The organism is Paracoccus sp. TRP, from assembly GCF_000185925.1.
Lineage (GTDB): Bacteria > Pseudomonadota > Alphaproteobacteria > Rhodobacterales > Rhodobacteraceae > Paracoccus > Paracoccus kondratievae.
This window is the reverse complement of the sequence record NZ_AEPN01000012.1, coordinates 1-57671: the sequence shown is the minus strand read 5'-3', so window position 1 is coordinate 57671 and position 57671 is coordinate 1. Positions and strand designations below refer to the sequence as shown.

44 protein-coding genes (1 of these 44 running past the window's edge) are annotated in these 57671 nt (G+C 63.0%); 32 read left to right on the top strand and 12 right to left on the bottom strand.

All coding sequences use genetic code 11. The features are described from left to right. The 5 genes from serA to hspQ form a co-directional block, all read left to right on the top strand. Window positions 1-1559, top strand: the 3' portion of a protein-coding gene (gene serA, locus PARACOCCUSGL_RS0109340) for a phosphoglycerate dehydrogenase (RefSeq protein ID WP_010395617.1). Its footprint begins 31 nt before the window's first position; 1559 of the gene's 1590 nt are visible here — the last part of the coding sequence; the start codon falls outside the window, past its left edge; its stop codon occupies window positions 1557-1559. A gap of 52 nt (window positions 1560-1611) precedes the next feature. Continuing rightward, window positions 1612-2358, top strand: a complete 747-nt coding sequence (locus PARACOCCUSGL_RS0109335; protein ID WP_010395615.1) for a metallophosphoesterase — start codon at window positions 1612-1614, stop codon at window positions 2356-2358. A 125-nt stretch (window positions 2359-2483) separates the two neighbouring features. Further along, a complete protein-coding gene (locus tag PARACOCCUSGL_RS0109330) occupies window positions 2484-4112 on the top strand; it encodes a Na/Pi cotransporter family protein (protein ID WP_029371924.1) in 1629 nt (542 codons plus the stop codon). Between the two features lie 113 nt (window positions 4113-4225). Then, window positions 4226-4687: a CreA family protein gene (locus PARACOCCUSGL_RS0109325; RefSeq protein ID WP_010395610.1), complete on the top strand. Its 462-nt coding sequence runs from the start codon at window positions 4226-4228 to the stop codon at window positions 4685-4687. A 145-nt stretch (window positions 4688-4832) separates the two neighbouring features. Continuing rightward, a complete protein-coding gene (hspQ, locus tag PARACOCCUSGL_RS0109320; RefSeq protein WP_010395606.1) occupies window positions 4833-5165 on the top strand; it encodes a heat shock protein HspQ in 333 nt (110 codons plus the stop codon). Window positions 5166-5171: 6 nt separating this feature from the next. On the opposite strand, the gene PARACOCCUSGL_RS0109315 is transcribed toward hspQ, so the two are convergent. After that, window positions 5172-5663 carry an ATP-binding protein gene (locus PARACOCCUSGL_RS0109315; RefSeq protein ID WP_227493373.1) on the bottom strand — a complete coding sequence of 164 codons (492 nt, stop codon included), beginning with the start codon at window positions 5661-5663 and terminating at the stop codon, window positions 5172-5174. A gap of 59 nt (window positions 5664-5722) precedes the next feature. Then, the gene (locus tag PARACOCCUSGL_RS0109310; protein ID WP_010395602.1) at window positions 5723-6076 is read right to left on the bottom strand and encodes an STAS domain-containing protein; all 354 of its coding nucleotides are present in this window, start codon (window positions 6074-6076) and stop codon (window positions 5723-5725) included. A 915-nt stretch (window positions 6077-6991) separates the two neighbouring features. On the opposite strand from PARACOCCUSGL_RS0109310, the gene PARACOCCUSGL_RS22020 reads away from it, so the two are divergent. From PARACOCCUSGL_RS22020 to PARACOCCUSGL_RS0109275, 6 genes are all read left to right on the top strand, one after another. Then, complete coding sequence (locus PARACOCCUSGL_RS22020) at window positions 6992-7165, top strand: hypothetical protein (RefSeq protein ID WP_158004472.1); 174 nt, start codon at window positions 6992-6994, stop codon at window positions 7163-7165. A 233-nt stretch (window positions 7166-7398) separates the two neighbouring features. Then, window positions 7399-8037: a M10 family metallopeptidase C-terminal domain-containing protein gene (locus PARACOCCUSGL_RS0109295; protein WP_369750414.1), complete on the top strand. Its 639-nt coding sequence runs from the start codon at window positions 7399-7401 to the stop codon at window positions 8035-8037. Between the two features lie 200 nt (window positions 8038-8237). After that, entirely contained in the window at window positions 8238-9650 is a 1413-nt protein-coding gene (locus PARACOCCUSGL_RS0109290) for a circularly permuted type 2 ATP-grasp protein (RefSeq protein ID WP_029371918.1), read from the top strand. A 14-nt stretch (window positions 9651-9664) separates the two neighbouring features. Then, window positions 9665-10624, top strand: coding sequence for an alpha-E domain-containing protein (locus PARACOCCUSGL_RS0109285; protein WP_010395596.1), 960 nt, complete (start codon window positions 9665-9667; stop codon window positions 10622-10624). Window positions 10625-10639: 15 nt separating this feature from the next. Further along, complete coding sequence (locus tag PARACOCCUSGL_RS0109280; RefSeq protein WP_010395594.1) at window positions 10640-11446, top strand: transglutaminase family protein; 807 nt, start codon at window positions 10640-10642, stop codon at window positions 11444-11446. A 66-nt stretch (window positions 11447-11512) separates the two neighbouring features. Next, the gene (locus tag PARACOCCUSGL_RS0109275; protein ID WP_010395591.1) at window positions 11513-12235 is read left to right on the top strand and encodes a peptidase; all 723 of its coding nucleotides are present in this window, start codon (window positions 11513-11515) and stop codon (window positions 12233-12235) included. A gap of 9 nt (window positions 12236-12244) precedes the next feature. Here the strand turns inward: PARACOCCUSGL_RS0109275 and mutS are convergent, their stop codons facing one another. Continuing rightward, window positions 12245-14893 (bottom strand): DNA mismatch repair protein MutS, encoded by a 2649-nt coding sequence (gene mutS / locus PARACOCCUSGL_RS0109270; RefSeq protein WP_010395587.1) that lies wholly within the window; start codon window positions 14891-14893, stop codon window positions 12245-12247. A 295-nt stretch (window positions 14894-15188) separates the two neighbouring features. Here mutS and PARACOCCUSGL_RS0109265 point away from each other — a divergent pair, with 295 nt between their 5' ends. From PARACOCCUSGL_RS0109265 to PARACOCCUSGL_RS0109235, 7 genes are all read left to right on the top strand, one after another. Continuing rightward, window positions 15189-16028: a 2-keto-4-pentenoate hydratase gene (locus PARACOCCUSGL_RS0109265; RefSeq protein ID WP_029371916.1), complete on the top strand. Its 840-nt coding sequence runs from the start codon at window positions 15189-15191 to the stop codon at window positions 16026-16028. A gap of 123 nt (window positions 16029-16151) precedes the next feature. After that, window positions 16152-17258 carry an ABC transporter substrate-binding protein gene (locus PARACOCCUSGL_RS0109260; RefSeq protein ID WP_010395584.1) on the top strand — a complete coding sequence of 369 codons (1107 nt, stop codon included), beginning with the start codon at window positions 16152-16154 and terminating at the stop codon, window positions 17256-17258. 52 nt (window positions 17259-17310) lie between these two features. Continuing rightward, on the top strand, window positions 17311-18159 hold the full coding sequence (locus tag PARACOCCUSGL_RS0109255) for an ABC transporter permease subunit (RefSeq protein WP_010395582.1): 849 nt from the start codon (window positions 17311-17313) through the stop codon (window positions 18157-18159). After that, on the top strand, window positions 18156-18938 hold the full coding sequence (locus PARACOCCUSGL_RS0109250) for an ABC transporter permease (RefSeq protein WP_010395581.1): 783 nt from the start codon (window positions 18156-18158) through the stop codon (window positions 18936-18938). Before PARACOCCUSGL_RS0109255 ends, PARACOCCUSGL_RS0109250 begins: the two co-directional genes overlap by 4 nt. Then, window positions 18935-19969 (top strand): ABC transporter ATP-binding protein, encoded by a 1035-nt coding sequence (locus PARACOCCUSGL_RS0109245; RefSeq protein ID WP_010395580.1) that lies wholly within the window; start codon window positions 18935-18937, stop codon window positions 19967-19969. Before PARACOCCUSGL_RS0109250 ends, PARACOCCUSGL_RS0109245 begins: the two co-directional genes overlap by 4 nt. A 152-nt stretch (window positions 19970-20121) precedes the next feature. Continuing rightward, on the top strand, window positions 20122-22035 hold the full coding sequence (locus tag PARACOCCUSGL_RS0109240) for a Hint domain-containing protein (protein WP_010395579.1): 1914 nt from the start codon (window positions 20122-20124) through the stop codon (window positions 22033-22035). 173 nt (window positions 22036-22208) lie between these two features. Next, window positions 22209-23918, top strand: a complete 1710-nt coding sequence (locus PARACOCCUSGL_RS0109235) for a calcium-binding protein (RefSeq protein ID WP_010395578.1) — start codon at window positions 22209-22211, stop codon at window positions 23916-23918. Between the two features lie 34 nt (window positions 23919-23952). Here PARACOCCUSGL_RS0109235 and PARACOCCUSGL_RS0109230 read toward each other — a convergent pair whose 3' ends face one another. Then, window positions 23953-24708 (bottom strand): WecB/TagA/CpsF family glycosyltransferase, encoded by a 756-nt coding sequence (locus PARACOCCUSGL_RS0109230; RefSeq protein WP_010395576.1) that lies wholly within the window; start codon window positions 24706-24708, stop codon window positions 23953-23955. Between the two features lie 119 nt (window positions 24709-24827). On the opposite strand from PARACOCCUSGL_RS0109230, the gene PARACOCCUSGL_RS0109225 reads away from it, so the two are divergent. The 5 genes from PARACOCCUSGL_RS0109225 to PARACOCCUSGL_RS0109205 all read left to right on the top strand — a co-directional run bounded on the left by PARACOCCUSGL_RS0109225 (window position 24828) and on the right by PARACOCCUSGL_RS0109205 (window position 38945). Then, the gene (locus PARACOCCUSGL_RS0109225) at window positions 24828-26252 is read left to right on the top strand and encodes a hypothetical protein (protein WP_010395574.1); all 1425 of its coding nucleotides are present in this window, start codon (window positions 24828-24830) and stop codon (window positions 26250-26252) included. A 100-nt stretch (window positions 26253-26352) separates the two neighbouring features. Then, window positions 26353-32652, top strand: coding sequence for a type I polyketide synthase (locus PARACOCCUSGL_RS0109220; protein ID WP_010395573.1), 6300 nt, complete (start codon window positions 26353-26355; stop codon window positions 32650-32652). A gap of 4 nt (window positions 32653-32656) precedes the next feature. Then, entirely contained in the window at window positions 32657-33649 is a 993-nt protein-coding gene (locus PARACOCCUSGL_RS0109215; RefSeq protein ID WP_010395572.1) for a glycosyltransferase family 2 protein, read from the top strand. After that, a complete protein-coding gene (locus PARACOCCUSGL_RS0109210; RefSeq protein WP_010395571.1) occupies window positions 33646-38325 on the top strand; it encodes a MupA/Atu3671 family FMN-dependent luciferase-like monooxygenase in 4680 nt (1559 codons plus the stop codon). The genes PARACOCCUSGL_RS0109215 and PARACOCCUSGL_RS0109210 overlap by 4 nt, the downstream gene beginning before the upstream one ends. Further along, window positions 38322-38945 (top strand): 4'-phosphopantetheinyl transferase, encoded by a 624-nt coding sequence (locus PARACOCCUSGL_RS0109205; protein ID WP_010395570.1) that lies wholly within the window; start codon window positions 38322-38324, stop codon window positions 38943-38945. The genes PARACOCCUSGL_RS0109210 and PARACOCCUSGL_RS0109205 overlap by 4 nt, the downstream gene beginning before the upstream one ends. Here the strand turns inward: PARACOCCUSGL_RS0109205 and PARACOCCUSGL_RS0109200 are convergent. Then, window positions 38926-40176 carry a glycosyltransferase gene (locus PARACOCCUSGL_RS0109200; RefSeq protein WP_010395567.1) on the bottom strand — a complete coding sequence of 417 codons (1251 nt, stop codon included), beginning with the start codon at window positions 40174-40176 and terminating at the stop codon, window positions 38926-38928. The genes PARACOCCUSGL_RS0109205 and PARACOCCUSGL_RS0109200 overlap by 20 nt on opposite strands. A gap of 183 nt (window positions 40177-40359) precedes the next feature. On the opposite strand from PARACOCCUSGL_RS0109200, the gene PARACOCCUSGL_RS21470 reads away from it, so the two are divergent. Beyond that, window positions 40360-40530 carry a hypothetical protein gene (locus PARACOCCUSGL_RS21470; protein WP_010395564.1) on the top strand — a complete coding sequence of 57 codons (171 nt, stop codon included), beginning with the start codon at window positions 40360-40362 and terminating at the stop codon, window positions 40528-40530. On the opposite strand, the gene PARACOCCUSGL_RS0109195 is transcribed toward PARACOCCUSGL_RS21470, so the two are convergent. Further along, the gene (locus PARACOCCUSGL_RS0109195; RefSeq protein WP_010395562.1) at window positions 40524-41222 is read right to left on the bottom strand and encodes a sugar transferase; all 699 of its coding nucleotides are present in this window, start codon (window positions 41220-41222) and stop codon (window positions 40524-40526) included. The genes PARACOCCUSGL_RS21470 and PARACOCCUSGL_RS0109195 overlap by 7 nt on opposite strands. A 377-nt stretch (window positions 41223-41599) precedes the next feature. On the opposite strand from PARACOCCUSGL_RS0109195, the gene PARACOCCUSGL_RS0109190 reads away from it, so the two are divergent. Beyond that, complete coding sequence (locus PARACOCCUSGL_RS0109190; protein ID WP_237701505.1) at window positions 41600-42286, top strand: hypothetical protein; 687 nt, start codon at window positions 41600-41602, stop codon at window positions 42284-42286. On the opposite strand, the gene PARACOCCUSGL_RS0109185 is transcribed toward PARACOCCUSGL_RS0109190, so the two are convergent. After that, a complete protein-coding gene (locus PARACOCCUSGL_RS0109185) occupies window positions 42283-43110 on the bottom strand; it encodes a glycosyltransferase (protein ID WP_010395557.1) in 828 nt (275 codons plus the stop codon). The two genes, PARACOCCUSGL_RS0109190 and PARACOCCUSGL_RS0109185, sit on opposite strands and share 4 nt — an antisense overlap. A gap of 297 nt (window positions 43111-43407) precedes the next feature. On the opposite strand from PARACOCCUSGL_RS0109185, the gene PARACOCCUSGL_RS0109180 reads away from it, so the two are divergent. From PARACOCCUSGL_RS0109180 to PARACOCCUSGL_RS0109165, 4 genes are all read left to right on the top strand, one after another. Further along, complete coding sequence (locus PARACOCCUSGL_RS0109180) at window positions 43408-44112, top strand: CpsD/CapB family tyrosine-protein kinase (protein ID WP_010395555.1); 705 nt, start codon at window positions 43408-43410, stop codon at window positions 44110-44112. Window positions 44113-44145: 33 nt separating this feature from the next. Continuing rightward, window positions 44146-45648, top strand: coding sequence for a Wzz/FepE/Etk N-terminal domain-containing protein (locus tag PARACOCCUSGL_RS0109175; protein WP_227493371.1), 1503 nt, complete (start codon window positions 44146-44148; stop codon window positions 45646-45648). Beyond that, on the top strand, window positions 45648-47030 hold the full coding sequence (locus PARACOCCUSGL_RS0109170; RefSeq protein WP_010395550.1) for an oligosaccharide flippase family protein: 1383 nt from the start codon (window positions 45648-45650) through the stop codon (window positions 47028-47030). The genes PARACOCCUSGL_RS0109175 and PARACOCCUSGL_RS0109170 overlap by 1 nt, the downstream gene beginning before the upstream one ends. Before the next feature lie 82 nt (window positions 47031-47112). Further along, a complete protein-coding gene (locus PARACOCCUSGL_RS0109165; RefSeq protein WP_010395549.1) occupies window positions 47113-49395 on the top strand; it encodes an NADP-dependent malic enzyme in 2283 nt (760 codons plus the stop codon). A gap of 72 nt (window positions 49396-49467) precedes the next feature. Here the strand turns inward: PARACOCCUSGL_RS0109165 and PARACOCCUSGL_RS0109160 are convergent, their stop codons facing one another. Beyond that, a complete protein-coding gene (locus PARACOCCUSGL_RS0109160; RefSeq protein WP_010395547.1) occupies window positions 49468-50364 on the bottom strand; it encodes a rhodanese-related sulfurtransferase in 897 nt (298 codons plus the stop codon). A gap of 99 nt (window positions 50365-50463) precedes the next feature. On the opposite strand from PARACOCCUSGL_RS0109160, the gene pncA reads away from it, so the two are divergent. Both pncA and pncB read left to right on the top strand, forming a co-directional pair. Further along, window positions 50464-51060 (top strand): bifunctional nicotinamidase/pyrazinamidase, encoded by a 597-nt coding sequence (gene pncA / locus PARACOCCUSGL_RS0109155; protein WP_010395545.1) that lies wholly within the window; start codon window positions 50464-50466, stop codon window positions 51058-51060. Then, window positions 51057-52367: a nicotinate phosphoribosyltransferase gene (pncB, locus tag PARACOCCUSGL_RS0109150; RefSeq protein WP_010395543.1), complete on the top strand. Its 1311-nt coding sequence runs from the start codon at window positions 51057-51059 to the stop codon at window positions 52365-52367. The genes pncA and pncB overlap by 4 nt, the downstream gene beginning before the upstream one ends. A 52-nt stretch (window positions 52368-52419) precedes the next feature. On the opposite strand, the gene PARACOCCUSGL_RS0109145 is transcribed toward pncB, so the two are convergent. Continuing rightward, on the bottom strand, window positions 52420-54090 hold the full coding sequence (locus tag PARACOCCUSGL_RS0109145; RefSeq protein ID WP_010395541.1) for an NAD+ synthase: 1671 nt from the start codon (window positions 54088-54090) through the stop codon (window positions 52420-52422). Window positions 54091-54221: 131 nt separating this feature from the next. Between PARACOCCUSGL_RS0109145 and PARACOCCUSGL_RS0109140 the strand changes: the two genes are divergently transcribed. Then, a complete protein-coding gene (locus PARACOCCUSGL_RS0109140; protein WP_010395539.1) occupies window positions 54222-55676 on the top strand; it encodes an MORN repeat-containing protein in 1455 nt (484 codons plus the stop codon). A gap of 9 nt (window positions 55677-55685) precedes the next feature. On the opposite strand, the gene PARACOCCUSGL_RS0109135 is transcribed toward PARACOCCUSGL_RS0109140, so the two are convergent. The 3 genes from PARACOCCUSGL_RS0109135 to PARACOCCUSGL_RS0109125 are packed head-to-tail and all read right to left on the bottom strand — an operon-like array spanning window position 55686 to window position 57531. Continuing rightward, entirely contained in the window at window positions 55686-56543 is an 858-nt protein-coding gene (locus PARACOCCUSGL_RS0109135) for a carbon-nitrogen hydrolase family protein (RefSeq protein ID WP_029371907.1), read from the bottom strand. An 8-nt stretch (window positions 56544-56551) separates the two neighbouring features. Continuing rightward, window positions 56552-57133, bottom strand: a complete 582-nt coding sequence (locus PARACOCCUSGL_RS0109130; RefSeq protein WP_010395536.1) for a GNAT family acetyltransferase — start codon at window positions 57131-57133, stop codon at window positions 56552-56554. Beyond that, on the bottom strand, window positions 57130-57531 hold the full coding sequence (locus PARACOCCUSGL_RS0109125) for a ketosteroid isomerase-related protein (protein ID WP_010395534.1): 402 nt from the start codon (window positions 57529-57531) through the stop codon (window positions 57130-57132). The genes PARACOCCUSGL_RS0109130 and PARACOCCUSGL_RS0109125 overlap by 4 nt, the downstream gene beginning before the upstream one ends. Window positions 57532-57671: the final 140 nt, after the last annotated feature.

Here is a 57671-nt window from a genome sequence, read left to right as displayed (position 1 = left end):
CGGAAACCGCCGTGCAGATTTTCCGTGATCGCGGCGTTGAAGTCGATTATCTGCCCGACGTCGGCAAGGATAAAGACAAGCTGGCTGAGATCATCGGTGAATATGACGGTCTGGCCATTCGCTCGGCCACCAAGGTGACGGCGAAGCTGCTGGAAAATGCCACTCGTCTGAAGGTGATCGGCCGTGCCGGTATCGGGGTGGACAATGTCGATATTCCGGCTGCCTCGAAAAAAGGTGTGATCGTGATGAACACGCCTTTTGGCAACTCGGTCACCACCGCCGAACATGCCATTGCGCTGATGTTCGCCGTTGCCCGTCAATTGCCCGAGGCCAGCGTTTCGACCCATGAGGGCAAGTGGGAGAAAAACCGCTTTATGGGTGTCGAGGTCTTTAACAAGACGCTGGGCGTCATCGGGGCGGGAAACATCGGCTCGATCGTCATTGACCGCGCGTTGGGGCTGAAGATGAAGGTCCTGGCCTATGACCCCTTCCTGTCGGAAGATCGCGCCAAGGAGCTGGGCGTCAAGAAGGTCGAGCTGGACGAACTGCTGGCCAAGGCTGATTTCATTACGCTGCATGTGCCCCTGACCGACAAGACCCGCAACATTCTGTCGCGCGAGAATCTGGAGAAGACCAGGAAGGGGGTGCGCATCGTCAACGCTGCCCGTGGTGGGCTGATTGATGAGAGGGCGCTGGCCGATCTGCTGAAATCGGGCCATGTGGCCGGGGCTGCGCTTGATGTATTTGCGACCGAGCCTGCGACCGAAAGCCCGCTGTTCGGGTTGCCGAACGTCGTGGTGACGCCGCATCTGGGCGCCTCGACCACCGAGGCGCAAGAGAATGTCGCCCTGCAAGTCGCTGAGCAGATGTCGGATTATCTGCTGACCGGCGCGGTGCAGAATGCGCTGAACATGCCCTCGGTCACTGCCGAAGAGGCGGCGGTGATGGGGCCGTGGCTGAAGCTTGCAGGCCATCTGGGAGCTTTTATCGGCCAGATGACCGACGAGCCGATCAAGGCGATCAATGTGCTTTATGACGGCGTGACCTCGGAGATGAACCTTAAGGCGCTGAACGCTTCGGTGATTGCCGGGGTGATGAAGGCGACCAACCCGGATGTGAACATGGTCTCGGCCCCGGTCATGGCGGCTGAGCGCGGGGTGCAGGTGGCGACCACCACCCAGGCCAAGTCGGGTGTCTTTGACGGTTACATCAAGGCAACCGTGGTTACCGACACGCGTGAACGCTCGATCGCGGGCACGGTGTTCAGCGACGGCAAACCGCGCTTTATCCAGATCCGTGGCATCAATGTCGACGCAGAAATCGGGCAATACATGCTTTACACCCGCAACAAGGACGTCCCGGGTGTGATCGGGGCGCTGGGGGCGACGCTGGGTGATCTGGGCGTCAACATCGCCAACTTTACCCTTGGTCGTACCAAGGCTGGCGATGATGCAATCGCGATCCTTTACCTTGACGAAGCTCTGAAGCCTGAAGCGTTGGAGGCCTTGCGCGCCACCGGAAAGTTCCTGCAGGTCCGGCCAATGTATTTCGAGGTTTGAACCTTTCCAGCCCCCGGACTAGGTTCCGGGGGTTTTCATTTGTGAGGGCGGAATGCGGACCTATGCCATTGGAGACATCCACGGCCATATCGAACTGTTGCGCGCGGCGCATGAGCTGATCGCGCGGGATGATGCCGCGCATGGCGGCGGCGGGACCGTGGTGCATGTCGGCGATCTGCTGGACCGGGGGCCGGATTCGCGGGCGGTGGTCGAACATCTGATGCGGGGGCAGGCCGAGGGGCGGCCATGGATCGTCTTGCGCGGCAATCACGACCGTTTCCTGCCGCGTTTTGCCGTCGAGCCTGGCTGGATTGATCCCGGCCTGAGCTCGGGGCGGCATTGGCTGGACCATGAATCGCTGGGTGCGGCCGAGACGCTGGCCGCCTATGGGGTCGAGATCCGCGATCATGTCCGTACCCACGCCGATGTGCTGCGCGCGGTGCCCAAGGTGCATCTGCGCTGGCTCTCTGCCCTGCCGCTGTGGTACCTGATACCGCAGGCGCTGTTTGTCCATGCCGGCATTCGTCCCGGTGTGGATCTGTCGCAGCAGACCGAGCATGATCTTGTCTGGATCCGCAAAGGCTTTCTGGATGACCCCAGTGACCATGGGGTGCTGGTCGTGCATGGTCACACTCCGGTCGGCAAAGTGACACATTTTGGCAACAGGCTGGCCATTGACACCGGGGCGGCCTATGGTGGCCCGCTCAGTGCCGTCGTTTTTGACGACACGGGCCTGCATCTTCTGACCGAAGGCGGGCGCGAGCCGATTCCGGTGCCTGCAAATGCGGCAGTAATGTGACAACGCTGCGACTGTAGTGTCGGGAAACATTTAACATTCTTGGTATCCGTTGACGCGTGGCGGCAACGGGCCAGATATTTGTAAAAAAGCACGCATCATAATGGTGCGGCAGGAGGTTATCAGTCGTGCAGTCCTTGTCCGTCATGTTTCAGCTGGCCGGTGCGGTGGCGCTGCTGCTCTTTGGGCTGGGGCTGGTGCGCGACGGGATGGTTCGTGCCTTTGGCGTCAAGCTGAAGATGGTGCTGGGCCGGGGCACAAAGAACGGGCCGCGCGCGTTTATTTCGGGTCTGGTTGCGACGCTGGGGCTGCAAAGCTCGACCGCGACGGCTTTGATGACGGCCTCTTTCGCGGATCGCGGCATGATCCAGCCCCGAATGGGCCAGATCGTGCTGCTTGGGGCGAATCTGGGTACGGCGCTGACCGCCTGGATCGTCGCCTCGGGGATTGAGGCGCTGGTGCCGGTGATGCTGCTTGTGGGTTATATCCTGCGCCGGCAGGATCGTCGCTCGCTCTCGGGGGCGGGGTTGGCGCTGATCGGCATTGCGCTGATGCTGCTGTCTCTCGCGCTGCTTAGCCAGGCGACCGAACCCTTGCGTGAATCGGTAGCAATGGCGGCTTTTCTGGCCATGCTGAGCAATGCGTGGCCGGTGGCCCTGGCCATGGCGGCTGGGCTTGCGGTGATCTGCTCATCCTCGCTGGCGGTGGTGATGCTGGTGCTGTCGCTGGGCATGGACCCGGCGCTGACGGTGGTTCTGGTGCTGGGCGCAAACCTTGGCGGTGCGATTCCGCCGGTGCTTGCGACCGTGGGACAGGGGATTGCAGCACGGCGCGTGGCGCTGGGCAACCTGATCGTGCGTGGGGTTGGCTGCATGGTCGCGCTACCTTTGGCTGGGCAGGCGGCGCTGGCGCTGACCGCTATGCCGCTGCCTGAAACAGGGCTGGCGGTTGAGGCGCATCTGGCCTTTAACCTCGTGCTGGCGGCGGTGATCTGGCCCTTTGCCGGGCTGGTGTCGCGCCTGACTGCCAAGCTGGTGCGCGAAGACGAACAGACACCGCCAATCGAAGTTCAGCTGCTGGACGGCAGCGCGCTTGACACACCTGCTGTGGCGCTGGGCCGGGCAAGCCGCGCGGCGCTGGCGATCGGCGATGTGGTCGAGCGGATGTTGCAGCAAGCCCATACCGCGTTTGAGCGCAGCGATGATGCTCCGCTGGCCGAGGTCGCTGTGCTGGAAGAGCGTGTCGACCGCATGCAGCAAGAGATCAAAAGCTTTCTGTCCCGCCTTGGCCGCGATGCTGGTGAGGATGAGCGGCGGCAGGCTATCACCATCCTCGACTATGTCATCAACCTTGAACATGTCGGCGACATTATCGACAAGGGACTGGGTCCCGAGTTGCGCAAGAAAGCGGTGCTGTCTCTGCGTTTTTCGGAGGAGGGCTTCCGCGAGCTCGATGTGCTGTTCCTGATGACCATCGAGAATCTGCGTCTGGCTCAGACCATCTTTATGACCCGTGACCGTGATCTGGCCCGTCAGTTGATGGAAGAAAAGGTCGAGATTCGGCGGCTTGAGCGCATGTCGGCGCAGCGCCATCTGATGCGCTTGCGTGAGGGGCGGGCTGACAGCCAGCAGACCTCTTCGCTGCATCTGGACATTCTGCGCGACCTCAAGCGGGTGAATGCGCATATCACCTCGGTCGCCCATCCGATTCTGGACGAGGCTGATTTGCTGATCGAAAGCCGGCTGAAGAAGGGCTGACGGGCAGGGGTGCGTTGCCTGCGTGCCCGCTGTCAGGGCTGGTTCATAGCCATCTTGCGACAGCCCTCCGTGACCACCATCTTGCATGGCGCGATATTGTTCTGGAGGGTTCGATGAAAACTGGGTTGGCCGCGCTGATGCTCATGGCCGTGCCCGCCTCGGCCGAAGTCGTGGGCGAGGTCGGGGTGGACTGGGTTGGAAACGATATCATTGTCGAAGCCATCGCCGATCCCAAGGTTCAAGGCGTGACCTGCCATCTGGCTTACTTTGAGCGTTCGGTGCTTGACAGGCTAAGCCAGGGAAACTGGTTCGAGGATCCCTCGAACTCGGCCATCGAATGCACGCGCACCGGCCCGGTCCGCATCGGGGACATTCGTCGCGGTCCTGAGGGTGAGGATGTGTTCAGCGCCTCACGTTCGCTGATCTTCAAGGCGCTGCGCGTCAAGCGCATCTATGATGAAGACAATCAGGTGCTGATCTATCTGGCCCATACCGATCAGGTGAAAGAGGGGTCGGCCAAGATGTCGATCTCGACCGTGGCGCTGGAGCCGGGCGAGGCGTTGCCTGCAAAGTAAGTCCAGCCTCTGGCCAAGCCGCGCGGATTTCGGATGAAAGCAGCAAAAATCCGTGTCAAAATTGACCGATACGGATTGTTCATGTCCGACAGGTGGACTCCGGCGCCCCAGGGCTGTATGAGCCGCGCGAAACAGGAATGGTAAGATGCGGATTCCGTCCAAGACCGCGAAATATAATCTGGGCCAGGTGGTCCGCCATCGTGAACATCCCTTCCGCGGGGTGGTCTTTGACGTGGACCCCGAATTCTCAAATACTGAGGAGTGGTATGAGTCCATTCCCGAGGATTCACGTCCGGCCCGCAACCAGCCCTTCTACCATCTTTATGCCGAGACCGAGGCGACCTATTACGTGGCCTATGTCTCAGAGCAGAATCTGGTTCCGGACAATTCCGGGGAGCCACTGGAACATCCTGAAGTGATGGAGATGTTCGGTGAATTTCAGGACGGCCGTTATCCCTTGCAATTCGGGCTGAACTGAAGGGCTTTAGCCCTCATTCGACGCGACTGGCTGCCGGGGCGGTTCGGCTACAGGTACGATAAAGCCTAGGAAATTTCGCCTGCCTTCACGGAAATAGCTCAACGAAGCCGTCAGTTCCTGAATCAAGAACCAGCCAAAACCGCCTTCGGGCAATAAAAGGATTGCATCCAAAGCATCTGCCGGCGCTGAAATCGTGGGCAGGCCGTGAGCCTCCAGACAAGAGGGGGGCAGCGGCCGACCATCATCTGTTACCGCACAGGCTATGCCGCCCACATGTCGAGCGACGCATAGGTGGATCAGCGGTATATGAGGCTGGCCCTGTAACCGCTCAGCTTCGTGTCTGATGCCGTGTTCGCAGATATTGTTCAGCACTTCGGCCAGCGCCAGCTCGACTTTCGAGATGACCTCACTTTCTGCGCAGCCGTCGAACCGCTCACGCAGGAAATGCAGGACCGCGCGCACCGTTGCGGGGTTGGCGCGGAAAATCCGGTGAAACATGGGCTGCCGTCCCGGCGGGGGGCATCGCAGCCGTGTTTCAGCCTGCTTGAATGCCGCATTCATTCCGCGGCTCTTTTATTGCTGCTGGCAGGGGTCTCAGCCCATTCTTGAATGGGAAGAACTTTATCCATTCTGGTCAGACGGAATACCCGTTCGACATTCGGAGTCATGCCCGTCAGCGTTAATTTTTTTCCTGATGGCATCGCCTTGTAAATGGCAATAATCGCCCCAAGGCCTGAGCTGTCCATAAAATCAACCCCGCCCAAGTCCAGAATTATCTGGATTCCTCCGGTGGCGATCATCCCGCGTATGCGATCCTTGAACGCTGTGGCGATAGCCGCATCAAGGCGGCGTTCATCGACACGGATGATCAGCCCGTCTGGATGAGGCAGCGATTTAAGTTGCATCGTCATATCCCGGTTTCCTGTAATTCTGCCTATCTCTAATGTCCTAATCCTTACCGCTTGGTAAGCGCTCTCAGGATTTGCGCCGCAAACAGTGAAAAAGGAATGAAATTATTCCCGGCATTTTAGTTGCCGGTTGATTGCCAATGGATGGAACCGTTGAACCGCAAAACCATGCGTGCCAGAGTTCCGGGACATTCTGCCCATGGATGGAAGAGGAAAACATACGCCTTGCCCATTCCGCGATTTTGCTTGCAGTCGTATGCCATAAGCGGCGCTTATGGCGGCGCGACCCCGTGGCGCTGATCTGCCGGCCCGGGCAAAGTGCCCCGGTGGTCCGCATTTGCACGGCTTCGGGCGGGGCTCTGCGAGGGGGCGGGCGGGTTATCAGCTTGTTGCCGGCAAGAACGCTCTGCTGCACCTTACGTTGAAGGCTGAGAGTCCGAATCCCGTAATCTTGCGGGTACGTCTGGTGGCCGAAGATGGCGCGGATCGGCGCGCGGGAGATGAGCCTGAACTGTCGGTTATGGACCGGACGTCGTGCCCGGGGAATTAACTGCGTGCTTTTGCCGAGCTTCTGATCGAAAATGCGTTGCCACGGACAGAACGGGACTGATTGTCGCTGCAAGAACTCTCAGAGTACCCCGGGCGGTGCAAAATGCTCCTGCAGGCTCAGCGCATAGGCTTCAACCATCCAAGGGCATTCTGAACCTCTGCCAGATAAGCAGGGGATCTGAAGATCGGGACTGGTTGAATAGAAGGTATCGGCGGGCTGGCATCCTGCGGCCGTTATTCAACACCCGGCAGCAGGAAGGTGTACGAGATGGGCAGGTTTTCAAAGGCTGAGATCACCCGTCGGCTGACCGATGGCTATTGGAAAGCCAGGGCTGCGGCCGCCGTTCGTTCGATGTCAGGTCGCGTGGAGTGCTGAACGTGGACCTCCCCGGGCCGTCGGCAGAGGGCCGGCAGTTTGCCAGAAAGGCTCTGCCCGCCTGGGAGGCGGTTGCCGGTATTACCTTCAGCCGCGATCCCGGTCTCTGCGCCACCATCCATATCACCTTTGGTGACTATGGTCAGGACGCTGTCCTTCATCAATGATGACCGGCGAAAGGATCGCGAGCTGTCATGTGAATGTGGGGTCGCTGTGGCAATGGGTGTATGACGAGAAAACCGATAGCCGGGTCAGCCTGTTCCGTCGTAGCGCGCCTGCTGCGTAATACGGATAGCCCTGAGCCGATCATATTCACCATCCGTGATCGCGACGGTGTGGATACGCTGTATCTTGCCTCGGACAATCATGATCGGCGGATCTCGCCGACGCCTGGAACCGTATCCGGGGCCCATGGCTTGTCGGCAATATTTCGATCACCTCCGATACGCTGATCGGGAACATGCAGGCCGGTTGCGGCAACGATCTGGTGATCGGAAACAGCGCCGACAACGATGTCTATGTCCCCGACGTCAAAGACAAGATCGTTGAGACAAGGGACGGCGGTATCAATCCGGTTCGGTCCTATGCCTGCATGAGGCTGGGCTGGTGGCTTGAGAACCTGGTTCTGGGATCGGACAAGGCGCAGAACGGTTCCGGCAATTCACTGGCGAACCGGATCACCGGAATGCTCGCACCAATCGTCTCAGCAGTCGTGGAGGTAATGACGCGCCTGTCGGCGTGGCCGGAAACGACACTTTTACCGGTGGTGCGGACAGTGGCTCTCTGCTGGGCGGTGGCGGGGCCGACTGCTTTTGCCGGTGGTCGGGATAAGGCACGGGGTTTTCATAACAATATCGACGGGCAGCAAATCGGCGGCACGCTGTGGGGCGGAGCCGAGATGAGCGCGGCCGCGGCACTGCAGGAGATCGGCCGGGTCGTCGATGGCAATACCGTTCAGGATTTTGGCAAAGGCGATACCATCATGCTGAACGGAGTCGGCGATCTTGGCGCGCTCGAAGATGATCCGATCATTTTCTGACGATCTGTCTGCGCATCTTTTCCCGGCTTTGCTGCGTTAAACTGCTGTGGACAGGGCCGCGGCTGCTGATCTGCCTTATATTTGGGCGGAGTGAGGCTCTGCTCTGACAAAAACGGATTTCCCGACCATTCGCGGGGGACGCGCTGTGGACAGTGCCACTGCGGATGCGAAGATCGGGGACAAAGCAGGGGGTGGTGAAGATGATGAACTGTTACAACGAGATGCTCGAAGGCGATCGGGTGCGTGAACCCTATGCCATGCTGTCTGAATGGATCGAGACCATGCCGGTCGAGATCCGCCAGATGAAGCAGGCCGAGGCCGAGGCGCTGTTTCGTCGCATCGGTATCACCTTTGCCGTCTATGGCGAGGGGGGCGATCCGGACCGGCTGATCCCCTTTGACATGATGCCGCGGGTGTTCCTGCAGGCCGAATGGCGCCGGCTTGAAAGGGGGATCAAGCAGCGCGCCCGGGCGCTGAACGCTTTTCTGCGCGATGTTTACGGACGGGCCGAGATCGTGCGCGCGGGCCGTATCCCGGCGCGGCTTGTTTATCAGAACGACGCTTATGAAAAAGCGATGGCAAATTTTACCCCGCCACGCGGTGTCTATTCCCATATCGTCGGTATCGACATCGTTCGCACCGGACGGGATGAGTTTTATGTGCTTGAGGACAATTGCCGCACCCCCTCGGGCGTCAGCTATATGCTGGAAAACCGCGAGATCATGATGCGCATGTTCCCGGCGCTGTTCCGCAACAACCGGATCGAGCCGGTGGATCAGTATCCTGAACTGCTGCGCCGCACGCTTGTTTCTGTCGCGCCGCGGAAATGCGAGGGGCCGCCGACCATCGTCATCCTGACCCCCGGCCATTACAACAGCGCCTATTATGAGCACAGCTTTCTGGCCAACCTGATGGGCGTCGAACTGGTCGAGGGCAGCGACCTATTTGTCGACGGCGGCTTTGTTTATATGCGCACCACGCAGGGGCCAAAGCGCGTCGATGTCATCTATCGCCGCATTGATGACCAGTTCCTTGATCCTTTGTGTTTTCGCCGCGATTCCATGCTGGGCGTGCCGGGACTGATGGATGTCTATCGTTCGGGCGGAGTGTCGATCACCTCGGCGCCGGGGGCGGGCGTCGCAGATGACAAGGCGGTCTATACCTTCGTCCCCGAAATGATCCGCTTTTACCTCGGCGAAGAGCCGATCCTGCGCAACGTTCAGACCTGGACGCTGTGGAAAGACGAGGATTATCGCTATGTCATGGCCAACCTCAAGGATCTGGTGGTCAAAGAGGTCCACGGTTCGGGCGGCTATGGCATGTTGATCGGCCCCCGCGCCAGCAAGGCCGAGATCGAGTCGTTTGCCGAGCGGATCAAGGCCAGCCCCGGCAATTACATCGCCCAGCCGACGCTGGCACTGTCCACAAGCCCGACTTTCGTCAATGAGGGGGTGGCGCCGCGACATGTCGACCTGCGGCCCTTCTGCCTGTGCGGAGACCGGATCGAACTGGTGCCGGGCGGGCTGACGCGGGTCGCGCTGCGCGAGGGCTCGCTGGTCGTGAACTCGTCTCAGGGCGGGGGCGTCAAGGACACCTGGGTCCTGACGGAATAGGAAAGGGGTCAGCCATGCTCAGCCGCACCGCCGCCAACCTGTTCTGGATGGGTCGTCATCTGGAACGTGCCGAAACCGCCGCCCGTCTTTTGGACGTGGGTGCGCGTATCACGCTGTTGCCAAACACCGAAGAGGGGTATCGCAACGAATGGGACTCGCTTTTGCGTGCCTCGGGCGCCAGCACTGCATTCGCCGAACATTACGGCGATGAAATCACGCAGGAAAATATCGAAAGCTGGCTTTTCTTTGACCATGCCAACCCGTCCTCGGTCGCCTCATGTATCGAGCGCGCGCGTGAGGGCGGGCGGATCGTGCGCACGGCGCTGACCAGTCAGGTCTGGGATGCGCTCAACACCGCCTATCAAGAACTGCGGTCGCTGGAGCGGCGGCCGCGCAGCCAGCTTGATACCGCGATGCTGACCGACTTTACCACGCGCCATGGCTCGACCGTGCGCGGGGCGATCAACGCAACCCAGTTGCGCAACGACGGCTGGCATTTTCTGAACCTTGGCTATTCGCTTGAACGGGCGGATGCCACCGCGCGGCTGCTGGACGTGAAATATTATGTGCTGCTGCCGCAGGTCGAGTTCGTCGGATCCGGGCTCGACAATTATCAATGGCAGGTGATCCTGCGCGCGCTTTCGGCGCATCGTGCCTTTCACTGGGCCTATGGCGGCGATGTAACGGCGATGAAGGTCGCCGATTTTCTGATCCTGAACGGGGAAAGCCCGCGTTCGCTTCTGACCTCGCTCTACGAGGCGGTCTGGCATCTGGACGGGCTGGTGCGCCGCTATGGCGAGGGCGTGCCCGCCACCGCCTCGGTCCGGGCGCATGAGACGATGAGACGCCTGCTTGCCCGCAGTATCGACGAGATCTTTGACGAGGGGCTGCACGAGTTCCTCACCTGGTTCATCAGCGAGGTGGCCAGCATCTCGACCGCCGTGCATGATGATTACCTAAGCGGCCGGATGTAAAAAGGGGGGCGCATCATGCGGCTGAAAATTACCCATGAAACCAGCTATTTCTATGACCCACCGGCGCAGGGGCTGGTGCAGAGCCTGCGGCTGACGCCCTCGGTCTATGAGGGACAGAGGGTTGCGGACTGGACCATCTCGGTCTCGGGCGGGCAACGCGGTGCGGCTTTTCGCGACGGGGCGGGCGACTGGATCGAGGGCTGGACCGTGCGCGGCCCGGTGCAAGAGGTCGTCGTCTCGATCTCGGGTCAGGTCGAGACGCGCGATACCGCCGGTGTTTTGCGCGGCCATCGTGAAAGCGTTCATCCGCTGGTCTACCTGCGCCCGACGCCCGCGACCGGGCTGGATACGGCGTTGCGCGATCTGGCCCATTCGGCCCAGGGCGAGGACGGGTTGGACCTGGCCCATCGGCTGGCTGCCGCCGTGGCACAGGCGGTTGCCTATGGCCCGGGCGTGACCGATGCGCGGACCACCGCGGCCGAGGCGCTGGCGCTGGGGCAGGGGGTCTGTCAGGACCATGCCCATGTGCTGATTGCCTGCGCCCGCGAACGGGGTCTGCCGGCGCGCTATGTCTCGGGCTATCTGCATTCCAGCCGGGATGGTCAACCCCATGACGCAGCCCATGCCTGGGCCGAGATTCATGTCGGCCCCCTTGGATGGGTCGGCTTTGACGCGGCCAATGCCTGCTGCCCCGATGACCGCTATGTGCGGCTTGGCTCGGGTCTGGATGCGGATGACGCGGCCCCGGTGCGCGGCACCACCTTTGGCACGGGCGACGAAAGCCTTGATGTGCGCGTACAGGTCGAGGAAATGGAGCAATAGCCTTGCTGTTGCGCCTCGCCCCCGGCGGGCGTATCCGTCAGGGAGTTTTTGTGCCATGGGACGGTCATGACCTATTGCGTCGGTCTTAAGCTCAACGAAGGGTTGGTCCTTTTGTCGGACACCCGCACCAATGCCGGGCTGGACAACATCTCGACCTATCGCAAGATGTTCTTCTTTGAGAAACCGGGCGAGCGGATCATCACCATCATGACCGCCGGCAGCCTGTCGGTCACCCAGACCACCATCGCCCGGCTGCAAGAGGCGATCGACCTGCCCGAAGCGGATGAGACCACCTCGATCATGCGCGCCCAGACCATGCTGCAGGTGGCGACGATCATCGGCAATACGCTGAACCGCACCCGGCGAGAGATTGTCGAGCAATGCCGCGAACTGAACCAGCAGGCCAGCGCCAGCATGATCGTCGGCGGTCAGCGTGCCGGGGGCGAGATGCGGCTGTTCCTGATCTATCCCGAGGGCAATTTCATCGAGGCGACCGAGGACACACCCTTTCTGCAGATCGGCGAACATAAATACGGCAAGCCGATCCTTGACCGGGTGGTGCGGCCCGACACCTCTCTGGACGACGCACAAAAGGCGGCGCTGCTGTCGATGGATTCGACCCTGCGTTCAAACCTGTCGGTGGGGATGCCGCTGGATCTGGCGGTGATCCGCAAGGACGATTGCCGCGTCAGCCATCGTCGCATCGCCGAGGGCGACCCGGCATTCATGGCCATGTCCGCTGCGTGGTCGGCCGCCCTGCGCGACAGTTTCGTCAAGGTGACGATATAGGCCGCCCGGTCAGGCGGCTCCGTCCTCGTCAAGCATCGCCCGCAGCTCATAGACCAGATCCAGCGCCTCACGTGCGCTGATCGTATCGGGGTTCAGCTTGCGCAGGCGTTCCTCGACCGCCGAAGGCTGGGGTTGCGACATCGCGCCAGGCGCCGGTGCGGGCGTGGCGCGGAACAGCGGCAGATCGTCAAGCAGCGCGGCCGGTTTTCCGGTGCCCTGCCGCTCTCCGTTTTCTAGCTGGTGCAGGATGTCCCGGGCGCGCTCGACAACGGATGGGGGCAGCCCCGCCAGCCGCGCCACCTGCACGCCATAGGACCTGTCGGCGGCGCCCTTTCTGACCTCGTGCAGAAAGATCACCTCGCCCTCCCATTCGCGCACGGCGACAGTGGCATTCTCGACCCCCGGCAGGCGCGCGGAAAGCGAGGTCATCTCATGATAATGCGTGGCAAAAAGCGCCCGGCAGCGGTTTCTGGCATGCAGATGCTCCAGCACCGCCCAGGCGATGCTAAGCCCGTCCCAGGTCGCCGTACCGCGTCCGATCTCGTCAAGGATGACCAGCGCATGATCGTCGGCCTGATTAAGAATTGCCGCCGTCTCGACCATCTCGACCATGAAGGTCGAGCGACCGCGCGCCAGATCATCCGCCGCACCGACGCGGCTGAACAGCTGGCTGACAAGGCCGATATGGGCGCGGCGTGCAGGGACGAACGCCCCAGCCTGCGCCAGAATGGCAATCAGCGCGTTCTGGCGCAGAAAGGTCGATTTACCCGCCATATTCGGACCGGTCAGCAACCAGATCGCCGGAGTGCCGCCTTCGGTCAAAGCGCAGTCATTGGCGACGAAAGCCTCGCCCTTGCGCTTTAGCGCGCGCTCGACGACCGGGTGGCGGCCGCCTTCGATCATAAAGGCGCGGCTGCTGTCCACTTCGGGGCGCACCCACCCCTCGGCCGAGGCAAGATCGGCAAAGGCTGCGGTCAGGTCGATTTCTGCCAGTGCCCGCGCCGCCTGCCCGATCGGGCCCGCCTGTTCAAGAACGGCACCGGTCAGGCGGGCAAAGATCTGACGCTCGATCTCCAGCGCGCGGTCGCGGGCGTTGAGGATGCGCGTTTCAAGCTCGGACAGCTCGACCGTGGTAAAGCGGATCTGGTTCGCCGTGGTCTGGCGGTGGATGAACCGTTCGTTCAGCGGCGGAGCCAGCATCTTTTCCGCATGGGTCGAAGTCGTCTCGATAAAGTAACCCAGCACGTTGTTATGCTTGATCTTAAGGCTTTGGACACCGCTTTCGGCAATATAATCAGCCTGCATACTGGCGATGACGCCACGGCCCTCGTCACGCAGGCGGCGGGTTTCGTCCAGATCCTCGTCATAGCCTGCCGCGACAAAGCCCCCGTCGCGGGCAAGCAGTGGTGGTTCGGCGACCAGCGCCTCGTCCAGCAGGTCGATCAGCGCGTCATGGCCCGTCAGGTCGCGGGCGGCCTCGGCCAGAACCTGTATCTGGTCGTCGCCCAGCATGGCGGCGATATGGGCGGCCTGGGTCAGCCCGGCGCGGATCGCGGCCAGATCGCGCGGCCCGCCGCGTTCCAGTGCCAGCCGCGACAGTGCCCGGTCCATATCGGGGACATGGGACAACGCAGAGCGCAGATCGGCACCAAGGCGCGGGTCGTCCACCAGATGGGCGACAGCCGACTGCCGGGCGTGAATTTCGTCCAGATTGCGCGAGGGCGCGCTGATCCTGCGTTCAAGCAGCCGTGCGCCGCCTGCCGTTACGGTGCGGTCAATGGCGGCAAGCAGGCTGCCTTCGCGCCCGCCAGACAAGGCCTGCGTCAGTTCCAGGTTGCGGCGGGTGGCGGCGTCGATCTGCATCGCGCCCCCCAAAGCCTCGCGCACCGGCGGGCGCAAAAGCGGCATCCGGCCCTTTTGCGTCAGCTCCAGATAATCGACGATCGCGCCCATGGCGGCCAGTTCAGCGCGTGAAAAGTTGCCAAAGCCGTCAAGCGTCTCGACCGAAAACAGTGCGCACAGACGACGCTGGGCGGCGCTGCTGTCAAAGCTGCCGGCGGGCAGTTCGGTCAGTGCGGCGCCCGCCTCGGCCGCGATCTCGGCCAGATCCGAACCTTCGAGGACCAGAAGCTCTCGCGGGGCATTGCGCGCAAGTTCCGGTCCCAGCCGAGCGGGCGGGCAGGTCATGACCCGAAAGGCGCCGGTCGAGATGTCGACCCATGCCAGCGCCGAATCCTCGCGTACGCTGGCAAAGCTGGCGAGGAAATTGTGCCGCCGCGCCTCAAGAAGCGATTCCTCGGTCAGCGTACCGGGGGTGACCAGACGCACCACTTCGCGTGCGACCACGGCTTTTGAGCCGCGCTTGCGGGCTTCGGCCGGGTCCTCCATCTGCTCGGCGATGGCGACGCGAAACCCCTTGCGGATCAGCGTCAGCAGATAGCTTTCCGCGGCATGGACCGGGACGCCGCACATGGGGATCGGCTCACCCATATGGGTGCCGCGCTTGGTCAGGGCGATGTCCAGCGCGGCTGCGGCGGCAACCGCATCGTCAAAGAACATCTCGTAGAAATCCCCCATGCGATAGAACAGCAGCGCGCCGGGATTGGCCTCGCGGATTGCAAGATACTGCACCATCATCGGGGTGGGTTGATCGCTCATGTCCAGCCTTGTCGCCTGCGGTCCCTGTTTGGGGACGCCTGTTCCAAGAGACGCTTCTAAGGGACGCGTCGGCTGATGCAAACAGCATGGCTGCAAATCGCGTAGATCAAGGTGAAAACGGGCGCGGGCCACACGCGGCAACTGTCCGGCACCGTTCGCGGTATTTGTCGCGGGAGCCGGGCCTGAATTGTTGTGTCTCCGGTGCCATAAATGCCCGCCCTGTGCGCAAAAATCACGGTGACAGTTGCCGCGCATTGCGGCATCGTCTGCCAAAACCTGTTCGTGAGGCCGGACGATGAGATCGTTGATTCTGGGTGCTATCATGTTGTCATTGGCGGGCGCGGCCAATGCGGCCTGCCCGGATGTCTCGCTGATGCAGAACGCCGCGCGCGGCTGGATCGCAGGTCAGCGCCTGCCCGATCCGCTTGTCCGCACGGCGCAGGATGCAAGCTGTGCCTATGCCTCGTTCCGCAGCGTGCTTGAGACCGAGCTGGGCGCGCCCGTGGGCGTCAAGGTCGGCTTTACCTCACGCCCGGTGCAAGAGCGGTTCGGCGTGACCCAGCCCGTCTCGGGGGCGCTTTTCGCGCCGATGCTGGTGCCCGATGGCTCGCGCCTTAGCCTCAAGGGCAGCCGCTCGCCGTTTTTTGAGGCCGATCTGGTCGTGACCGTCGGCAGCTCTGCCATCATGCAGGCGCGCACCCGCGAAGAGGTGGCGGCGGCGCTGAAAGATGTGCGGCCGTTCATCGAACTGCCCGATCTGGCGCTGCAAAAGGGGGTGACGCCCACCGGTCCCCTGATGGCGGCCTATGGCGTGACGCCCTGGCGCGGCGTGCTGGGACGCGGCATTCCGATTTCGGACCTGCGTGACCCGGTCGCCGATCTGGCGGGGCTGACGGTGAACCTCAAGCTTGACGGAAACAGCATCGACGCGGGCACAGGGCAAATGCTGCTGGGCCATCCTCTGGATGTGGTGCTGTGGCTGATCGAGCAGGGCGGCTATGAGCTAAAGCCCGGATCGGTGATTTCGCTGGGCTCGCTGGGCGGTTTGCATCCGGCACTGCCCGGTCACCGGATCGAGGCCGACTATCGGATCGGCGGCAAGACCATGAAGGTCGGTGCCGTGCTTGTCCCCTGATCTTGCGTCTGCGGTGAAAAAAACCTTTGCCAGCAAGGGCGTCGTGTCGCAAGACTGTCACCGGGGGCCGCTAGGTGGCATCCAGCCGCCAACTGGGGGCGTGTTCTGGAACGGAGTTGACCAATGACGATTCAACCGACTGTGGCAGGTCTTGCCGCTTTGATCGCGCTTGGGGCCTCGGAGGCTGCCTCGGCGCAGGATCTTGCGGCGCTGGAGGAGGCCGCCAAGGCCGAAGGTATGCTGACCACCATCGCGCTGCCGCATGACTGGTGCGGCTATGGCGAGGTGATCGCCGGCTTCAAGGCGAAATACCCCGAAATCAAGGTCAACGAGCTTAACCCCGATGCGGGCTCGGCAGATGAGCTTGAGGCGATCCGTGCCAACAAGGACAACAAGGGTCCGCAGGCGCCGGACGTGATCGACGTCGGCCTGTCCTTTGGCCCGCAGGCGCAGGCCGAGGGGCTGATCCAGCCCTATAAGGTTTCGACCTGGGATACGATTCCTGATGATGCCAAGGACCCCGATGGTCACTGGTACGGCGATTACTACGGCGTGATGGCTTTTGGCGTGAACACCGACCTGATCGACGAGGCGCCGAAAACCTGGAAGGACCTGACCAAGCCCGAATATGCGAACGCCTTTGCGCTGGCTGGCGATCCGCGCGCCTCGGCGCAGGCGATCATTTCGGTCATGGCGGCCGGCATCGCCAATGGCGGAGAGCCGGGCGAGGCTTCGGGTCAGAAGGGCATGGAACTGATGGCCGAGGTTCACAAGGCCGGCAATTTCGTGCCCGTCATCGGCAAATCGGCGACCATCGCGCAGGGCGCGACGCCGATCGTCACCGCATGGGACTATAACCTGCTGTCCTGGCGCGACAGTCTGAATGGCAACCCGCCGGTCGAGGTGCTGATCCCCGAGGATGGCGTGGTTGCGGGCGTCTATGTGCAGGCGATCTCGGCCTATGCGCCGCATCCGAACGCAGCCAAGCTGTGGATGGAGTACCTGTATTCGGACGAAGGTCAGCTTGGCTGGCTCAAGGGCTATTGCCACCCGATCCGCTTCAACGATCTGGTCAAGAACGGTAAAGTCCCGCAAGAGCTGCTGGACGCGCTGCCCGAGGCCTCGGCCTATGAAAAGGCGATCTTCCCGACCCTTGAGCAGCAGGAAGCCAACAAGAAGGCTGTGACCGAAGGCTGGGACAAGGTCGTCGGCGCAGCGGTTCAGGAATAAGAGAAAGGGACCCCGTCCACGCGGCGGGGTCACCCCCAACGGGCGAGGCGGAATGAGACAGATCGGCTGGAACTGGCTGGGCATCCTGCCCTTTTTCGCCTTTGCCCTGCTGTTTCTGGTGCTGCCGACGATGAATATCGTCATCGGCGCATTTCAGAACCCGCAAGGTCAGTTTACGTTCGACAATCTTGCGGGGCTGACCTCGCCGCGGATCGTGTCCAGCTTTGCTATTTCGATCAAGGTGTCGCTGGCCTCGGCGCTGCTTGGCTGCCTGATCGGCTTTGCCATGGCGGCAGCGGTGGTGATGGGCGGCGTGCCGGGCTGGATCAAGGCGCCTTTGATGACCTTTTCGGGGGTCGCCTCGAACTTTGCCGGGGTGCCGCTGGCCTTTGCCTTTATCGCCACCCTGGGCCGGGTCGGTCTGGTCACCATGCTGCTGCGGCAGTGGTTTGGCATCAATATCTATGCGCTGGGTTTCAACCTGCTGTCCTTTTGGGGCCTGACGCTGACCTATCTGTTCTTTCAGATCCCGCTGATGATCCTGATCATCACCCCAGCTCTTGAGGGGCTCAAGCGTGAATGGCGCGAGGCGGCCGAGGTGCTTGGTGCCTCGACCGGGCAATATTGGCGGATGGTGGCGCTGCCGATTCTGTTCCCGTCGCTGCTGGGCACTTTCGCGCTGCTGTTTGCCAACAGCTTTGGTGCGGTGGCGACGGCCTATGCGCTGACCGGCTCGTCGCTGTCGATCGTGCCGATCATGCTGTTTGCGCAGATCAGGGGCGATGTGCTGCAAGACCCGCACCTGGGCTATGCCATGGCTTTCGGCATGATCGTCGTGACCGGGCTTGCGAACCTTGCCTATGTCATCATGCGCACCCGGGCCGAGAGGTGGATGCGATGAAACGGGTCTGGTCCTGGGCCGCGCTGATCCTTGGCGGCCTTTATTTTCTCTTGCCGCTTATCGGTACGATCGAGTTTTCGCTACGAATGCGGCGCGGGGAATATTCGCTGGATGCCTATCGCTCGGTGCTGTCGGACGCGAATTTCCGTGCCACTTTCAGCTATTCGGTGGTGATGGCGCTGCTGACCATCGTGCTGGGGGTGCTGATCGTCGTGCCGACCGCCTATTGGGTGCGGCTGCGTCTGCCCCGCCTGCGGCCGGTGATCGAGTTCATCACCCTGCTGCCTCTGGTCATTCCGGCCATCGTCGTCGTCTTTGGCTATATCCGGCTTTACAACACCTCGTCGGTGCTGCCGCTGACCGGGACGGCATCGGGCACCAATCTTTTGCTTTTGTGCGGTTATGCCACGCTGGCGCTGCCCTATATGTATCGCGCCGTCGATACCGGGCTTTCGACGCTTGACGTGCGCAGCCTGACGGAGGCCGCGCAATCCCTCGGCGCTGGCTGGACGCGGATCATCGGCCGGCTGATCCTGCCCAATGTGCTGGGGGCGGTGATGTCCGGGGCATTTCTGTCCTTTGCCATCGTCATTGGCGAATTCACCATGGCGGCGTTGCTGAACCGGCCGGCGTTCGGACCCTACATGCAATTGCTTGGCGCGAACCGCGCTTATGAACCGGCGGCGCTGGCGGTGATCGCCTTTGCCGTCACCTGGGGTTGCATGGGGGTGATGCAACTGATCTCTCGCCTGTTTGGCACACGGATACCCGCGAAATGAGCTTTCTGACCCTAGACCATCTGCAAAAATCCTTTGGTACGACCCGGGTCGTGCACGGCTTTGACCTGAGCGTGGAAAAGGGCGAGTTTGTGTCCTTTCTTGGCCCCTCGGGTTGTGGCAAGACCACGGTGCTGCGCATGGTCGCCGGGTTTGAAACGCCAAGTGCGGGCCGCGTGGTGATCGACGGGCAGGATGTGACCCGCGCCCGGCCGAACCAGCGCCGGATCGGCATGGTGTTTCAGTCCTATGCGCTGTTTCCGAACCTTACGGTGGCGGAAAACGTGGGCTTTGGCCTTAAGGTCGGCGGTGTTCCCCGGGCCGAGCGGGCCGGTCGCGTGACCGAAATGCTTGAGTTGATCGGTCTGCCAGATCTGGGCGGGCGCTATCCCTGGCAGCTGTCGGGCGGTCAGCAACAGCGAGTGGCGCTGGCCCGCGCCCTTGCGCCGCGTCCGCGTGTTCTGCTGCTCGATGAGCCGCTGTCGGCGCTGGATGCCAAGATCCGCGTCAGCCTGCGCAACCAGATCCGAGAGATCCAGCAGCAGCTGGGCATCACCACCATCTTTGTCACCCACGATCAGGAAGAGGCGCTGTCGATCTCGGACCGTATCGTGGTCATGCATAAGGGGGTCGCGGATCAGATCGGCACTCCGGCGCAGATCTATAATCAGCCTGCGACCGATTTCGTCGCCGGCTTTGTCGGCACGCTGAACCGTTTCGCAGCCGAGGTACTGGACCCTGCACGTGGCATCGTCCGCGTTGAGGGGGCAGAGATCGCCCTTGACCGCCCCTTGTCCCTGGGCGGTGTCACCCTTGCCGCGCGGCCCGAAAGCCTGCGCATCGCCGAGCATGGCATCCCGGCCGAGATTACCGGCGTTGAATTCCTTGGTTCGGTTCAGCGTCTGCGGGCGCGGGTGGGCGGGCAGGAAGTGGTGCTTGACCGCTTTAACGAACCCGGGGCTGCCCTGCCTCAGCCGGGCGTTCGGGTGCATCTGACCGCGCCGCCATCGGGCTGGCTGGTGCTGGGTGAATAGTCCACCCGCCAGGGTTGATCGGCAAAAACTTGCCTAAAAGAACATCTGACCTTTGACTGCGCCTTTGTTTTTAATCGGTGCTGTTCCGCCAGTTATTTGCGGCGGCGTTTTTGCGGCTTTTCCGCAAGGTTTTTGTTCTTTGAAGGTGTTTCATGGCGACGATTCCTGGAACGGGCGGCAATGACAGCCTGTCTGGTGGGGACGAACCCGATCTCATCGACGCTGATGCCGGCAACGATACTATAGATGGCGGCGCGGGTAGCGATACGGTCAGTGGTGGCGACGGTGCTGATTTCCTGATCTGGGCGGCCAATCCTGACGCGACTGGCGATCACGACATCTATCACGGTGGTTCGGGCGGCGAGGAGTATGAGCCCGACGTCTACTCCCATAATGGCGGCGATACGCTTAGCCTGGTGTCCGCAGGGGCCGAAGGGTTCGATGTGTATTTCACCAGCGGCAGCTCGGGCGAGGTCGAGGATGCCTATGGCAACACGCTGAGCTTTGACGGTATCGAGCGTGTGGCCACTGGCGACGGCGCCGATCACATCAATGCGTCTGGCAGCGCTGAAGGCATCCGGATTTATGCGGGTGCTGGCAATGATTACATCATTGGCAGCGACGCCACGGATTATATTCAGGGCGGCGACGGCAATGACGAAATCTTTGGCGGCGGCGGCAATGACGTCATCGAGGATGGCCGCGGCGACGACACCATCCATGGCGAGGATGGCGACGACGGTATCCGCTGGGGTAACGGTGGTATCGACGGTTCGGTCGGCAATGACCTGTACTATGGCGGGTCGGGCTATAACACGCTGAACGCCTGGCAGCACGACGCCACCGGCAACGGTGTGCACATGGTGCTTACCACCTCTGACAGCGGTACGGTGGACGCCACCGGTGCGGCGACGGGGCATCTGGAGTTCTACGAGTTCCGGAACCTGCTGACCGGGAACGGCAATGACACGATAGATGGCTCGGCTGCCGGGGTGGACGGGTTCCGCGCCTACGCCGCATGGGGTGACGATTCGATCATCGGCAGCGACGGCGATGACTCGATCGAAGGCGGCTTTGGCACGGATACCATCGACGCGGGTGCGGGCGATGACATGATCTCGATGGCCGGGGACCTGTTTTCCACCAGCCACGCGTGGGAGGATGACGGCTCGGACCTGCTGGTCCTGCGCGACGGCTTTGGCAATGACACCGTGCGCGCCTTTGCCATCGAAACCACGCAGGATGAATGGGGCACCGTGCTGCCTGCTGATCGGCTGGATGTCAGCGATCTGCATGATGCCAACGGTAATCCCATTGATCTGGATGACGTGACCGTCGAGCCCCTTACCGACGCACGCGGCACCCATGCGCGGCTGGTTTTCCCCAATGGCGAGACGCTGCTGCTTTATGAGATCGACCCCGCCGCGCTGACCCGTCAGAAGCTGCATCAGCTTGGTATTCCCTGCTTTTGCCGCGGCACGATGATTCGTACAGACCGGGGCGAAATCGCGGTTGAACAACTGTCGGTGGGCGATCTGGTTCTGACCTGCGACCATGGGTTGCAGCCTATCCGCTGGATCGGCAGCCGGGCGCTGGACGCAATCGATCTGGCCGCTGCGCCAAGGCTACGGCCTGTCTGCATCCGCCGTGGTGCGCTTGGCGAAGGACGGCCTTGCGCCGATCTGATGGTCTCGCCTCAGCATCGCATACTCGTGCGGTCGGCGATTGCGCAGCGCATGTTCGGTTGCCCCGAGGTGCTGGTTGCGGCCAAGCAGCTGTTGGCAATTGAAGGGATCGAAGAGGTCGACCCCGAGATGGTCGGGTATTTCCATATCCTCTTTGACCGGCATGAGATCGTGCTGGCGAACGGGGCCGAGGCCGAGTCGCTATACACCGGTCCGATGGCGTTGAAATCCGTCGGCCGGGCCGCGCGGGAAGAGATATTTACCCTGTTCCCCGAGCTTCGCGACACTCCGGCCGAGGCGGCAAGGCCGCTGATCCCGGGTGCCAAGGCGCGTCAGCTTGCACATCGCCATGTGCGGAACCGAAAGGCCCTTAATGGTTAAATTCGCAACCAAAGGGTGAAAATCACTGACAAATGCGGCGCTGATCTGCCCCAAAGGACAGGTCCCGCCCTTGGCGTCAGTCTAATCTAATCCGGCCCGGATAGACGTTCGGGGTCGGGTGTTTCTGGATGCTCGTGGTGTCTATCCCCAGTCATTGCAGAATGGGGGCGGATATGGCCGTGATTACTGGAGGGGCGGGCAACGACAGCCTGCTGGGCACCGCAGGTCGTGATACGATCAACGGCAATGGCGGACGCGACACGATCAATGGCGGGCGGAGCAGCGACTCGATAAATGGCGGTGCCGGGCCGGACGTCCTGATCTGGAGCCAGGACCCCAGATCCAGGGGCAATGTTGACGCTTATTATGGTGGCAACACTTTGGAACGCTATGATCCGAACCCGTATGGCAGCCTGTCGGGCGGGGACCGGCTGCATCTGAATGGGACAAAAAATTTCCGCGTTGCTTTCAGTACAACTGAGAATGGCTCAGCCGTCGATGCCTATGGCAACCGGGTGAACTTTCGCGGGATCGAGCGGTTGCAGACCGGCTCGGGCAATGACCTCATCGACGCGCGGTCTGCCAAGCTGAATTCGCCGCATGGTTCGGGTTCGGATTACACCCCCACGCATGGGCTGACGGTCAACAGCGGTGCCGGCAACGATACCATCTATGGCAGCATCGGCGATGATGTGCTTGACGGCGGGAATGGCAATGACCGCATCTATGGCGGTGCGGGCAATGATCTGTTGATGCCGTCGCAGGGCAATGATTACGGTCATGCCGGGGCAGGGGATGACAATGTCCGCTGGGGCAACAACGGTGGCATGGGGGCGATCCATGACATCGGACGTGATACACTGGTTGGCGGAGCTGGCCATGACCTGCTGAACCTCTGGGCCAAAGGGAATGGCGAGAATAGCGTAGGCACTTCGGTTGTCTTTACCAGCAACAGCGCCGGACGGGCCAGCTATCCGCAGGCCAATGGTTCATTGGTGTTCAGCGAGTTCGAGCAGTTCTGGACCCATGAAGGCCGCGATACGGTTTCGGCAGCAACCGCCAATATCCCCCTGAATGGCAAGGGTATTCAGATCAACACCCGTTGGGGCGACGATCGTATCACCGGCAGCGCCGGTAAGGATACGATCGAGGGCGGACCGGGCGCGGATACCATTAACGGCAGTCGCGGCAACGATCTTATCTCGATGACCGACGATATTTCTGCCTCTGATGGAGGTGCTGTGCCGCGCGATGCAGAGCGGGATGTTCTGGTGCTGCAGGACGGTTTTGGCGTCGACACAATACGTGCGTTTCAGGTCGGCGATGTACGCGATTCCGGCGGCGGTATCCTGCGTCAGGGTGACCGGCTGCATGTGACCGGGCTGCACGACCGTCAGGGTAACAGGGTTGATGTGGATGATGTGCGGGTGTCCTCGCATAACGGGCACGCGATGCTGACATTCCCGAATGGCGAGAAGCTGATCCTTGAGGGCGTCAGCCCGTCATCTCTGACCCGCTCGGTCCTGAACAAGATGGGTATACCTCTGCCCTCGGCGCAGACCAGTCAGGCCTCGGCGCAGATGAGTCAGGAAAGCCGCATTGCCGCCGAGGAGCCCGTTGCCGCGGGAACCGAGGCCGCTCCACAAGAGAGCAAGCTGTTCGGCCTGCTTAGCCGCGACATCTTCATTCTGTGGGGGCGGGCAGAGCTGTCCGATAGCCGCGCAGACAGCGCAGCAGATGTTGAATCCCCGGGCTGGAGCACGTCGCAGCGGCTTTGGGGTCCCCGTGCTCTGCCTGTGCTGCATGAGCAGCAAGAGGTTGCGGATCACGACCCGGTGCCGGGCCTGCTTAAGATCGACAGTTTTGATTTCGACTGGGGCTAACCCGTCTCTGCAGGGGTGTCGCTTGTCGGCGTCCCTATTCCCTGCGCATTGCCAGCGCCCGGCGCAGATGACCGGGCAGGATGGTAAAGCCCTTGGCATAGCGCAGAAACAGCCGACGCGGATTTGACAGCATCCGCCACAGCCATTCCATCTTTACCTGACGCACCAGCTTTGGCGCGCGCCGTTGATACCCCGACAGAAAGTCGAGTCCCGCCCCGATCGAGGCAAACCCGACATTGCCCAGCGCATCGCGGGCGCGGATGGCGAAAAGCTCTTGCCGCGGCGCGCCAAGGGCCAGAAAGCACAGTCGCGCGCCAGTTTCGCGGATGCGGGCGATAATTTCGGTCGCTTCATCGCCCATCGGGTCAAAGGGAAAGCCCGGCGCATGGGTCAGCGCGACCCTCAGGCCGGGTACGGCGGATTGCATGGTCTCGGCGGCGCGGGCGAGTGATTCGATGCTGCTGCCGATCAGCGCCACCGGTTCCCCGGCCGCTGCGGCCTCGCGTGCCAGCGGCAGCACCAGATCCGAGCCGGGGGCAAGATCGACCGGCCGGCCCGCGATCCGGGACAGCCAGACGATCGGATTGCCATCGGCGCAGATCAGGTCATGGGCAGCGTAAGCGGTGCGAAAACGGCTATCTTCACCCAGTCTTTGCAGGTGATCGACATTAATCGTGGCGATGGCAAAACCCTGCCCGTCGCGCAGCCGCTGTCGCACGGCAGACAGCAGCGCCGAAGAATCCCGACAGTTGATGTGGACGGCATTGCCGTCGGGAAAGGTGAAATGCATGATAAGCCTCGGGTCCGGCCGGAGTTTCTGGCAGGATGAATTCGCGACGGTGGGATTACAACGTCCTCGCGTGTCGCAGGTCAAGCAGGCGGCCCTGCCGCAAGACTGGAGTCAGGGCCATGCCCTTGTTGGCCTTATTCGCATTGCTGTCCTGGCCGCTGGTGGTGGCAGTGCTGTTTCAGCGCATGGAGCGGCCGCGCGCCCTGATCTGGTCAATCTTTGCAGGCTACCTGCTGTTGCCCCAGCTGGTCGAAATCGACCTGCCAGCTTTTCCGGGGTTGAACAAGCACATGATTCCGGCGCTGGCGGCTGCGGTCATGGTCTGGTTTGTGACCAGGGACCGCGCCCGGGATGAACCCGTCCCGCCGCCGATGGGACCATGGGTGGGGCTGCTTCTGGCGATGAACTTTGTTTCACCCATCATGACGGCGCTGACCAATCCCGATCCGCTGATCGACGGGATCAACTATCGCCCTGCCATGTCGATCAGCCAGGGCATCGCCGACCTGATTTTGCAGTTCATCCAGCTTTTGCCGTTCATGATGGGCTACAAGCTGTTGTGGGATGCCCGGGGGGCTGAACTGTGGCTGCGCTGCCTGGTGCTGGGGGTACTGTGCTATACGCTGCCGATGCTGATCGAGTTGCGGCTGAGTCCCCAGATCAACGTCTGGGTCTATGGCTATTTCCAGCACGATTTCATCCAGACCATCCGCTATGGCGGCTATCGGCCGATTGTGTTTCTTGAACATCCCCTGTGGGTTGCGCTGATGACCATGACCGCGTTTTTGTCGGCCATTGCCATAGCGCGGAACAATCGGACGGCGCGCAATCTGCTGATCGCGGTCTATCTGGGCTGCGTTCTTGTGCTGTGTAAATCGGCTGGGGCGCTGATGCAGGCGCTGATGGCCGCGCCTCTGGTCGCGTTTGCCCGGCCGCGCATGATGGTGCTGGCCGCCGCCATGGTCGCCACCGTCGCCGTTTCCTATCCGACGTTGCGCACGACCTCATGGATGCCGCTGCAAGGCATCGTGAACCTTGCCATGTCGATATCGCCCGAGCGGGGGCGGTCGCTTGAATTCCGCCTGATGAACGAAGAGGCCCTGCTGGAACGCGCGATGGAGCGTCCGGTCTTTGGCTGGGGCGGTTGGGGGCGGCCGCTGTTCTATGACCCTTATAGCGGCAGGCTGTCCTCGATCCCGGACGGGCAATGGGTGATCTGGGTGGGTGCACGCGGGGTCTTTGGCTATCTGGCGCAGTTCCTGCTGCTGCTGACGCCGATCTTTGCCTTGCTCAGGGCTATGCCACGCGGGCGCTCGGCCCCGAAGCGCAGAGAGCTTGTGGTGCTGGGCACGCTTGCCCTGATGCTGGCGATGAACCTTCTGGACCTGATCCCGAACGCAACGCTGACGCCTTTGACATGGCTGACGGCGGGGGCGCTGCTTGGCAATGCCCGCAGGCTGAGGCAGGGGGTGCAGGGCCAGGACGAAACCATGGCCGAGACGCAAATTCTGCCTAAAAAGGCAGGCCTGCCCACGGTTTTATAGGTTGGTCGAAAGCGCCGGATTCGCTATCCCGGACAGGCGCGCCAACCGTTAATCCGGTTCTGCCCCACGGGGCATTCCACGAGTTCAAGAGGCACTGTACATGGCCTTTGACAAGATCGGCGTTGAGGATTCCGATGTTGCGGTCATCGGCATGGCCGCGCAATTGCCCGGTTCCAAGGGCGTAGCGGAATATTGGGACAACCTGTGCCGCGGGGTTGAGGCGATCCGTCGGCTGACCGAGGCCGAGCTTTTGGCGCGGGGTGAAACCCGCGTGCGGATGTCTGACCCGAACTACGTCCCCTCGGCCGCGATTCTTGAGCAGTTCGATGAATTCGACGCCGAGTTCTTTGGGTTGTCGCCCAAAGAGGCGGCGATCATGGACCCTCAGCACCGCAAGTTTCTGGAAACCTGCTGGCACGCGCTGGAAGACGCCGCCCATGTGCCCGAGCGTTTCGGCGGCAATATCGGCGTCTGGGCTGGCTGCGGACAGGGCAGTTATTATTTCTGGAACGTCTGTTCGAACCGCGATCTGGTTGATGGCGTCGGGCATTTCCTGTTGCGCCATACCGGGAACGACAAGGATTTTCTGTCCACCCGCGTCAGCCATGTCTTTGACCTCAGGGGGCCGTCAGTCAACGTTCAGACCGCCTGCTCGACCTCTCTGGTCGCGATCCACATGGCCTGCCAGTCGCTTTTGTCGGGTGAATCCGACATGGCGCTGGCCGGAGGTGTGACGATCGAGCTGCCCCATGGCCTGGGCTATCTTTACAAGGAAAACGAGATCCTGTCGCCCGACGGCCATTGCCATGCCTTTGACCATCGGGCGCAAGGCACGGTTTTCGGCAGCGGTGCGGCGGTGGTTGTGCTGCGCCGGCTTAAGGACGCGCTGGCCGATGGCGATCATATCTGGGCGGTCATCAAGGGCTCGGCCATCAACAACGATGGTGCGGCCAAGGCTGGCTATCTTGCCCCCAGCGTCGAGGGGCAGGCGCTGGCAGTGGCCGAGGCGCTGGTTATGTCCGGGCTGTCCTCGGACAGTATCGGCTATGTCGAATGCCATGGGACCGGCACGGCGCTGGGTGACCCGATCGAGGTTGCGGCGCTGAATCAGGCCTATGCGCGGGTTTCGGACGGAACGCGGCAGGGGCCATGCCGCATCGGCTCGGTCAAGACGAATATCGGGCATCTGGATACTGCGGCTGGCAGCGCCGGGCTGATCAAATCGGCACTGGCGGTACACCACGGCAAGATTCCACCCAGCCTTGGCTATGAGGCCCCGAACCCTGCTGTCGACTTTGCCGGCGGCCCGTTTGAGGTTAACGGCCGGCTCAGCGACTGGCCGGTGCCGGGTCCGCGCCGGGCGGGGGTGAACTCGCTGGGTGTCGGCGGCACAAACGCCCACGTCATCTTGCAAGAGCCGCCTCAGGCCGCGCCAGCCGGGGAATCCGACTGGCCGTTCCATGTCATCGCCGTGTCGGGGCGCAGCAAGGCCGCACTTGATGCCAACTCCGCCGCGCTGGCGGGTTGGCTGGGGACCAACCCCGGCGTGAACATGGCCGATCTGTCCTTTACCCTGACACAGGGGCGGCGTCAGTTCGAACGGCGCCGCGTGCTTGTTGCCGAAAACGCGGCTGATGCGGCGCGGCTGCTGGCCGAGCCTGATCCGCTTTTGGTCTTTGATCACCAGCCGGTCAGCGATGCGGCCGGGGCGGTGTTCATGCTGCCTGGCGGCGGTGCGCAATATGCGGGCATGGCGCGCGGGCTTTATGAGACAGAGCCGGTTTTCCGGGAATGGATGGATCGCGGCCTTGACCATATGGCGCAGGCGCATGGTGCTGATCTGCGTGCGCTGTGGCTGCCCGAGCCGGGACAAGAGGCCGGGGCAGACCGGCGTCTGCTGCAACCCTCGCTGCAATTGCCGCTGCTGATGATCTGCGAATATGCGCTGGCGCAATTGTGGATCAGCTGGGGGGTGCGCCCCACCGCCCTGATCGGGCATTCCATGGGCGAGAATACCGCCGCCTGTATCGCGGGGGTGATGAGCTTTGAGGACTGCATCGGCCTTGTGCGTCTGCGCGGGCTGCTGATGGATCGGGTTCCGGCTGGCGGTATGCTGTCGGTGCCACTGCCCCCCGAAGAGTTCGCGGCTGAACTTGCCGAGCTGGAGCTTGACCTTGCGGCGGTGAACGGGCCGGGGCTGTCGGTCGTTTCGGGGCCGGATGCCGCGCTGGACCGCTTTGCCGGGCGTATGGCGACGCGCGAGGTGGAATGCCAGCGCATTGCCATCTCGATCGCCGCGCATTCGCGCCTGCTTGAGCCGGTGCTGGAGGAGTTCCGCGCCTATCTCGCCGCGATCACGCTGAAACCGCCGCAGATCCCGGTGATCTCGAACCGTTCGGGGCAGCCCCTGACCACGGATGAGGCGACCAGCCCCGATTACTGGGTTGCGCATTTGCGCGGCACGGTGCGCTTTGCTGACGGGGTTTCCCATCTTGCGCAGATGCCAGGGCGGGTATTTATCGAGGTCGGGCCGGGCCGGGCGATGCAGGCCATGGCTAAGGCCCATCCGGCGGTTACTGCCAATCAGGTCATTTCGACCCTGCGTCACCGCGACCACGACACTGGCGATGACAGCTATTTCATGGGCGCGCTGGCGCGGTTCTGGGCCTGTGGCGGACAGATCGACTGGGATCAGATCTGGGGTGGGCTGCGCCGTCAGCGCCTGTCGCTGCCCGGTTATGCGTTTCAGCGCAAACGTTATTTTATCGAACGCGCCACCCATGTGGCGACCGGTGCCGCAGAGGAACTGGCCCGCATTGACGAGCCCGCCGACTGGGGCTGGCGTCCGGCGTGGAAACTTGCCGCGCCCGCAATCGAGATCGGGTCACAAGGGCCGGTCGCGCAGGGCGGGCTAAGCTGGCTTATCTTTGCTGATGAGCTTGGCCTTGCCAGCCGGGTGATCGAGGGGCTGCGGGCGCGCGGCCAACGTGTCGCCGTGGTCGAGATCGGGGATACTTTCGCCGACAAGGGCGAGGGGCGCTTTACCCTGCCGGTCGAATCCGACCGGGAAGGGTATGAGATGCTGCTGGCCGCGCTTGTCGCGCAGGGTATGGCTCCGGATCGTATCCTGCATCTGTGGTCGGTGACGCAGGGGGCACGGTTTCGTCCCGGTTCCAGCCTGCTTAACAGTCAGCTTGAGCGTGGTTTCTTTGGCCTGCTGCATCTGGCGCAGGCGATTGGGGCCGAACTGCCCGAGGCGCGGCTGGATCTGATCGCGGTCTGCAACGATGCGCTGCGCGTGGCTGATGAACCCGCGTCGGTGCCTGAAAAGGCGACGGCTGCGGGCCCGATCCGGGTTCTGCCGCATGAGATGCCGAATGTCTCGGCCCGGCTTGTGGATATCCGACTGCCTGCAAAAGGCGGGATCGAGGCCTTGGCCGACAATCTGTTGGAAGAGGCGCTGGCCCCCTCGGGTGCTGCGGTCGCCGCATGGCGTGACGGGCGCCGGTTTGAACAGAGCCTTGAGAAGGTGGCGCTTGGTGATGACGGCATGGCCGCCATCCCGCAGGGTGCGACCTGCCTGATCACTGGTGGCTTTGGCGGTATCGGGCAGACCATTGCGCGCGAACTTGCCAGGCGCGGTGGGGCGAAACTGGCGCTGATCACGCGCGGGCTGGTGGATTCGCCCGCCGTCATGGCCTCGCTGCGTCAGCTTGAGGCGATGGGGGCCAAGGTTCTGGCCATCCGTGCTGATGTGACCAGCCCTGAGGATATGGCCCGCGCTGTGGCTGAAACCCGGGCGCGCTTTGGCGGCCTTGATGTTGTCCTGCACGCGGCGGGGGTGATCCGGGACAGCCTGATCGCCGCCAAGACCGATGATGAGGCATGGGACGTTCTTGCACCCAAGCTGCTTGGCACCCGCGCGCTGATCGAGGCGCTGTCCGGGAACCCGGCGGGGCTGACGGTGCTGTTCTCGTCGACCTCATCGGTGATCGCGCCGGCGGGACAGGCGGATTACGTCGCCGCCAACGAATATCTGAACGCAGTGGCGCGCAGTGCTCCGGCGGCGCTGGGACGCGTGGTTGCAGTCAACTGGGGCGTCTGGGCTGATGCCGGCATGGCGGCGCGGGCAATGGGGCTGGACACTGCGTCTGCGGTGGTGGTGCCGCAGGATCGGCCGCTGCTTGATGAAAGCCTGCCCATGCCCGGCGGGCGAGAGTTCCGCACCGCCCTAAAGATGCAGGATTGGATTATCGGCGGGCACAAGACGGCCTCGGGTCAGGCGCTGATGCCCGGAACCGGCTGGATTGAGCTGGTGGCCGAGGCGGCGCTGGAATGCGGTCTTGGTCTGCCTCTGGTCATCCGCGACCTGGAATTCCGCCGTCCTGTGCTGGTCGGCGATACCGCGCTTGTCAGCACCCGCGTCCTGCCCGAAGGCGATGCCATGCGCATCGAAATCCTCGAAGATCCGCAGGGAGAGCCGAACGTTTCTGCCCTTGTCTCTGGTCTGCATGAGGCTGCACCCGACGCGCTGACGATCTTGGGGCCGTGGGATCAGGACGGGCAGGGCGCTGCACTGCGCTCGGCTCAGGAAGGGCAGATGGATTTTGGGCCGCGCTGGAAGGTGCTGCGCCGTTTCCGCATCGACAGTGACGAAGGCGTGGCCGAACTGGCGCTTGCGCCCGAGTTCGAGGCGGATCTGGCGCAGGGCTGGCTGGTTCACCCGGCGTTGCTGGATATTGCGACCGGCTGGGCGATGGGGCTGATCCGGGACTGGACGCCAGAACATTTGTGGGTGCCGATGGGCTATCGCTCGATCCGGCTTTATGCGCCTCTGCCTGCGCAGGTGGTCAGCCGCATCCGCAATGCGGGCGAGAACACCGATGCACAGGGCATGGCGCAGTTTGACATTACGCTGGCCGCGCCGGACGGTACCGTCTGCGCCGAGATCCGGGGCTTTGCCCTGCGCAGGCTGGCGGCGGCGATTTCTGCCGCGCCACAGACCCGGGTGCAGCCCACGCGCAGCCTGTCCCCGGCCGAGCGTCGCCTGCAGCACAATATCAGTCAGGGCATTCCTGCCGCGATCGGGCCTGCCATGCTTTGCCGCGCCATCTCGACCGGGTTGGCGCAGGTCTATGTCTCATCTCTGGATCTGCCGGCGCTGATCGCCGAGGCTGGCAAGGTCGAGAAACCCGCCCCCGCCGAAGGAGGGTTCGAGCGCCCCGACCTCGACAGTGATTTTGTCGAGCCCGCCCCCGGCATTCAGGCCGAGCTTGCGGTGATCTGGTCCGAACTTTTGGGCATTGCCCGCATCGGTGCTGCCGACAGCTTTTTTGATCTGGGCGGTCACTCGCTGATTGCGGTGCGGATGTTTGGTCAGCTGCGCAAGAAATTTGGCGTGGACCTGCCGATCTCGACCCTGTTCGAGGCCCCGACGATCACCGATCTTGCTGCGCTTGTCGAAAAGCAGACCGGCCCGCGCGAGCTGGTCGCGCCCGACAATGTGCATGAGCTGCCGGTTGCGGCACGGCCCCGGTTCCGTTTCCTCGTCGATATGGGCGGGCGGGGGCAGGGAACGCCCTTCTTCATGGTGGCCGGCATGTTCGGCAATATCATGAACCTGCGCCAGCTTGCCCAGCGTCTGGGGCCGGATCGCCGCTTTTACGGCATTCAGGCGCGTGGCCTGCTGGGCGATGACAAGCCGCATGAGGATTTCACCGAAGCGGCCCGCGACTATATCGAAGAGCTGCGTCAGGTGCAGCCCGGGGGGCCCTATTTGCTGGGCGGCTTTTCGGGCGGCGGGCTGATCGCCTATGAGATGGCGCGGCAGCTGCACGCGGCGGGCGAAGAGGTGGCGATGCTTGTCATGCTGGATACGCCCCTGCCGCTGCGCGAGCCGGTCAGCCGCAAGGATCGCCTGATGATCCGTCTGGGTGAGCTGCGCGAAGGCGGGCCGGGCTTTGTCTGGAAATGGCTGCGGGACCGCGTCGCCTATGAATTCCGCCGCCACAGCAAGGCCAAGGCCGCGCAGGCCGAAATCTCGGGCGAGGTTGCAACCGGCGTGTTCCACGATCTGGCGATCGAAGCGGCCTTCCTTGCCGCGCTGCCCAAGCTGCAACTGTCGGTCTGGGACGGGCCGGTGACGCTGTTCCGCCCGCCGCCGGACCAGCGGTGGAAGGTGACGGGCGGGCGCTGGGTCAACTCGGGCCGTGACTATGTCATTGCTGACAACGGCTGGACGCCGTGGATGTCAGAACTGCAGGTGATCGAAGTGCCGGGCGACCACGACTCGATGGTGCTTGAGCCGAACGTGCGTCGCCTTGCCTCGGTTCTGCGCGATATCCTGCGCGGGGCGGAAAGCCGCGCCGGGGCTTTGGTCGGGGTCAGGGCGGCAGAGTGATCCCATGACCCGGCCTGCACATATGCCCAGCGTTCATGCCATCGTGCTGAACTGGCGCACGCCAGAGATGTCTTTGCAGGCCGCCGAGGCCGCATTGCGCGAAATGCAGGGCATCGACGGCGGGCTGACCATCGTGGACAACGACTCGGGCGATGGCAGTTATGAGGCGATACAGACCGGGGTGCTTGTCCGTGGCTGGTCCCCAGACCGGGTTGAGGTGGTGCAGTCGGGCTGGAATGGCGGATTTGGCGCGGGGAACAATTACGGCATCCGTCAGGGGCTGCCGGATGGCCGACGCGCTGACCTGGTCTATCTGCTGAACTCGGACGCGATCCCGCAGCCGGGGTCTATCCGGGCGCTGGTCGATTATCTGGGCAGCCATCCCCGGGCCGGGATTGCCTGTTCGCGCCTGCGCGGCGTTGATGACGTGCCCCATAGTACTGCCTTTCGCTTTCCCAGCGCGGCAAGCGAATTTGAAGCGATGAGCCGGACCGGGCCGATCACCCGGCTTTTCAGGCGCAAGGTGGTGTCTTTGCCGCAGCCTGAACGCTCTTGCCCCGTGGATTGGTCGGCAGGCGCTTCGATGATGATCCGCATGGACGTGCTGGATCAGATCGGCCTCTTTGATGAAGGATTTTTTCTTTATTACGAGGAAACTGACCTCTGCCACCGTGCCGCCCTTGCCGGCTGGCAGACCCATTATGTGGTCGAAAGTCTGGTGCTGCACATCGGTTCGGTAAGCACCGGCATGAAGCAATGGAGGCGTGCGCCGGATTACTGGTACGATTCACGGCGGCGCTATTTTGAAAAACATCATGGGCGGCTGGGCGCGCTTTGGGCCACGGTCGCGCATCTGGGCGGCGCGGGAATATTTCGCCTGCGCTGTCTTTTGTCGGGGCGCAGGGCGGATATGCCGCCGGGCCATCTGGCCTGTCTGACGCGCCACGCGCTTCGTTTTCAGCCAAAGCCCGTTCATGTTGAAAAGGGTAAGCCATGACGCAATTTTCCGCGATTCTGGTGGGTAATGAATCCCTGTTGCGCCACGCGGCCGAGATGCTGCTGGCGCGCGGGCATCGCATCAATGCGGTGGTGACGCGCAACCCCGGCCTGCGCGACTGGGCGCAGGGTGCGGGGCTGGCGGTTGAGGATCAGGATGCGCCGATGCCGGCTGACGCACCCCCGGCCGACTGGTTGTTCAGTGTGGCCAACCTTTCGATCCTGCGGCCCGGGATGCTGGCGCGCGGTCGCCAAGGTGCGATCAACTTTCACGATGGGCCGCTGCCCAAACTCGCGGGGCTGAATGCTCCGGTCTGGGCGATCATCGGTGGCGAGGCGCAGCATGGCGTCACCTGGCACATGATCGAAGGCGGCGTGGATGAGGGCGACATCCTGACCCAGCGACTGTTCGGGATCCGTCCCGACGATACGGCCCTGACCCTGAACGCGCGCTGCTTTGCCCGTGGGGCCGAAAGCTTTGCCGAAGTGGTTGCCCAGCTGGAGGCGGGCACCATTCAGCGCATCCGGCAGGACCTGTCGCTGCGCAGCTATGTCGGCCGCGACAAGCGTCCTGAGGCGGCCGCGGTTCTGGATTTCTCGCAACCGACGGCGCAGATCGGGGCGCTGGTGCGCGGTCTGGATCACGGCGGTTACTGGAACCCGCTGGTCATGCCCAAGATCGTGCTTGGCGATCAGGTGCTGCTGGTCACGGGATCAGAAGGGGTCGAGCCCACCCGTGCCGCGCCGGGGACAGTGCTGGCGGCGGATGGGGATCTGGCGCTGATCGCGGCGGCGGATGGGGCGGTGCGGCTGCGCCTTGCCTCTGACGCGCCTGCGGTGGGTACGGTGATCGCGCCGATAGCTGAAGATGAGCGTGCGCGCCTGACCGACCTGGCGGCGCAGGCTGCGAAACATGACGGATACTGGCGGGCGCGGCTTGCGCGGATGAACCCGGGGGTGCTGGCCGGCGAAGCCTCGGGCAAGAGCCGGCGGCTTGCCCTGATGCCTGGTGCTGCGCCTGAACGTATCGCTTTGGCCGCGGCGCTGTTGGCGCGGCTGGCCGGGCAGGCCGAGCTTGACCTCGCGCTGCGCCCCTCGGGCCAGCCCGAGGCAGCAGGGATCGTTGCTGATTGGCAGCCCCTTTTGGTCAATGCCTCGGGGGGGCAGACGCTTGCCGAACTGGGGCAGGCGCTGGCCGATGAGATCACCTTGCAGGCCAAGCGCGGCTTCTTCATGGCCGATCTTTTGTACCGCGCGCCTGAACTGCGCGGCATGGCGGTGCCGGATCTGGCGATCAGCCTTGATATGCAGGGGCCGGTCCGGGGCGCGGCGCTGACCGTGACCCTGACCGAAAGCGGCGCCTGGCTGGATCACGACCCCGGTCGGGTCACCCCCGCGCAGGCGCAACGGCTGGCGCGCGCGCTTGATGCGGGGCTGGCCTTGCCTGCTGCGACGCTGCTGCGCGATATTCCCCTGATGGACGACGCCGAGCGCCAAGAGCTTTTGGTTGCGCGCAATGCCACTCGGGTCGATGTGCCGCTGGTCTGCATTCACGAAATGATCTCGGCAATGGCGGCCGGCGACCCGGATGCTGTCGCGCTGGCGTTTGAGGATCGCACGTTGACGCGCGGCCAGCTTGACCGTGCTGCCAATGCGCTGGCGGCAAGGCTGGTCCAGATGGGCGTCGGGGCAGATCAGCCGGTGGGGCTGTTTGCCCGCCGCTCGCCCGAACTGGTGATCGGTGCGCTGGCGATCTGGAAGGCGGGCGGGGCCTATGTGCCGCTGGACCCCGATTATCCTGCCGACCGGATCGAACTTTACATCGAGGATTCGGGCGCGGCTGTCGTGCTGGTTCAGGACGGTCTTGCCGACCGGCTGCCCAGGCACAGCGCGCAGGTGGTGACTATTCCGACCGGTCTGCCCCATGGGCTGGTCGCGTCGCCCGCCAGCGCCGTCGGCCCTGAAAATCTGGCCTATCTGATCTATACCTCGGGTTCGACCGGTCGGCCCAAGGGCGTGATGGTTGAACATCGCAATGTCGCGAACTTCTTTGCCGGGATGGATGAGGTCATTCCCCATCAGCCAGGCGACGCATGGCTGGCGGTGACCAGCCTGTCCTTTGACATCTCGGTGCTTGAGGTTTTCTGGTCGCTGGCGCGTGGTCTCAGACTGGTTATCGCCAGCGAGGAATCGCGGCTGGCAGTCTCTGCGACCCCGGCAAAGCCGCGCCACGAGGTTCAGGGTGGCATGCAGTTCAGCCTGTTCTACTGGGGCAATGACGACGGGCCGGGGCCAAGGAAATACCAGTTGTTGCTGGAGGGCGCGCGCTTTGCCGATCAGAACGGCTTTGTCGCTTTGTGGACGCCCGAGCGTCATTTCCATGCCTTTGGCGGGCCATATCCGAACCCGTCGGTTTCTGGTGCGGCGGTCGCTGCGGTGACCAGGAATATCTCGGTCCGCGCCGGTAGCTGCGTTCTGCCCCTGCATCACCCCGCCCGGGTGGCCGAGGAATGGGCGGTAATCGACAACCTGACCTCGGGTCGGGCGGGTCTTGCCATCGCTTCGGGCTGGCAGCCGGACGATTTTGTCCTGCGCCCCGAAAACGCGCCGCCAAACAACAAGGCCGCGCTTGCGCAGGGCGTGGATCAGTTGCGCCGCCTGTGGCGCGGCGAGGCGGTCGAGTTTCCGCGCAAGGACGGCAGCATGTTCGGTGTCGTGACCCAGCCCCGTCCGGTGCAAAAGGAACTGCCGTTGTGGATGACGGTGGCCGGAAACCCCGATACCTGGGTCGAGGCCGGGCGTCTGGGCATGAATGTCCTGACCCATCTGCTGGGCCAAGGCATTGATACCGTGGCAAGCCGCATCAAGGATTATCACGCCGCGCTGCGGTCTGTGGGGCATGACCCGGCGAATTTCACCGTCACGCTGATGCTGCACACCTGTCTGGCCGAGGACCGCGAGACGGCGCGCGAAATTGCCCGCGAGCCGATGAAGAGCTACCTGCGCAGTGCCGCGGCTCTTGTCAAACAATACGCCTGGGATTTCCCGGCCTTCCGCCGTCCGGCGGGCATGACGAACCCGATGGCGATCGACCTTGGTTCGCTGCCCGAAGAGGAACTGGACGGCATCCTGGAATTCGCGTTTCTGCGCTATTTCGAGGATTCCGGGCTGTTCGGTTCGATCGAGGACGGGGTTGCGCGGGTCGAGCAGCTTAAATCCATCGGCGTGGGTGAGATCGCCTGCCTGATCGACTATGGCATTGCGCCCGAACAGGTGGTGGCGGGCTTTCCGCTGCTTGCCCGGCTGCGGGCCGAGGTGAACCCACATGGCGACCAGCCCGAGGATGGTGATTTCTCGATTGCCGCTCAGATCCGGCGCTGGAAGGTCACCCATCTGCAATGCACGCCCAGCATGGCGCGCATCCTCGTTTCGGACCCTCAGGTCGCGGCAGCCATGTCGGGACTGAAATGCGTGATGGTCGGGGGCGAGGCGTTGCCGCCCTCGCTGCTTGCTGAGATCAAGGCGGCGACGCGGGCGCGGGTCCTGAACATGTATGGCCCGACCGAGACGACGATCTGGTCAACCGTCGCCGATCTGACCGACACGGCCGAGGTGACACTGGGCCGGCCTATCGCGAATACCCGGCTTTATGTGCTGGATGGCGATGGTACGCCCGTGCCCCCCGGTGCGCAGGGCGAGCTGTGGATTGGGGGTCATGGCGTCGCGCGCGGCTATTGGCAGCGTGAGGATCTGACCACGGCGGCCTTCCGTCCCGATCCTTTCGTCCCGGCGGATGGTGCCCCGCCTTGGGGTGTGCGCATGTATCGCACGGGGGATCTGGTGCGCTGGGGCGAGGATGGTGGCCTTGATTACATCGGCCGGGCCGATCATCAGGTCAAGCTGCGCGGTTTCCGCATCGAACTGGGCGAGATTGAGGCCCAGCTTGCCGCCCAGCCCGGTGTGTGCGAGGCGGTGGCGCTGGTGCGTGAGGATGTGCCCGGCGACAAGCGGCTGGTGGCCTATGTCACCGGCGCCGCCAATCTGTGCGAAAAGCGGCTGCGCGAAGCTCTGCAGGCGCATTTGCCCGTCCATATGGTGCCTGGTCGGATTGTGCGGCTTGAAAAGATGCCGTTGACCCCGAATCGCAAGATTGACCGGAACCCCCTGCCGGTCCCGGGGGCCGTGACTTCTGCCCCGATCGGGACTGCTGCCGGGGTCGCGACGCAGACGGCCATCGAGGCCGTCCCCGCCGCCGCGGCTATGGCCGCGAACACCGCCCCGACCGAGGATCTGTCGAAGGAGGTGCAGGCGATCTGGTGCGAGGTGCTGGGGGTCGAACAGGTTGGCCCGCGCGACAGTTTCTTTGCGCTTGGCGGCCATTCGTTGCTGGCGATCCAGCTGCACCGGACCTTGCGTGACCGGCTGGCGCTGCCGCGGCTGGGGGTGACGGATATCTTCCGTTTCCCGGTCATGGGGGATTTCCTGCGCCATGTCGCAAATTTGGTCCCGGCCAATGACGCAGCCCCCGTGGCGGCTGCCGCGCCGCCGGTTGTCACCGCCCAGACGCCGGCACCGGCTGCGCCCGTGGCGGCGTCTGCCGCTACGCCATCCGTCGCGGGGGATGACATCATGGCCCGGCGGCGGGCCTTGCGGGCACAATTGCGCGGCGCGCGGTGAGCGCTGCCGCTGCCCTTGAGGCGCTGGCGCGCCGCTTGCTGCCCGTCGGTTATGGCTGCGCAGTGCTGCCCCTTAGTGCGCAGCCCGCGCCGCTGTTGCCCGAGGAGAGGGTGGCCATCGTCCGGGCCGTTCCCAAGCGGCAGCGCGAATTCGCCTTAGGTCGCACCGTCCTGCGCATGGCGATTGGTGAGGCTGGGCATGATTTGCCGCTAACGCGCCCCATTGCAATGCGGCCCGACCGCCAGCCCGACCTGCCCGGAGGCATTCACGCCAGCCTGTCGCATGGCGGCGATTACTGCATAGCCATTGCCGCACCCCCCGGAGGGGCAAGCGTCGGGATCGATATCGAGCCCTGCGACCGTGACCAGCCTGCCGGGCTGACCGAGGCGATCATGCCGTTTCGCCTGCACACTTCTGCGGCGCCTCTTTTGGCCTTTTGTGCCAAAGAGGCGATGTTCAAGGCGCAGTATCCGCTGACCCGCCGTATGCTGGATTTCCGCGAGGTACCGGCTGTGATCGGCCCTGCGCGCTTTCGCGCCTGCATGGGGGATCGGCTGATCGGCGGGCGCTGGGGGCGGGTCGAGGGATACTGGCTGGCCGTCAGTCTGTGGCGCGGCTGATAAGCTCTGCCAGCCTTTGCGCAGATTCCTGGATGTCGTGACGCCTGATGACGCGGGCGCGGGCGGCCATGCCCATGCTGTGAAGTGCCTGGGGATCGGCTTCGGCCGCGTCCAGCATGACGCGGGCAAGGGCCTCGGGGTCTCCGGCGGGGACGAGCCAGCCTTCATGTCCGGGGCGCACCAGTTCGGGGATGCCGGCGATATAGGTGGCGATGATCGGCCGGGCGCAGGCCATCGCCTCCATGATGACGACCGGCAAACCTTCGGCAAAGCTGGGGGTGACAAGCACATGGGCGGCGTCAAGTGCAGCGCGTACGCCCGCCTCGTCCTGCCAGCCTAGCAGCCGGACGGCCGCGCCCATGCCTTCGGCGGCGATCAGCGCCTCGATCTGGGGGCGCAGCTCTCCGTCCCCGACCAGTGACAGGCGCAGCGCGGGGTTTTGACGCCACGCCGAGGCAAAGGCGCGGATCAGCAGGCCAAAGCCCTTTTGCTCGGCAAAGCGGCCGATGGCGACCATGTGAAACGGGCCTTGCGGCAAGGGCGCGGGGTCAGTCCAACGGGTAAGGTCAAGGCCGCAATGTACCACATGGACCTTGTCCCAGTCCCCGGGCGCTGCCCAGCGGCAAAGCTGTGAGCGGCCATAGCTGCTGACGGCGACACAGAACTCGGCAAGCGCAAGCTTGCCGCCCAGATCAAGCGCCTGGACATTGTCGAACTCTTCCGGCCCGTGGACCGTGAAGCTAAAGCGCGGTCCGCCAAGCAGCCGCGCGTAGGCTGCGACCCGGGCCGGGTTGGTCCCGAAATGCGCATGGATATGGGTCAACCCCAGCGCGCGGGCGCGGGCGGCAATACGGGCGCCTTCGGCCAGATAGACGATTTGTCGCGCCAGGCTGGATTCCCCGGCCCGCGCCCGCCGCCATGCCAGCCGCAATGCCGAGGCAAGCTGGCGCGGCTGAGCGCGGCCTTGCCGGAACAGATCGCCAAGAAGCTGGCGGCCCCCGGCCTCAAGTACGCGTTCGGTCCGGGCATATTCGGCCAGATCGGCGGGATCGGTCAGCGCACCCTTATCCCCGCGCATGGCAAAGCGGTGGATGTGAAAACCCAAAGCCCCGAGCGCGGCGATTTCGCGTCGGATGAAGCTGTGCGAAGGGCGGGGATAGGTGTTCACCAGATAGCCGATTCGCAAGGCGGCGGCTCCCTCTCGGAAATGTGTGGGCTCAGCCAGCGGCATTTTGACAACACCTTGAGCGAGTCCGTGGCTGGTTTGGTTTAACGACGCGGGGTAATATCCTAAGGGCAACCGGCTCTCAAAACTTTGTCTGGCGCTTTGCCGTTTCTTTGGCACTATGGATGTCAGAGATCCTGGTGTTGAAGGAGAACGACCCTGACTGGCATTCTGACCATTAGTATCGCCGTGGCGCTGGTAGGCGCGGTGATCGGGTTCGTAGCCTTTGATCTGCCAGTCTGGGCGGCGCTACTTGTTTATGTGGTCAGCGGAACGGCTGCGATGCTGTTCATTGCCTGGCGGCGCTTTAGATGCGCCGAGCGCCACGAAGTGGTCGAGCGCAGCACAACGGCTCAGTAGCCGGTACAGCGCAGGACCACCCCAACCGTCCGGGCGATGATCGAAATATCGCCCTTAAGGCTTAGTTCAGCGGCATAACGCGCATCGAACGTGGCCCGGGCCGCGAAGGTGCTGTTGTTACGATCCGAGATCTGCCACAGCCCGGTGACGCCCGGCCGCAGATGGTAATAATCCGCTCCGGGATAAAGCTGTGCCTGCTCCAGCATCATCGGCCGGGGGCCCACGATGCTCATGTCGCCGCGCAGCACATTCCACAGCTGCGGCAGCTCATCAAGCGAGGTCTTGCGCAGGAAATGCCCAAAACGGGTGATGCGCGGATCGTTCTTCAGCTTTTGCGTCAGTTCCCATTCGGCCTTGGCCTCGGGATTGGTTGCCAGATGCTCGGCCAGCCGTGCCTCGGCGTTCTCGACCATGGTGCGCAGCTTCCACAAACGAAAGCTGCGGCCTGACCGTCCGACACGCGGCTGCGTATAGAACGGCTTTTCCCCCTGCCACAGGATAATCGTGGCAAGGATAATCACCACCGGCAGAACAATCGGTGCCGCCATCAGGACGGCGATAATATCCAGCGGACGCTTAAGGAAACGGGTGTAAAAGGATCGAACGCCGATGGGTTCACTGGAGACCCCGTCAGAGGGTGGTTGCAGCACCGATCCTATAGCTTCGATATCGAAATCAGTGGTGTGCCGCATTTGGAAACTACCTCAATCAGTACCGGCGCAGTATAGCCCGGATGTGTAATAAAACTAGAATGAATTGGCGTGCTGACTAAAAGTATAGGTTTGTTTAAAATCAATAAGTTATATAGCAAATACAGGGACTTTATATGCCTGTCTGATGGTCGGAATCAAGGATGGTTATGCCCGGCCGTCAGCGTTCTGGTTGATTTTCGGATAATGCGGCAACTGTCGGTTGAGCGGCATGGATTATGTAATTCGGTGATGCCATGATAGGGAATTAATAATCACAATCGACAGTTGTTAATATGTCTGGGATTATGCAATTTTTAATTGAAAGCGTCACTGCTGTCTATATTGGGCATAGCCTTGTCAGCCCTACAGTTCCCGGCATGATGCAGAGTTTGCTGCAAGAGCCGGTCGAAATGCAGATCATCAACGGCGCCCCACTAGAGGTGCAGTGGAATGATGCGCATCATGCCCAAGGGGTGAACGGGCGTGAGTGGCTACCGGAACATCCCGTCGATGCGCTGGTCCTGACCGAGCGTGTGCCTTTGGATCCGGCGATGGAATATCATGACACGCTGGGCTATGCGGCGCGTTGGGTTGCTTTGGCGCGTCAGTCGAACCCGGCGGTGCGACCCTATCTTTACCAGACCTGGGACTATATCGAGGCGGGGCCGACCGGACCCTGGCGCGATCGTATCCTTGCGGATCTGCCCAAGTGGCAGGCTATTGTTGATCACGTGAACATGGACCTGCCACAAGGGGCTGAACCGATGCGCCTGATCCCGGTTGGTCTGGGCATGGTGCGTCTGCATGACGCGGCCAGTGCGGGCGAGGTCCCGGGCGCGACTTCGATCCGCGACTTTTTCCGCGACGACATCCACCCGACCGAGGCGGGGGGCTTTTACTATATCGCGATGATACATTACGCGGCCCTGACCGGCAAAAGCCCGGTTGGCCTTACGAACCAGATCCCCGGGGGCGGGGGTCCCTATCCCCGTGTTCCCAAAGAACAGGCCGAGGTTCTGCAACAGCTGGCATGGCAGACGGTACAGGAATTCGCGGGGCACTAACGTCCCCGCGCCCATTCCTGGCTGTTGCGGCCCAGCCGGACGGCCAGGGCCACCGTGGAATAGGCAGCAAAGCCCAGCGGATCGCGGGACGCAAGACCGACCAGCTGGGCCTTGCTGGGGCGAACATGGCCCTGCCGGGGCGGCAGTTCGGGGAACAGGCGCGCGATCTCGGCCACGCCCTGATCCTGCCGGCGGCGTACGCGTACCAGCCGCGAAAACCCCTCGACCAGCGGCCATTCATAGGGCTCATCGACAAGAAACCGCTCGGTTTCTTCGAATTGCAGCCGCGCGAACGTGTCGTCCGAGATGATGCGCGGAAACGCACCCCAGCGCGCGCGCCCCGCCTGATTGACCGCAAACAGCCCTGCTCCGGTAACGCCCTGCGCGACAAAGGGCAGCTTTTGCCAGAACCGCGCATAGGCACGAGAGACCCAGCTATGCGCCGGGGCGACGACCAGCCGCCCGCCCGCATAGCGCGGCTCTGCCACGTCCAGAATGCGGACAATACCCGAAAGCAGCCTTGGCCCCATGCGGATATCGGCGTCCAGATACAGCCGGATCCCCGGCCCGGCGCAGGCGTCCCCATGATTCAGGGCACCGATCTTGCCGCCCTCGGCCAGTTCCTCGACACGCAGCCGCCAGCCGCGCTCTGCAAAGACGGGGGCGCAGGCGCGTGCGCGGCCGGCAGTATCGTCATGGCAGCCGTTAGCGATCACGATCAGATCGACCGGCCCCTGATGGTCCTGAGCCAGCACATGGTCGAGGCAGGCGCCTATGTAATCCGCCTCGTCATGGGCGGGCAGGATGATGGTGCAGGGCGTCATTCAGGGGCTGCCAGGTTCTGGGCCGAATCGCCTGGGGTGCAGGGGGTGGGCCGAACGGGCGCACCATTCTGCCTGGGGTGGCGTTGCGCAACGGGGCAGTGCACCAGAAAGGGGCGGGAAATACCGCGTATCATCGTGCTCCGGCATGTTTTCAGTTGTCGCGTTAATGACCTGGACGTTACCATGCCGGTGCCGGACGAGTCATCGGCAGGCCGCCGTCGCCCAGGACGGCACTGTTTCATCAGAGGCAAAGGGGCCACAGGTTTGACGCCTGCGACAGGGAATCAACCGGACAAGATGCCGGCTGGACAAACTGCACCCAATGCGGCGTGGGGTCAGGTCTCCAGCAAGTTCATCCGCCGTGAGGCGGCGCTGGCCGCATCGGATGCGAAACACGCCAGGATCATTGCGCAACGGTTTGCGCTGTTGCGCACCCGTATCCTGCGCGAGATGCGCAGTCGCGGCTGGCGCAAGCTGGCGGTGGTGCCGGTGACGCCGGGGGCGGGCGGGACCTTCGTCGCGGTCAATCTGGCACTGGCTCTGGCGCGTCAGCCCCATACGCGGGTCGCGCTGATCGACTTTGACCTTGGCCGGCCCGGCGTTGCGGGCCAGTTGGGCATTCCTGGCTGTACCGCCGTTTCTGCCGCGCTGCGTGAGGGGGGCGATCTGGGCGGGTTGGTTTCGCGTGTAAACGAGGCGCCGAACCTTTCGGTGCTGGCCCCCGAAAGGGCTGAGCCGAACGCGGCCGAGCTTTTGCAGGACGAGGCGCTGGCACAGGCCATGACCCGCCTGCACGACAATCGCCCGGTCGAAATTTCGATCATCGACACGGCGGCGCTTTTGGATCAAGACGCGGCGCTTGCTGCCCTGCCTTTGACCGATGCGCTGCTGCTTGTCGCGGACGGGCGGCGCGGCACCGCCGCCGACATGGAGGAATGCGAGCGGCTGCTAGCAGGCATGCCGCCTGTTATGGGCGTGGTCCTGAATAAATCGGAAGATTAATGTTCGTTATTTGATCAAGACAGGGCTCAGGATTTGGGACCGATTCAATCCTTGCAGGATCTGATTTCGATGGTCTGGCGGCGCTTGCCGCTGGTCCTGACGATCGTGGTTCTGGGCGTACTGGTTTCTTTCTATCTTATCGTTTCTTCGCCGCGCATTTATCAGGCCTCGGCGGTGATCCAGATCGACATGCCTGCCGCCATCGAGCAGGGCAGTGACAGCTCGCTTCCCGCCTCGCGCCGGGTGCAGCTGATCGAACAGCGGCTGATGGCGCGTGCCAACCTGCGCGACGTGACCGAGCGGCTGGGTCTTTTCGCTGACTCCCCCCTGAGCGAAAGCGAAAAGCTGGGGGCGTTGCGCAACTCGACCAAGATCGAAAGCATCACCGCACCTGGCGTTTCGGTCGATTCGCGGATGTCTCTGGCCGCTATCGTCATCACTGCGCAGGCCGAAACCCCGGTGACGGCGGCGGCGATTGCCAACGACTTTGCCGACAGCGTCGTCAACCGCGACCGCGAGAACCGCAATGCCCGCATCCTTGAATCGCAGGAATATCTGCGCTCGGAAGAGCGCCGCCTGAACGAGGCCCTTTCGGTTCAGGAACGCAAGGTGATCGAATTCAGCAGCCGTAATGAGGATTCGCTGCCTTCATCCCAGGAATTTTTGCAGACCGAGCTGGCCCAGCTGACCGAGATGGAAACGGCGCTGGACCGTGACATCATGACCCTGCAGCGCGAGCGGCTGTCGCTTGAGGCGGGCGGTACGGCGGCGGATGCCCGCCCCTCGGCCTCGCTGGTTCAGCAGATCCGCGCGGCAGAAATCGAACTGGCGCAAGCCCGCCGCACCCTTTCGCCCGAGCACCCCGAGATCAAGCGCCTTGAGGAAAACCTTGAGCGGCTGAACAGCGGGGGCGGCAGCGGCGGCTCGGATGTGGTGCGCCGTCAGGCCGAACTGATCGACGCCCAGTTGGCCCAGCTGAACGAGCAAAAGGCCGGCATCGCCCTGCGCCGGGCCGAAATTGATCAGGCGCGCGCCCGTTCGGCCCAGGTCACGCGTGAGCTTGAGGCGATGAACCGCGAACAGCGCCGCCTGCAGGATCGCTATAATGAGATCTCGCGCCAGCTGGCTCAGGTCGAGACGCAGCAGATGCTGATGGAAAACGACCAGACCGAGCGGTTTGTCCTGTTGGAACGCGCCCTGCCGCCAGAATATCCCGCCCTGTCGAACCGCAAGAAAAGCGCGGTGATGGGGGTGGGGGGCAGCATCGCGCTGGCGCTTGCCGTGGCCTTTGTGCTTGAGTTGCTGAATCCGGTCCTGCGCCGCGGCGACCAGTTTGCACGCGTGACCGGCACCCGCCCGGTCATCTCATTGCCTTATCGCCTGTCCAGGGCTGACCTGCGCGCGCGCCGTCTGCGCAATATCTATATGATCGTGCTGCTGGTGGTGGGCGTCTTTGTCGCCCTGTGGCTGATCGGCAAGGTCCCCGGCCTGCCGTCCCCCGGCGTCGTCAGCATGCCGACCGACGGAATGGGCTGATGACTCAGCAGGAGGTAACCTCTGACGCGCATGTCTCCGAGGCACCGCGCAGAAAGGGCCTCGCTTCGCGCGCGCTGGGCAGCGGCATGTGGTCGATGGCGAATTTCGGCCTGGGCCAGATCATGCGGCTGGGGTCGAACCTGATCCTGACCCGCATTCTTAGCCCGGATGATTTCGGCCTGATGGCGCTGGTGACCAGTTTCCTGATCGGGCTCAGCATGTTCAGCGACATGGGCTTTGGCCCCTCGATCATGCAGAGCAAACGCGGGGATGAGCCGGATTTTCTTGATACGATCTGGACGCTCAAGATCATCCGCGGTTTTCTGATCTGTCTTGCCGCGATGGTGATGGCATGGCCGCTGGCGGTATTTTATGACGCGCCGCTGTTTGGCTGGGTGTTCCCGGTGGCGGCGACCTCGATGATTGTCGGGGGCTTTCTGCCCACCCGTATCGACACCGCCGCGCGGCATCTGCAAATCGGGCGGCTGACGGTGATCGAGCTGGCCAACCAGCTGATCGGCATCCTGATCACCATTGCCGCCGCGCTGATCCTGGAATCGGTCTGGGCGCTGGTCTGGGGCAATGTCCTTGGGGCCTTTGCCCAACTGTTGATGTTCCGGCTGTTTCTGCCCGGCCACCGCAACCGCTTTCGGATGGAGCCCAAGGCCCGCGCCGAAGTGATGAAATTCGGCAAATGGATCTTTTTCAGTACCATCTGCGGATTTTTGCTGTTTCAGGGCGACCGCATCATTCTTGGCCGGGTTCTGACCCTGCATCAGCTGGGGATCTATAACATCGGGCTGTTTCTGGCGACGGTGCCGGCGATGCTGGGCTCATCCATTGGCGGGCGGCTGTTCATCCCCATGTATCGCGAGCATCCGCCGACGGCGGGCGAGGATCATCGCCGAGCGCTTGCGCGTACCCGCGCCGGGCTGACGGCACTGTTACTTTCTGTCGCCGTCGTGCTGGCCTGGGTGGGGCCGCCGCTTGTCGATCTGCTTTATGACGCGCGCTATGTCACTGCCGGGGGTGTGCTGGTCGCCATCGTCTGTATTCAGATGCTGCAGGTCATCCCGATCAGCTATGAATACTCAGCGCTGGCGGCAGGGGATTCGCGTGGCTTTTTCATCATGCAATCGTCGCGCGCGGTGATCTATTTCACGCTGGTCGCGGCGGGGGCGTTCCTTTATGGCCTGCCGGGGCTTTTGATCGGGCAGGCGCTGTCGCAGGTCTTTTGCTATCCGGTGACGGTGTGGCTGGCGCGGCGGCACGGTTGCTGGGACCCGCGCCATGACCTGATTGCCACGCTGGTGGCGCTGGCGGCCGCGGTTACGGCTCTGGCCGGACACCGGGAGGCAATCGTCGGGGCGCTGTTTTCCTAAGATCAGTTTCAAGCATTTTACCCCTTCCGGTTCCTCGGGCCCCGGGTCTATTGCATAAGGCCACGTCATGAGGAGGACCCGGATGAGCGACGACAACACCCCGCGCAAATCCCGCATCACGCGGGAAGAGGCTCTGGCCTATCACCTGGAGCCCCGTCCGGGCAAATTCGACATCGTCGCCTCGACCCCCATGGCGACCCAGCGCGATCTGTCGCTGGCCTATTCCCCCGGCGTTGCCGTCCCGGTCGAGGCGATCGCCGAGCGGCCTGAGACCGCCTATGACTATACCGTCAAGGGCAATATGGTTGCTGTTATTTCAAACGGCACGGCGATCCTTGGGCTGGGCAACCTTGGGGCGCTGGCCTCGAAGCCGGTGATGGAGGGTAAGGCGGTACTGTTCAAGCGCTTTGCCGATGTGAACGCCATCGACATCGAACTGGATACCGAGGACCCTGACGAAATCATCAACGCCGTGCGCCTGATGGGGCCGACCTTTGGCGGTATCAACCTTGAGGATATCAAGGCTCCGGAATGTTTCATCATTGAGCAGCGCCTCAAAGAACTGATGGATATCCCGGTCTTTCATGACGACCAGCACGGCACGGCGGTGATCTGCGCGGCGGGGCTTATCAACGCGCTTGAGCTGTCGGGTAAAAAGATCGAGGACGTGAGGATTGTCCTGAACGGCGCGGGCGCGGCGGGAATCGCCTGTCTGGAACTGTTGAAATCCATGGGCGCGCGGCATGAAAACTGCATCATGTGCGACACCAAGGGCGTGATCTATCAGGGCCGCACCGAGGGCATGAACCAGTGGAAATCGGCCCATGCCGTGGTGACCGAGGCCCGCACGCTGGAAGATGCGCTCAAGGGTGCGGATGTGTTCCTGGGCGTTTCGGCCAAGGGGGCGGTGACGCAGGATATGGTCGCCTCGATGGCCGACAATCCGGTCATCTTTGCCATGGCGAACCCCGATCCGGAAATCACCCCGGAAGAGGCTCATGCGGTTCGTCCCGACGCCATCGTCGCGACCGGCCGCTCGGACTATCCCAACCAGGTGAACAACGTTCTGGGCTTTCCCTATCTGTTCCGCGGCGCGCTTGATATCCACGCCCGCGCCATCAATGACGAGATGAAGATCGCCTGCGCCCGCGCGCTTGCCGAGCTTGCGCGCGAGGATGTGCCGGATGAGGTTGCGGTTGCCTATGGGCGCAAACTGCAATTCGGCCGCGATTATATCATCCCGACCCCTTTTGATCCGCGACTGATCCATGTCGTGCCGCCAGCTGTGGCGCAGGCGGGTATGGATACCGGCGTCGCCCGCCGCCCGATCATCGACATGGACGGCTATGTCCAGTCGCTGAAAGCCCGCATGGACCCGACAGCGGCCATTCTGCAGGGCATCCATGCCCGGGCGCGTCAGGCCCAGGCCCGGATGATCTTTGCCGAAGGCGATGATCTGCGGGTGCTGCGGGCTGCCGTGGCGTGGCAGCGCGGCGGCATGGGGCAGGCGCTGGTCGTTGGCCGCGAAAGCGACGTCAGGGAAAAGCTCGAGGCCGTGGGCATGGGCGATGCTGCCCGTGAACTGACCGTGGTGAACGCGGGCAATTCGCGCCATCTCGATCAATATCACGAGACGCTTTACACCCGCTTGCAGCGCAAGGGTTTTGACCGCGAGGACACCAACAAGCTTGCCAACCGCGACCGTCATGTCTTTGCCGCGCTGATGCTGGCGCATGGCCATGGCGACGGGCTGGTGACCGGGGCCACGCGCAAGAACGCCCATGTTCTGGCTCAGATCGGCAAGGTTTTCGACGTCACGCCCGCTGATGGCGCGGTTGGCATCACCGCCGTTCTGCACAATGGCCGTGTCATCCTGATGGGTGATACGCTGGTTCACGAATGGCCCGAGGCCGAGGATCTGGCCGATATCGCCATTCGCGGCGCACAAGTGGCGCGCGACCTTGGGATTGAGCCCAGGGTGGCCTTTCTGTCCTTTTCGAACTTTGGCTATCCGATCAGCGAGCGCGCGGTAAAGATGGCCCATGCGACCGAGGTGCTGGACGCCCGGCGCGTTGATTTCGAATACGAGGGCGAGATGACCGTTGATGTGGCGCTGAATCCGACGCAGGCGGCGAAATACCCGTTCTCGCGGCTCAAGGGGCCTGCGAACGTGCTGGTGGTGCCGGCGCGGCATTCAGCCTCGATCTCGGTCAAGCTGCTGCAAGAGATGGCGGGGGCGACGGTGATCGGCCCGATCCTGACCGGGGTGCCGCACCCGATCCAGATCTGCTCGACCGGTTCGACAGTGAACGACATCCTGAACATGGCCGCCATTGCGGCAGGCCGGCTGGGTCAGGTCCGGTAAAATGATAAGGCGCCCCGGCACAGGGGCGCCTGTTCAGTCGGGCAGGGCGGTTGTCCGGGTGGTCCCGGGCTGTCAGCCCCCGGCCGCGCCAAAACATTCGCCGCGTTCGACCTGACGCTGTCTTTCGCGGAAACGGGCGCGGTCAGCCTCGGTATATTCGTCCACGCAGCGGTGGCAGCAAACGCCCAGCTCATACTCCGGGCGGTTGCGGTCCTCGGGCGCAAGGGGGCGGCGACAGGCGTGGCACAGCTCATGCTGGCCCTGACGCAGCCCGTGGCCAAGGCTGACACGCTTGTCAAAGACAAAGCACTCACCGCGCCACAGGCTGTCTTGTTCGGGCACTTCCTCAAGATACTTCAGGATGCCGCCTTTGAGGTGAAAGACCTCGGGCAGCCCTTCGCCCAGCAGGAAATTGGTGGATTTCTCGCAGCGGATGCCGCCGGTGCAGAACATGGCGATGCGCTTGCCGGCAAAGCGGTGAGCATTCTCGCGCCACCAGTCCGGGAATTCGCGAAAGCTTTTGGTGCCGGGGTTGATCGCGCCCTCGAAAGTGCCGATTTCGACCTCGTAATCGTTACGGGTGTCGATCACTGCCACATCGGGCGCAGCGATCAGGGCGTTCCAGTCCTGTGGATTGACATAGTTGCCGACCGCGGCAGAGGGATCCACGTCGGGCTGGCCCATGGTGACGATTTCGCGCTTGATGCGCACTTTCATGCGGCCAAAGGGCATGGTCCCGGCCGAGCTTTCCTTCCACTCAAGCGTCTCGCAGCCGGGCAGGGCGCGGATATGGGCAAGGACCGCGTCGATCCCTTCGCGCATGCCGGCAATAGTGCCATTGATCCCCTCGCGCGCCAGCAGCAGCGTGCCTTTGACGCCGTTGGTGCAGGCGCATCTGGCCAAGGGCGCCCTTAGCGCCTCGGGGTCGGGAAAGCGGGTGAAATGGTAAAGCGCAGCGACTGTCAGCATGGCATCGGCTTAGCGTCCCGCCCGCAGGCATTCAAGTTGCCGCATTGACGCCCCTGCCGCCGGAGCCTACCAATTTTCGGAACAAACCAGAGAGGCACCATGGCAAAGGCCCTGATTGTCATCGACATGCAACTGGACTTCTGTCCGGGCGGGCGGCTTGCCGTCGCCGGCGGGGATGAGATCGTGCCGGCGATCAATGCGCTGATGGCGGGGTTTGACGCCGTGGTGCTGACGCAGGACTGGCATCCCCGTGATCACGCAAGCTTTGCCGACAACCATCCCGGAGCCGCCCCTTTTTCTCAGATCGAGATGCCCTACGGCCCGCAGGTGCTGTGGCCGGCGCATTGCGTGATCGGCAGCGAGGGGGCGGGTTTTCATCCGGGCCTTGACGCGACGCACGCTGATCTGGTGATCCGCAAAGGGTTCCGGGCGCAGATCGACAGCTATTCGGCATTTTACGAAAATGACCACCAGACTGCGACCGGGCTGGCGGGTTATCTGCGGGACCGGTCGATCGGGGATCTGACCTTTGTCGGGCTGGCGCATGATTTTTGTGTCGCCTGGTCGGCCATTGATGCGGTCAGACTGGGTTTCCGCGCTACGGTGGTCGAGGACGCAACCCGCGCCATCGACCTGAACGGTTCGCGCGAGGCCGCGCGTGAGGACATGCACAAAGCGGGGGTGACGCTGGCATGATGACCCCGACTGTCGATATTGCTACCCGGGTCTATAACCATAAATGGAAGATCGACCCGATCGTCCGTTCACTGATTGACGATGATTTCTACAAGCTCTTGATGTGCCAGTCGGTTTTTCGCAACCGGCCGAATACGCATGTCACCTTTAGCCTGATCAACCGCACCAGCTCGATCCGTCTGGCCGAGCTGATCGACGAAGGCGAACTGCGCGAGCAGCTGGACCATGTGCGCGGTCTGTCGCTGACGCGTGGCGAAAGCACCTGGCTGCGGGGCAATACCTTCTATGGCAAGCGCCAGATGTTCCGGCCGGACTTTATGGAGTTCCTCGAAAACCTGCGCTTGCCCGCCTATCATCTGGAAAAGCGCGACGGTCAGTACGAGCTGATCTTTGAGGGCAGCTGGCCCGAGGTCATGCTGTGGGAAATCCCCGCGCTTGCCATCATCATGGAACTGCGCTCGCGCGCGGTGCTAAGGGATATGGGCCGGTTCGAATTGCAGGTGCTTTATGCCCGTGCGATGACCCGGCTGTGGGAAAAGATCGAAGAGTTGCGCAAGCTGGGTCCCGATCTGCGCATCGCCGATTTCGGCACCCGGCGGCGGCACAGCTTTCTTTGGCAGGACTGGTGCGTGCAGGCCATGGTCGAGGGGCTGGGGGATGAGCGTTTCATCGGCACCTCGAACTGTCTGATTGCCATGCGCCGCGACATCGAGGCCATCGGCACCAACGCCCATGAACTGCCTATGGTCTATGCTGCGCTTGCCGAAACGGATGATCAGCTGCGTCAGGCGCCCTATCGTGTCCTTGCCGACTGGCACGAAGAGCATGACGGCATGTTGCGCATCATCCTGCCCGACACCTATGGTACCAAGGGTTTCCTTGAACATGCGCCGGATTGGCTGGCGGGCTGGACCGGCATCCGTGTCGATAGCGGCGACCCCGCTGAGGGGGCTGAGACCGCGATCCGGTGGTGGCAAAGCCGCGGCGAGGACCCGCGCGAAAAGCTGATCATTTTTTCGGACGGGCTGGACGTGGACAAGATCAGAGACCTGTTCAACCAGTTCCACGGCCGCGCCAAGATCAGCTTTGGTTGGGGCACGCTGCTGACCAACGACTTTCGCGGGCTGGTGCCGGGGGATGGGCTCGCGCCCTTCTCTCTGGTCTGCAAGGCAGTGGCGGCCGAGGGCAGGCCGACTGTCAAACTGTCGGACAATCCCGGAAAGGCCACCGGTCCCGAGGATGAGATCGAGCGTTACAAGCGCATCTTTGACGTCGGCCAGCAAAAGGCGATGCAGGTCATCGTCTGAACCGAACCCGCCGTGCCAGAAGGCTTTCCGGCACGGCGGGCTGTTTCTATGCTCAAAGGCTGTCGCGCCAGCGGTTGACCAGCGGATAGCGCCGGTCAAGCCAGAATGCCTTGGTCGAGATACGCGGCCCGGGCGCGGCCTGATAGCGTTTCCATTCGCTGCCATAAAGCAGCGCCTCGACCTTTCTGACCGTATCGGGGTCAAAGCCCTGCGCGACCAGATCGCTTAGCGCCAGATCTTTTTCGACCAGCCCTTCAAGGATTGCATCCAGCACCTCATAAGGGGGCAGGCTGTCCTGATCCTTTTGGTTCGGGCGCAACTCGGCCGAGGGGGGCTTGGTGATGATCTGGGGCGGGACGACCTCGCCCGTGCGCCCCAGCATCCAGTCACGGTGGTTACGGTTGCGCCAGCGGCAGGTTTCGAACACCCGGGTCTTGTACAGGTCCTTGATCGGGTTATAGCCGCCCGCCATGTCGCCATAGATCGTCGCATAGCCGACCGCGACCTCGGATTTGTTGCCGGTGGTCAAAAGCAGCTCGCCGAACTTGTTCGACAGCGCCATCAGCATGACGCCGCGCAGGCGGGACTGGATGTTTTCCTCGGTCGTGTCGGGCCTGGTCCCCTCCATCAGATGGGCCAGCGCATCCGAGACAGCGTCGCGTGCGCCCTCGATATGGACAGTGTCGAGACGCACCCCCAGCCGGTCCGCGCAATCCTTGGCATCATCCAGACTGGCCTGCGAGGTGTATTCGCTGGGCAGCATGACACAGCGGACATTCTCGGGGCCGATGGCATCGCAGGCGATGGTGGCAACCAGCGCCGAGTCGATACCGCCTGACAAGCCCAGAACCACCTTGCGAAAGCCCGATTTGCGCATGTAATCGCGCAGGCCCAGCATCATGGCGTGATAGTCCTGTTCCCATTCGTCGGGCTGGGGGTCCATCTGGCCCGACACCGCGCGCCAGCCCTGGGGCGTGCGCTCAAGATCGACATGGGTCAGGATTTCGTCAAAGGGGGCAAGCTGCATGACCTTGACGACGCCGCCGTTCTCGCCGGGGTTCAGGACAAAGCTGGCACCGTCATAGATCTGATCATCCTGTCCACCGACCGAGTTCAGATAGATCAGCGGCAGGCCGGTTTCGACGACACGGGCGACCATGTGGCCCATGCGCAGGTCCAGTTTGTTGCGGTGATAGGGGCTGCCATTCGGGACCAGAAGCAGCTCGGCCCCGGTTTCGGCCAGCGTCTCACTGACCGCGGGCCACCAGGCGTCTTCGCAGATCGGGCTGCCGATGCGCAGACCATCAAGACTGTAGGGTCCCGAGATCGGCCCGACATCAAAAAGCCGCATCTCGTCGAAAAGCTGTTTGTGGGGCAGTTCGTGCTTAAGCACCCGCGCAGCCACCTTACCACCTTTAAGGATCCAGTAGGCGTTATAAAGCCGGTCCCCCTCGGCATAGGGGCCGCCGATGCCGATGGCGGGGCCTTCGGCGCAGTCCTGCGCAAGGGTTTCGATCCGCGACATCGCTTCGCGGGTGAAGCCCGGTTTCAGCACCAGGTCCTGGGTCTGGTAGCCGGTGACGAACATTTCGGGCAGGGCAAGCAGGTTCGCGCCAGCCGCGCGCGCCTGTTCCCATGCCTGGCGGGCCTTTTCGGCATTGCCGGGCAAATCGCCCACGGTGGGGTTAAGCTGCCCAAGGGTGATACGGAACCTGTCGGTCATGGCACTTCCTTAACGGATTTCGCTATCTGTGATAGGCGAGGGAGCGGCAAAGGAAAAGTCGGGCTTTGCGCCTGTGCGCACCTTGCGATAAACCGATGGCAAAAGCAGCAACGAGGCGGAGTGCAGGATCCATGAAGGCAGCCCTTGTCGCCTGCGCGATGATTCTGGCTGGCGCAGGCATGGCCGGCGCGCAGTCGGTCATCACCAAACAATATGATGACGGCGGCGTCTATGAGGGCACCTTCCGCAATGGCAAGCAGCATGGGCGGGGGACCTACAGGCTGCCCTCGGGCTATGAATATACCGGCGACTGGGTTGAGGGTGAGATTCTGGGGCAGGGTATCGCCAAGTTCCCCAATGGCTCGGTCTACGAGGGCACCTTTGCCAAGGGCAAGCCGAACGGCAAGGGCAAGATCACCTACGCCGATGGCGGCAGCTACGAAGGCGACTGGCAGGACGGCCAGATCACCGGGCGGGGGATCGCGCGCTATGCCAATGGCTCGGTCTATGAGGGCGCGTTTCAGAACGCCCTGCACCACGGCAAGGGCGTCCTGACCCAGCCGAACGGCTATCGCTATGAAGGTGACTGGAAACAGGGCATCAAGGACGGTCTGGGCAAGATCACCTACCCTGACGGTGCCACCTATGAAGGCGAGATGAAGGCCAATCAGCGCTCGGGTCAGGGTAAGCTGACGATGCCCGACGGCTTGACATATGACGGCGGCTGGCTGGCCGGTCAGATGTCAGGTCAGGGCAAACTGACCCAGCCGTCTGGCGACAGCTACGAGGGCCGCTTTGCCAACGGCAAACGTGAGGGTAAGGGCGTTGCGCTATATGCCAACGGCGATCGTTACGAAGGCGATTTCCGCGCAGACAAGCGCTGGGGCGTCGGCACGTTCACCGGCACCGACGGTTATGTCTATACCGGGGATTGGGTCGAAGGCCGTATGGAGGGTCTTGGCCGCATCACCTACCCCGATGGCTCGGTCTATGAAGGTGCGCTAAAGAACGATCTGCCGGACGGGCGCGGCCTTATCACCTATCCCGATGGTGCAAGCTATGACGGTGATTGGGTCGCAGGCATGATCGAGGGGCAGGGCGTGGCCAAATACGCCAACGGTCTGATCTATGAGGGCGGTTTCAAACGCGGCCGCAACGAGGGGCAGGGCCGCATGACCTATCCTGACGGCTATGTCTATAACGGCGCGTGGCGCGATGGGCAGCGCCACGGGCAGGGGCAGGCAACCTATGCCGACGGCACGACCTATGACGGATCTTTCGTCAACGGTTTGCGCCATGGCAAAGGGCGGCTGATCGCTCCGGACGGTTTCCGCTATGAAGGCAGCTGGAAAGAGGGTGAGATCGACGGCGAAGGCGTCGCCACCTATGCCAATGGTGACGTCTACACCGGCCATTTCGTGATGGGCAAACGGCAGGGCGCGGGTGTGATGCGCTATGCGACCGGAGAGGTCGCCGCAGGGGAATGGGACGACAACCGTCTGGCCGTGCCGACCGAGGGCGCAGAGCCCGAAGGGGCGGGCACCCCTGAAGGCGTAGTGCCCGCCGAGCCTGCGGTCGGCGAATAAAGGACGGGCTTAATCTATCAGCCGTGCCTGCGCGCTTTCGGGCCAATGCGCAAAGGGCAGCACGCGCCCGTTGCGGCGGCTTTCAGCCACGCGGTCCAGATCAACCTCGGCCTTGACCCAGCCGGGCTGATCCAGCGGCCCCTCGGCAAGAATGCCGTTTTCCGGCCAAAGCCCGTCGGGGGGTGCATAGATCGCCGCTGCACCACGGTTTTCGTCAATGGCCGGATTCCAGTCCACCTCTCCGACTGTCGGGGCATGTACCACGATGCATTGGTTTTCCAGCGCCCGGGCCATTGCGCCGATGCGGACCCGGTTGAACCCGGCAATTGTATCAGTACAAGAGGGGGTCAGGATGATCTCGACCCCCGCCTCGGCCAGCACGCGGCCCAGCAGGGGGAATTCGCTATCATAACAGATCAGCACACCCAGCCGCCCGACCGGGGTGTCAAAGACGCGCAGCCCTGGCGCGCCGACAACATCCCAATCCTCGCGTTCGAACCGGGTCATGACCTGTTTGTCCTGATGGCCGATCCGTCCTTGGGGGCCGAACAGCACCGCGCGGTTGACCGGGCGCGGCCCCTCGAAACAGGGACCCGAAGCGGCAAGGATATGCACCCCGTGCTGTGCCGCCAGCTCGGTATGCAGCGCATCGCGCGCTGTCTCATGGCGGGCCACCTCGTGCAGCGAAGCCTCAAGATCGCCCGCGACTTCGCGTCCTCCCAGCGAGGCGAGTTCCATCGCGCTATATTCGGGAAACACCAGCAGATCGCAGTCAGCCGCATCCTTGACCCATGCCGAGATCTTGGCGCGATAGGCGTTGAAATCCCCAAGCCAGTCAAAGGGATAGGCGGCGGCGGCGATCTTGATGATGCGGGTCACAGCTTTTTCATCCAGAATTGCAGGGGTTTGCGGCTTTGGGTGGACTCGCCGATATCGCGCCATTCGAATTCGGCTACGACCCCGGGCAGGGGGGCATAGCCGCGCTTGCGCCAGAACCCGTCGAGGGGCAGGTAATCCGCAGGCCGTGCCGGATGGTCTGCAGGGCGGATCACGCTGCAAAATGCGCTGAATCGGCGGCTAAGTGCCCGGCCCTGCGCCTCGCGCCCGTCAAAGAAGACATGGCCCAGCCCGCGGCCGCGGTATTCGGGCAGCAGGACCGACTCGGCGCAGTAAAAGATCTGGTCCAAAGGTTCGGGTCGCCCTGCAAAGGCGGCTGCGAAGTCATCGGCGTGATCCTCCATCGGCGCACCGGTGGCGGCACCGATCATACGCCCGCCGTCCCAGGCGGCGACGACGACCGCGCCGGGCGATTCATAGGCGCGCAGGTAATTGCGCTCATATTCCAGATCGCCGTCATAGAGATAGGGCCAGTCGCGAAACACCGAGATGCGCAGCCGTGCCAGATCATCCAGCACGGCGGTCACGGCTGCTCCGGTCAGGGTTTCGGTGCGGATCACGCCGAGACCTGTCGCGTCCAGTCGGTCAGGTTGTAATAGGTCGTCACCCGGGCGATCTTGCCGTTACGGATGGTGAAAAAGGTCCCGGCGGGCAGAACATATTTCTGGCCCCTGGCCTCCGGCAGGCCCTCATCGGTGGCCAGATAGGTGCCGTTGACGACGAATTCGGCCGCGGCACGATCCCCGGCCTCATTGGCAAAGATGACGATATCCGTCAGCACTTCCCTGTAGCAACGGGTCATATGGGCGTTGAATTCCGCGAATTTTTCTTTGCCGCGCCGGATGCCGCCTTCATTGACGTGATGTTCGACATCGTCATGCAGATAGCTCAGCATCTCGTCGGTGCGACCGGCGTTGAATGCGGCGTAATAGGCGGTGATCAGGGCCTTGCTGTCCATCGGAACCTCCTTGTTTCGACCCCTCTAGCGCGAGGCGGGGGCTGCGTCACCTCCACCCTTAGGCGGAGGCGCGATCATGCACCGGTTCTGACGTATTCCTGCCGTTTTTTATTTTCATTTTTTTGGAGGTATTTTCATGA

Bases quoted from the DNA above. Each gene is read 5' to 3' on its own strand.
- PARACOCCUSGL_RS0109235 (WP_010395578.1), top strand. From the start codon at position 22,209: ATGGCCGTGATTACTGGAGGGGCGGGCAACGACAGCCTGCTGGGCACC.
- PARACOCCUSGL_RS0109250 (WP_010395581.1), top strand. From the start codon at position 18,156: ATGAAACGGGTCTGGTCCTGGGCCGCGCTGATCCTTGGCGGCCTTTAT.
- PARACOCCUSGL_RS0109325 (WP_010395610.1), top strand. From the start codon at position 4,226: ATGAAAACTGGGTTGGCCGCGCTGATGCTCATGGCCGTGCCCGCCTCG.
- PARACOCCUSGL_RS0109195 (WP_010395562.1), bottom strand. From the start codon at position 41,222: ATGCGGCACACCACTGATTTCGATATCGAAGCTATAGGATCGGTGCTG.
- PARACOCCUSGL_RS0109315 (WP_227493373.1), bottom strand. From the start codon at position 5,663: ATGTTTCACCGGATTTTCCGCGCCAACCCCGCAACGGTGCGCGCGGTC.
- PARACOCCUSGL_RS0109140 (WP_010395539.1), top strand. From the start codon at position 54,222: ATGAAGGCAGCCCTTGTCGCCTGCGCGATGATTCTGGCTGGCGCAGGC.
- PARACOCCUSGL_RS0109210 (WP_010395571.1), top strand. From the start codon at position 33,646: ATGACGCAATTTTCCGCGATTCTGGTGGGTAATGAATCCCTGTTGCGC.
- PARACOCCUSGL_RS0109185 (WP_010395557.1), bottom strand. From the start codon at position 43,110: ATGACGCCCTGCACCATCATCCTGCCCGCCCATGACGAGGCGGATTAC.
- pncB (WP_010395543.1), top strand. From the start codon at position 51,057: ATGATGACCCCGACTGTCGATATTGCTACCCGGGTCTATAACCATAAA.
- PARACOCCUSGL_RS0109245 (WP_010395580.1), top strand. From the start codon at position 18,935: ATGAGCTTTCTGACCCTAGACCATCTGCAAAAATCCTTTGGTACGACC.
- PARACOCCUSGL_RS0109335 (WP_010395615.1), top strand. From the start codon at position 1,612: ATGCGGACCTATGCCATTGGAGACATCCACGGCCATATCGAACTGTTG.
- PARACOCCUSGL_RS0109180 (WP_010395555.1), top strand. From the start codon at position 43,408: ATGCCGGCTGGACAAACTGCACCCAATGCGGCGTGGGGTCAGGTCTCC.
- hspQ (WP_010395606.1), top strand. From the start codon at position 4,833: ATGCGGATTCCGTCCAAGACCGCGAAATATAATCTGGGCCAGGTGGTC.
- PARACOCCUSGL_RS0109225 (WP_010395574.1), top strand. From the start codon at position 24,828: ATGCCCTTGTTGGCCTTATTCGCATTGCTGTCCTGGCCGCTGGTGGTG.
- mutS (WP_010395587.1), bottom strand. From the start codon at position 14,893: ATGAGCGATCAACCCACCCCGATGATGGTGCAGTATCTTGCAATCCGC.
- PARACOCCUSGL_RS0109240 (WP_010395579.1), top strand. From the start codon at position 20,122: ATGGCGACGATTCCTGGAACGGGCGGCAATGACAGCCTGTCTGGTGGG.
- PARACOCCUSGL_RS0109170 (WP_010395550.1), top strand. From the start codon at position 45,648: ATGACTCAGCAGGAGGTAACCTCTGACGCGCATGTCTCCGAGGCACCG.
- PARACOCCUSGL_RS0109230 (WP_010395576.1), bottom strand. From the start codon at position 24,708: ATGCATTTCACCTTTCCCGACGGCAATGCCGTCCACATCAACTGTCGG.
- PARACOCCUSGL_RS0109190 (WP_237701505.1), top strand. From the start codon at position 41,600: ATGATGCAGAGTTTGCTGCAAGAGCCGGTCGAAATGCAGATCATCAAC.
- PARACOCCUSGL_RS0109215 (WP_010395572.1), top strand. From the start codon at position 32,657: ATGACCCGGCCTGCACATATGCCCAGCGTTCATGCCATCGTGCTGAAC.
- PARACOCCUSGL_RS0109255 (WP_010395582.1), top strand. From the start codon at position 17,311: ATGAGACAGATCGGCTGGAACTGGCTGGGCATCCTGCCCTTTTTCGCC.
- PARACOCCUSGL_RS0109310 (WP_010395602.1), bottom strand. From the start codon at position 6,076: ATGACGATGCAACTTAAATCGCTGCCTCATCCAGACGGGCTGATCATC.
- PARACOCCUSGL_RS0109165 (WP_010395549.1), top strand. From the start codon at position 47,113: ATGAGCGACGACAACACCCCGCGCAAATCCCGCATCACGCGGGAAGAG.
- PARACOCCUSGL_RS0109285 (WP_010395596.1), top strand. From the start codon at position 9,665: ATGCTCAGCCGCACCGCCGCCAACCTGTTCTGGATGGGTCGTCATCTG.
- PARACOCCUSGL_RS0109275 (WP_010395591.1), top strand. From the start codon at position 11,513: ATGACCTATTGCGTCGGTCTTAAGCTCAACGAAGGGTTGGTCCTTTTG.
- PARACOCCUSGL_RS0109290 (WP_029371918.1), top strand. From the start codon at position 8,238: ATGATGAACTGTTACAACGAGATGCTCGAAGGCGATCGGGTGCGTGAA.
- PARACOCCUSGL_RS0109145 (WP_010395541.1), bottom strand. From the start codon at position 54,090: ATGACCGACAGGTTCCGTATCACCCTTGGGCAGCTTAACCCCACCGTG.
- PARACOCCUSGL_RS0109200 (WP_010395567.1), bottom strand. From the start codon at position 40,176: ATGCCGCTGGCTGAGCCCACACATTTCCGAGAGGGAGCCGCCGCCTTG.
- PARACOCCUSGL_RS0109280 (WP_010395594.1), top strand. From the start codon at position 10,640: ATGCGGCTGAAAATTACCCATGAAACCAGCTATTTCTATGACCCACCG.
- pncA (WP_010395545.1), top strand. From the start codon at position 50,464: ATGGCAAAGGCCCTGATTGTCATCGACATGCAACTGGACTTCTGTCCG.
- PARACOCCUSGL_RS0109160 (WP_010395547.1), bottom strand. From the start codon at position 50,364: ATGCTGACAGTCGCTGCGCTTTACCATTTCACCCGCTTTCCCGACCCC.
- PARACOCCUSGL_RS0109260 (WP_010395584.1), top strand. From the start codon at position 16,152: ATGACGATTCAACCGACTGTGGCAGGTCTTGCCGCTTTGATCGCGCTT.
- PARACOCCUSGL_RS0109265 (WP_029371916.1), top strand. From the start codon at position 15,189: ATGAGATCGTTGATTCTGGGTGCTATCATGTTGTCATTGGCGGGCGCG.
- PARACOCCUSGL_RS0109220 (WP_010395573.1), top strand. From the start codon at position 26,353: ATGGCCTTTGACAAGATCGGCGTTGAGGATTCCGATGTTGCGGTCATC.
- PARACOCCUSGL_RS0109125 (WP_010395534.1), bottom strand. From the start codon at position 57,531: ATGGACAGCAAGGCCCTGATCACCGCCTATTACGCCGCATTCAACGCC.